This window comes from Streptomyces sp. HUAS 15-9 (assembly GCF_025642155.1).
Classification (GTDB): Bacteria; Actinomycetota; Actinomycetes; order Streptomycetales; family Streptomycetaceae; genus Streptomyces.
In genome coordinates this window covers 283,071-339,599 of the sequence record NZ_CP106798.1, presented here as the reverse complement: position 1 = coordinate 339,599, position 56,529 = coordinate 283,071, and the positions used below count along the sequence as shown (strand labels likewise).

The window sequence follows — 56,529 nt, the reverse complement described above, 5'->3', positions numbered from 1 at the left end:
GGCCGTGCCGGATGGCGGACGCCACCGACTTCAGCTGGATCTCCTTGCCGTCCTTGAAGACCCGGCCGGACAGGTAAGTGCCGTACGAACGGCCGAACAGGCTCATCGCGAGCTCGGTACGACCCGCACCCATCAGACCGGCGAAGCCGACGATCTCGCCGCGCCGGACGTTGAAGGACGAGCCCTTGCACACGAGCCGGTCGTCCGAACTCGGGTGCCGTACCGTCCAGTCGCGGACCTCGAAGAACACCTCGCCGATGCCGGGCACATGGTCGGGGAACCGGCTGCTGAGCTCACGGCCGACCATCCCGCGCACGATACGGTCCTCGTCGACGCCGTCGGCCTTGACGTCGAGGCTCTCGATGGTGCGGCCGTCGCGCAGGATCGTGATGGTGTCGGCGACCGCCTCGATCTCGTTCAGCTTGTGCGAGATGATGATCGAGGTGATGCCCCGCTCCCGGAAGCCGCGCAGCAGATCGAGCAGGTGCTGGGAGTCGGTCTCGTTGAGAGCCGCGGTCGGCTCGTCGAGTATCAGCAGTCGTACGTCCTTCGCGAACGCCTTGGCGATCTCCACGAGTTGCTGCTTGCCGACGCCGATGTCCTTGATCAGTGTGTCGGGGTCCTCCCGGAGCCCGACACGCTCCATCAGCTCCAGCGCCCGGCGCTGGGCGGCCTTCCAGTCGATCGCGCCGCGTCTGCGCGGCTCGTTGCCGAGGAAGATGTTCTCGGTGATCGACATGCCGGGCACCAGCGCCAGCTCCTGGTGGATGATCGCGATGCCGGCCTGCTCACTGGCCCGGATGTCCTGGAAGCGGACCTCCTCGCCCCGGTAGCGGATCTCGCCGGTGTAGCTCCCGTGCGGGTGCACGCCGCTCAGCACCTTCATCAACGTGGACTTGCCGGCGCCGTTCTCCCCGCAGAGCGCGTGGATCTCGCCCTCCCGCACGACCAGGTTGACGTCGGCGAGCGCCTTGACACCGGGGAACGTCTTGGTGATCCCGCGCATCTCCAGCAAGGGCGGTGCCTGGGTCATGAGCAGGACTCCGCGGTGCGGAGCCCGCCACGGCCTTGACTCATCGATGAACTCCTTCGTTCGGCCCGCCGGCAGCTTCGGAATGCTCCGGGGCAGAGCAGTGCGGTCTTGACAACGTTGTCGCACGTCTGGTCGCCATCCTCGGGACAACGTTGTCAGATTTCACGAATGGAGGCTTTCAGGCCGAGGAGCCGGTGTCAATACACGGTCGGCGGCCTGGCCCGAGTCGAGATATGACGGCAACATCCTGGCGTGCCTGGGCCGACGAGTCCGGCAATTCGCGGACCTGAAGACGGTGGGTTCCGTCGTCGTGTTCTTGCTCGGTGCCGTTACCGCGGCGTCTGTCGCGATCCGGCTCCGAACGTGAGCGCCTACGCGACCCAGCAGTAGACCTTCTGGCCCTGGCGTCGGGCGCTGCTGACGAGAGCGGCCAGATCGCTCAGGATCACTTCGGCGATCTCCGTGTCGATGACCTCGCCGTCCTCCGCGCGCTGCGTGGCCCACGAGACGGTGACATCCCGCAACTCGGACGCCATGAAGAACTTGACGATGATGCTCACCGAGGCATCATGCCTGACCGACCACGTCCATGATCGGCCGGACAGGCCGGGGAGTATCCCTTCGGACCGGCTGACCGGATGAGGAGGGCGGCCATACATCGCGCCTTGTGTGATGTATGGCCGCCCCCCCCGCCTCGCCGGCTACGCCGACCGCAGGTCGATGACCGTGCGCAGCTTCCCGCTGGTGGCCGTGCGCTCGAACGTCTCCGTGGGTACGGTCTGGACGGTGAAGGCCAGGAGGCCCTCCGCCAGTGCCGAGGCCAGTTCCGGCACCTCGGCCAGCAGAGCCTCCCTCGCCGCCTCGGGGTCGGCCGCGTACTGCTCGTCGAGCCGGACGGTCAGCTGTTCCCGGTCGGCACCGGATTCGGCGAGGAGTTGGACCTCGCCGGGGTAGGCGAGGCGTTCCTGGGCCCCTCGCACGATGCGCCGGTAGTTGACGAAGTACGTGCCGATGCGTACGACGTCGCCGTGACGTCCGAGCAGTTCGAGCCGGGGCACGTGGCTGCCACAGCCGCAGGGACCGTCCACGGCGCGCCCCAGGTCGCCGATCTCATAGCGCACCAGTCGCTGTCCCGCGCGTGCGCGGGAGGTGAACACCAGGCGTCCCGGCTCACCCGGCGGAACCGGCCGGTCGGTGTCCGGATCGAGGATCTCCAGCGTGTGCAGGTCGGTCAGCACATGGTGGACCGAGCCGTCGCAGGAGGCGCACTGGTAGCCCAGCGGGCCCAGATCGGTACTGCCGTAGGCGGCGGACCGGATCACTTTGACGCCGAACTCCCGTGTCAGCACACGGCGTTGCTCGGTGGTGAAGTGCTCACCGCCGTAGAACACCGTCCGGATGCCGCCGTGGGCGCGCAGCCGGTCGCCCTCGGTATGGAACAGCTGCCACAGGTAGGACGGCATGCCGAAGAGGGTGTCGGCCCGGTGGGCGACCAGCGCCTCCGCGACCGCGGCGTGGTCGGGCCCGGCCGCGATGGGGAGCTGGGTGGCGTTCAGCCGCTCCAGGATGGAGAAGAAGCTGATGAAACTGCCGTACATCCCGCCGCAGTAGAACAGGTTGGCCGCCCGGTCGCGGGCCGGGTCGAAGCCCGCAGCGAGCAGTCCGTCGGCTGCGGCGCGCATCTGGTTGTCGTAGTCGTCGCAGGTGAACACGGACAGCGCCGGCGCGCCCGTGGAGCCGCCGCTGCGGAAGTACAGGTGCGCGTGACGTGGCTCCAGCGAGGTGAGCGCGCGCTGCACTTCCTCCTTGCCGAGCAACGGCCCGCTGGGCGCCGCGGGCAGAACCGGGGGTTCCACCAGGTCGTCCAGGCATGCCACGGTGCCGAAGTCCGTGCCCGGTGCGCGCAGGCTCACCCGGCGGCTGTAGCGCTGCAGGGCGTAGACACCGTCGTGGGGCTCACCGTCGTAGCCCTCCAGCATGGAACCGACCGGAGTGACCCGGGTGACGCCGGCGGCGAACATCGCACGCGACAGCGCGGCCACGTCCGCCCGGTCGCCGCCGATCGCGGCGGTCTGCAGATAGCGGCGCATCGGCCGCAGCACCGTGGTGATCCGGCGCCGGGGCAGGGGCTTCACCCAGACGCTGCGGTGCAGGGGAGAGGCGTCGAGCACGGGGCGGGCGTCCGCCAGCACGCGCCAGGTACCGTCCTCGGCGGCGAACACACGGGTGAGGCCGAGGTGTTGTTCGAGCTGGGCGAGCCGCTGCACGGTGGTGATCTCCGCCTGCTCGGCCGGGCCGGGCGGCGGTGCGGGCAGGGCTCCGGAGACCTTCGCGAGCCGCCCGGCGAAACGGCCCGCGAAGGCGAATACCTCGTCGGTGTCCTCGGTGTCGAGATACACCACTTGCGGGCTGGAGCAGGCCTGTTGTTCGAAGCGGCAGACGTCCGCCGCCAGCGCGTCGAGCAGAGCGTCGTCGTGTGCCGCGTCCCGGGTCAGATAGGCGAAGGAGACCCGGTGCCCCCATGCGACGACCCGGCAGCCCGGCGGCGCGAGTTCGCGCACCGCGCTCACGGCGTCGTCGCCGCCCCAGACCGCGATCGCGTCGGCCTGGTCGCACAGGGCCGTGAGCCACTCCCGGCGTGACGACGGGAAGCGCAGGGCGATGACGCGCTCGGAGATCAGCCCGGTCGGGTCGGCGGCGCCGAGCGCGGCGAGCAGGTCGAGGGCGAGCGCCGTGTCGGAGGCGCTCGTCTTGAGGACGTTGAGGTTTCCGGCCAGCAGGCCCTCGACGACGCTCAGCGGGGCCACGGAGGCGGCGTTGCCGGGGGCGATGTGTACCAGCAGGCCGACGGGTGCCCAGGCTTCGTAGACCGTCTCGCGGGCGTCCGGCCGGGTCAGCCGTTCCGGGCGCAGGCCGCCCAGCTCCCGGCGCAGTTTGCGTTCCAGCGCCTGCCGGGTGAGGGCGGTCGACAGCTCGGCGAGGATGGGCGTGACCTCGTCGGCGGGCAGTTGCCCCGCCAGTCGGCGGTACAGGGTGGAGCCCGGGTCGCCCAGTTCTTCGCCGACTGCGGCGCAGGCTCCGAGCACGACCTCCGTGGGCAGCGGGTGCGCCAGGATGCGCCCGGCCGACTCGGACAGCCCGTCCATCCGCCGGGCGGCCTCGGCGTCGTCGACGAACTCACCCTGCCAGAGGTGGAGTTGGGAGGTGGTCACGACATTCCCTTCATCAGTTCGGCGGCGGCGACCGCGCAACTGCGGTTGCGGCTCACCCCGGCGCGGCCGTGCACGGTGAACCAGTCGGTGGACAGCGGGCAGGGGCATTCCTCGCCCGGATGCAGCGAGGCGATGTCGCCCATCACGACGCTGTGCGCCGGAACCGAAGTGATGTACGGGCTCACCAGGTGCAGGAAACCGCGTTCCCCGTACGGCAGAGGGCGCAGCGTGGCCGGGTCGCGGACCGCCGCGCGGGACCACACGGGTACGTGCAGGCGGTGGTGTGCGCACTCGACGTACGGCACACAGTGCTCGACGGAACCGAAGGTGTCGCGGATCCGCGCGCCCGGGATGCCGAGGAGTTCGGTCACTTCGGCGCGGAAGTCGTCCTTGCCGATCCTGCGGTCGGCGTGGCCCTTCCAGCCGCCGCCGAGGACCACCAGCGATCCCTCGGGCAGCCGCAGCGGCGGCAGCCCCATCGCCTTCATCCGCTCCAGGGTGAAGTGGAGGAAGGCCGGGAATCCGAGAATGCGGACCGGGATGTCGTCCTCGGCGTAGCGCTGGAGCGCCGCGATGCAGCCATGCACGTCGAACTCGTGCCCGGATCCGGTGTGCCGCAGTGCGTGCGTGGTGTGCCGTGCGGGGGCGAAGTCGCACAGGTAGTTGTCGGTGAACGACGTGCCCAACGTCAGTGACGGGGCGGGCTCGTAGCTGTAGAGCAGGTAGTTGACCGGTCGGTCGGGGGTGATCCAGCCGTAGTGATCGAAGACCCGGGCCACCATGCGCTGCGCCGACCGGATCGTCCACCGGTCGAAGAACATCTGGGACTTCTGGCCCGTCGTACCCGAAGAGGTCAGATGCAGGAACACCTCGTCACGGGGGACGGAGAGCACCTCGTGGCGCTTGAAGAAGGCGGCGGGCACCAGCGGTGTGCGCACCGCGAGTCCGACGGTGGGCGCGGGCGCCTCCGGCGGGTCCTGGAGGAGCGCGGCGAAGAACGGGGAACGCTCGGTGTGCCAGGCGTTGGACTCGGCCATGGCGGCGGCGAACAGTTCGTCGGCGTGGGCGCCGGCGGCGTACGGCTCGGTCAGGTCGCACAGCCGCTGCACCTGGCCGAGCGCCGCCGGGTCGGAGACCTCGACGGGAGCGAGATGGGGGTTCATCGGGACACCTCGTGAAGGGGCAGATAGGTGGAGGCCCAGGCGCTGAGATAGGCGCTGAGGTAGGGCTGGAGCAGCGGGCTGACGGCCGCCCTCCGGAAGTCGATCTGACGGCTGGTGCGGGAGAGCACCACATAGTCGTGGAGGCGGTCCTGGACGCGGCGCATCGCCGGGTAGACCGCACTCGGTACGAATCCGGAGGCGAGGAAGATCTCCAGGGCTTCGGTGTCGGCCAGGGGCAGCAGGGTTTCGGCGTAGTCCGCGCCCGCCTGGGTGACCGCGGTCATCAGCGCCTCCAGCGCGCCGGACAGCGCGGACGCACACGGGTGGACGGCGACCAGGGCGCAGCTGCCCGCCACCGGATCGAGATCGGCGTACGCCTCGAATCCGCCGTCGGCGGCGACCAGGACCGTGTTGGGGGTGTGCAGAGGGAAGAAGCGGTCGTCGGGGTGGGGGAAGCGTTCCAGGAACCGTCGGCGTACGAACGCCGGCGCGGCGATCACCTCGATCGGCCCGGAACCGGCCGTCGGACGCGGTCCGCCCCGCAGGGGAACGCGGCCCGCCCCGGCGCAGTCGATGCCGATACCGGTGGACGCGGCGGCCAGCAGTCCCGCCAGAGGTTCGGGTACGTGCTCGACGTGGGCGCGGCGCTGCAACACGCCGTCGGCGTACCGGGCGAAGAGCGCGAGACTCTCGCACCCATCGACCTCGACCGCGTTGGGCAGCAGGCCCAGCGGCCGGAATCCGTTGCGCACGACGACATGCTGCGGGCCCTCGGTGACGACGCGCACGGTGGCGAACACCGAGTCGAGCAGGCCGGCGGCGAACGCGGCGTCGCAGACCGCGCCGGTCAGCCGGGAGGCCAGCCCGTGGCCCCGGTGGCCGGGGTGTACGGCGAGTCCGACCAGCTTGCCGAGACGGCTGCCGGGGTCGGTCTGCACGACGGCCGACCCGACGATGTCCCCGCCGTGCGTGCGGGCGGTGAGCCAGTGCGCGGTGCCGTCGGTGAGCAGCCGGCGCATCACGGCCGGGTCGCTGCCGAGCGGCACCGGGTAGCCGTGCCCGTACACGTCGAAGTACAGCTGCCGCAGTTCCGCGATGTCCTGGACCCCGGCCGGGGCGATGGTCGCGCTCATGGCGCGTCTCCCGTCGGGGCCGGGTGCGCTGCCGCGACGCCGCGGGACGTACGCCGTCCGTCGGGTCCCGTCCGGCCGCCGAGCCACCACAGGGCTGCCGCGACGGGGACCAGACCGGCGCCCTGAGCGAGGCAGAGCGTACGAGCCGTCAGATGGTCGCCGAGCGCGCCGAAGACGAAACAGGACACGGGGAACGTGGCGCCGAGCAGCGCCTGCATGACGGCGAAGAAGCCCGGCTTGTCGGCGGCGGGAACGAGCCGCTGGAACAGCCCGACGAACCGGACACCGATCACACCGACACACCAGCCCGCGACGGCCATCGAGCCCAGGGCCACCGTGTGCGTGGCGAGCAGGCCCGGCAGGCACAGCGCCATGGCCATCACGGCCAGGCAGGCGCTGCCGACGGTTGTCGGCCGTCCGGGGACACGGGCCCCGGTGAAGGACCCGACGAGCGTGCCCGCGCCGAGCGCCGCCTCCAGCGCGGCGACGGTCGAGCCGGTGGAGTGCAGTACCCCGCGCGTGTAGAGGGGCATGACGACGTAGACGGCGGTGGTGAACAGGTTGGCGGCGGCGAAGCAGACCAGTACCCGGCGAATGAAGGGGAGACCGGCCAGAACCTGGCGCAGCGTCCGGCGCGGGGGTGGTGTGCCGTGCGCCGTGCCGGGGCCGACGTGTGTGCTCCCGGGGCCGTCCTTGGTCATCCCGGCACTCGCGAAGCGTGCCGAGGCGACCAGCACGGCGGTGAGCAGATAGGCAAGGCCGCAGGCGGCCACGGTTCCCGTGAGCCCACCCGCGTCGACCGCGAGCGGTCCCAGCAGACCACCACCGAGCCCGGCCATCGACTGGGTGGACAGCTCGAATCCGGTGGCCGCCTCGATGTCGGCGTCCTCGACCAGTTCGGGCACCGATGTGGTCAGACAGGGGTCGAACAGAGCCTGACAGGAAGCCAGCGCCAGACCCACCGCGTACACGGCGGCCATGGGCAGTTCTCCGGCGTACGCCGTGAGCGCGGCCACCGCGGCGACGGTGCCCGCGACGGCCGCGGTGCCGGCCAGCACCGTGCGGTGCGGATGGCGCGCCACGACGCGGGCGACGACGGGGGCGAGCGCGACGGCGGGAAGTGTGCTCACCGTGAGGAACAGCCCTGATTCCAGCCCTCGTTGATCGCCTTCGGCGGCAAAGCCGATGAGCCACCAGACCGCACCGACCTGGAACATCCGGCCGGCGGCCTGGGTGAGGAGCTGAGCGGTCCAGACTCTGCCGAATGAGGAGTTGCGCAGCACGAGCGGCAGCCGCCGGCCGCGTGGCTCGGCCGCGTTCATGAGCATGGCCGCTCGTCGACGACGCGCACCAGCTTGCCGGAACGGGAGTTGACGGCGAGATCACGGTGCCGCACCCATTCGACGGTGAGCGGATCGACGTGCCCCGCCGCGGTCGCGGTCCCGTAAGCCGGGCGTTGCGCGAGCACGGCGGCGGCGACGGCATCCCCCAACGCGCCCTGTGTGTCCTTGGGTCCGCCGGTCGCCAGCCGCAGTACCAGACCGTCCCGGCCGTCGCGGCGGCGTACCACGAGCTGCAGACCGGTCACCTCGCCGTCCGTGTCGGCGGCGCGCACGATGTCGTGGACGTCCTCGGTGTAGAGGGAGACGGGACCGACCCGGACTCCTTCCTCGGCACGGCCGAGGATGCGGAAGACTCCGGCCTCCGGGTCCACCCACTCCGCCCGGTCGCCGGCCGGATAGCGCAGTACGGGCATCAACCTCCGGCGCAGATCGGTGACGACGAGCCGACCCGGCACCCCGGCCCCTTCGACGGGCAGTTCGGTGTCGTCGTCGACGATCTCGACGATGGTGTACGGCGCGAACACGCGGTGGACCCGGGGGTCGCCGCCGGGCACGGCCTCGCCGAGCAGGCCCGCGTCCACGCTGGCATAGCCGAGCGAGCGGGGCTGGGCGTTCGGGAACGCGGCTCTCAGGAGCGGAAGCTGGTCGCCGAAGAGACATTCTCCGCCGAAGAAGAGCAGTTCCACGTCGGGCAGCGTCAGGCCGCCGGCGGTGAGGCGCTCGGCGAGCGAGCAGAGTGTGGTCGGCGTGGCGGCGACCACCTCGACGCGGAACTCCTCCAGCGTGGTCACGACGGATTCCCAGGGCGCCGCGCCGCCCAGGGGCAGGCGCACGTTGGCCACGGGGGAGCGGTGCAGTGAGTCGAGGACGAAGCTGAAACTCGCGTAGAGGTCACCCGCGTAGAACAGATCGGCCACTCGGTGGCCCTGTCGCAGGCCCGCGTTGACGAGTCCGGCCCCGAATACGGAGGTGAATTCCCGCCATTCCGTGCGGGTGTAGAACGAGAACTTGGGGGACCCCGTGGTGCCGCCGCTGCGGAATACGACCGCCTCGTGCAGTGGAGCCGTCAGCAGCCTGTTGCCACGGGGCGAGTTGGCCCGCCAGAAATCCGCCTGGGGCACGATCGGGAGATCCGTGAGGTGCGCCACATGGTCGGGGAGGTGTGAGTAAAGGTGCTGGTAGAACAGCGAGTTGTGGCGTGCGAAGCGTATGAGCTCCGCCAATGGTTGAACGGGCATCAATTCCTGCTTGAAGAAGTGAATCGCGGCGCGCGAAAAGGCACGACCGGGGTGCGACGGATGGGTCCGCTCCGGCAGTTCGGAGAACCAATTCATCAGCCGATGTGACGCCAGCTTATCTCACCATTCGGACGCCATCCGCCAACTCGCCTTTCGGGCACGGGCTTCGGAGGTGCGGACGGGTCATCCGTGATTTCGGTTCCCGCCGAACCGGAGACCGTAGTCACATGCTGCCCCGTTTCCATAAGGAACTATTGTCGGCTCTGCAAGGGCCTTTTATGTGATCGTCCCGCCCGGTGCCGGCTTGCGCCCCCGGTTCAGCCGCTTCTGCGTGGAACCACAGAGCTTTGCCCTCGTTGAGGAACGTGGACGTGTCTGTAGCCCTCCTTCTGTGTGAAGGAAACTGCACAGGCAAGAGCACCAGGGATCGAGTGGCATGGGTTTGACCAGCGAAGCGACCGTGTACGTCACGGCGGCCGTGGCCGTCGTCTGTGTGGCCCTGCTGGTCTGGCTGTGGCCGCAGCTTGCCAGCAGGGGGCTGCGGCACGTGCTTGGACGGCTGGCGGCCATCGGCGTGACCCAGGCGGCGATCATCGCGGCCTTCGCGTGTTGGCTGAACTCGTCGTACCAGTTCTTCGGATCGTGGGGCGAGCTCTTCGGCGATACCGAGACCGCACCCGTCGGCGTGACGCAGGCGTCCATCGGCCACGGCGCGGGGAACGGTGTCACGGCGAAGGGGGCGTTGATACAGCCCGCCACCAGCGAGCAGTTGAACCGGGTCAGCGGACTGCCCACCGGTCCTGCCGCGGTGAACGGCCGGGTGGAATCCGTGAAGGTCATCGGCCGCCGCACCGGCGTGGTCGACCCCGCGTTCGTCTACCTGCCACCGCAGTACTTCCAGAAGGCGTACGCCAGGCAGCGCTTCCCGGTGATCGTGACCCTCAGCGGCTATCCCGGCAGCATCTTCAATCTCGCCGAGCACCTGCGGGTGTCACAGACCGCCGGGGAACTGCAGAAGAGCGGCCGGATGCAGCCGACGATCATGGTGATGATCCGGCCGACCATCGCTCCGCCGCGCGACACGGAGTGCGTGGATGTGCCGGGTGGACCGCAGACCGAGACCTTCCTGGCCAAGGACCTCCCGGAGGCCCTGAAATCCGGATACCGGGTGGGTCACGACGCCAGCGCCTGGGGCGTCATGGGCTATTCGTCCGGCGGTAGTTGCGCCCTGCAGCTGACGATGCGCAACCCCGGTGTGTACACAACGGCCGGTGCCCTGTCGCCCGACTACAAGGTCAAGGACGACCCCACGACCGGCAACCTCTTCGGCAGCGGGCCGGGTCGCGTCAACCGGGTCGACGAGCACGATCTGATGTGGCGGCTGCAGCACCTGCCCGCACCGCAGGTCTCCGTCCTGGTCGCCGAGAGCAAACACGGCGAGCGGGGTTACCCGCAGACGCTGGCCTTCATCAAGGCCGTCAAGGCACCCATGCGCGTTGCGTCGATCCAACCGGAGCAGGGCAGTCACAACTTCCCCACCTGGGTACGGGAGATGCCTGGCACCCTGCAGTGGATGAGCCGGCAGCTGACCTTCCCTCAGGACGTGGTGCCCCGGCACCACCCCAAGAAGAGTGCGGCGCCGGGCACCGCGCCCATGGGCCGGCGCCCTTGAGATCCGTGGAGACGCTGTCCGGGGCCCGCGTGCTCGATCACGACAGAGCGTAGACAGAGGGATATACGGCCCTTCCGGACTGCGTCACTGCGTCGGTGAGGTGGTGCTGCCACCGCGGCGCATCACAGTGTCGCGGTCGTTCCCTCTCCGGACGCGCTGCCCGCGAGCCACTGGTCCCACTCCAGGTTGAAGTCGGCGTAGCCGTTGTCGGCCGGGGCCTTGGCGCGGGACGAGCCGGTGATGGTGACGGGGTCGCCCTGCTTGACCTGGCCGTAGAACCACTTGGCGTCCGACATGGACAGGTGGACGCAGCCGTGCGAGCCGCGGGCGCTGCCGCTGCCCGGATTGGGGTCACCGGTCGAGTAGTGCACGTACGTGCCGGACTGGGTCAGGTGGACATCCCAGGGCAGCGTCAGGTCGTAGTAGTTGGGGCTGCCCTTGTCGCAGCTGATGCCAACGCTGCAGGAGGTCATATGGACCTTCTCCTGCTTGTCGATGACGGCCATCGTGCCGTTCCACGTCGGATACTGAGGGCTGCCCGCATTGATCGACAGGGTGCGCAACAGCTTGCCGTTGCGGGTCACCTTCATGGTGTGGCCGGTCACCGAGACATCCGCGCGCACATCGTCGCCGACCTTGAAGGTGTGGGTGTAGGTGCGCACGCCGTAGCGGCCGTTGCCGTTGCTGACGCCCTTCATGTCGGCGTCGATCTTCACCGTCGTGCCGGAGGGCCAGTACGTCTTCGGTCGCCAGTCGGCGCGCCTGTCGCCGAACCAGTGCCAGGCGCCGGCCACCGGCTGCGAGGTGCTCACCTTCATGTGCTTCTCCACCGTGGCCCGTGCCTTTGCCGACACCGGGTTCGTGAAGACCACCGAGATCGGCATGGCCACGCCGACCGTGGTTCCCGTCTGCGGGGTGATCGTCTCCAGCAGCATCGGCGGGCCCGCGGGCTTCGTCGGTGACGGAGAGGAGCTCGCACTCGGCTTGCCCGACGCCTTTGAGTCGTCCCCGCTCGCCTTGTCACCGCCGCCCCCGCCACAGGCACTCGCGCCCACCAGCATCGCACCCGTGACCAATGCGATTCCTATGCTGCCGTTGCGCCGTCCCACGCCCTGCCCCGCTCTCTCGCTCTTCGGCCCTGACGGGCCCGACTCCCTGTCAGACAGTGAGGGTGGGGGCCGTAGTTGCATGCGTCGCGTAAAGCGTGTCTCAAAACTCGGTGCGTGCCGTCGGATCGGCGACGATTCGGGCCGGCGACGATGAGGGGCGCGTCATCGTCACCTCGCGAGCGGGGCCCGTGGTGGGTCGAGTCGGACCTGCCGGGCAGCACCACCCCCATCCTCACCGTCAGGGGTTGTGAGACTGGTGCGCGAACCACTCCTGAAGTTCCCGATGTCTGAACTGAAATGCGCCGCCCGCTCTGCGTAGTAGCCCCGCGTCGTAGCTCCACAAGAGAAATGGTGAGAGTCGGGTGGGCAGCATCCTCCACCCCACCAGGCGCATGGAAACATAGCGGCGGCCGGCGTCAGTGGCAAGAAATGCGGTAACCATTCCTGCGAGAATGAACCAGATCGCGATTCCTGGCCATCGTGAGGGGAATCCCCCTGGAAAGCGAGAGAGGTGTGGAATGGCGTACTCATCGAGGAAGTTTGCACTTCGCTCCTCGATCGCCGAGACGAGTGATTTGATGGTGTAGTTGCCGACATGAAGATTCCTGGTGTGCTCCTGCTTGAGCCGACCAGAAATTTCGGTCAAGGTCCTCACGAAATCATGCGGCAGCTTTAAGAATAGAGCGGCGTAGGCGCCCGCCATGAGACCGATCAAGAGATTCTGCCGAAGCTCTGCCTTGATCGGAGTAGTGGGGTCCGCGACCTCGACGTTCCACTCGTCCGTGAAGGAGGCATGGAGCAGAGGCGTCAATGCCGCAACGAGAAGCGCCAGGACCGTGATGCAGGCCAGCAGGTCGTAAGACTGGTATTTGATACCTGCCGTGAAAGGGAAAAATGTCAGATTCTTGGCCAGTAGGAGCTCCAATGCGAAAGTGAGAAGGAATATCGCGGCTGCAATCAGTGCAACTTGTCGACTTCCGTATCGGTGTCGCAACTGTCTCCATGTGGCGTGCTGTGGCTCGATCGTGCTGGAATCCACCGTCTTGTATGTCAGGGTGATCAATCCTGCGCAGGCCAGAGGAACCCACCAGGCCGGCACGGTGATTTCGAATATGACGCAGGCCAAGTATGTCAGGGCAACAATGGGAACGGAAACGATTACGGAGTCGGCTGCACGTGGTGCCCGGTGACCTGTGATCTTCCATAATTCGTGCAGCCTGATGTCAGAGGTGCCCGTGTTGTTGAGATGCGTCGCAATGTTTCCCAGCCAGGTGATCACTTTGCGGGGCTGGTAAGTGCCTCCCGCGCTTCTTTCGTGGATGCTGGTGACAGCGTCGACGTAGCGGGCCATCAGATGGCGCCCTATGTCTTCATCCGTTGTCTCCCAAAGCAACTCGTCGGGGTTCTGATCGGCGCTCTCTGTGTATGCGGTTGATGCCAGGGTGAGTCGCCATGGGGTGGAGAGGGACTGAGCCAGGACACCGTGGGGGTCGGTCGTCAGGCGCTGGATCACACCGCGCCATTTTCCCGGGCAGTGACTGAACCTCCGGTGGAGGTAGTCCGCGGCCTGGCTCGCGGTCAGTGGCTGCACGACAACCGGCGCAACATCCAGGATGTGCACCCCGTAGTTCGTCGCCAACTCGTCGAGAAAATCCCTGCGACAGGTGACCACCAATGGAGCCCCCTGTCGTCCGATCCTGAACCTGTTGATAGAGGTGATCGCGGACACGGCCCGGGGAGTTGATTCGGCGCCTCCCGAAGACATCTCGTCGAGACCGTCCAGAATGGGCAGGATCAGGCCCATCTCGACGAGTTTTTTCGCAACGGAAAAATTGATCTTAAAATCGCTGGATATCCTGCTGGAAATCCAATCACCCAAGGTTTCGTTCCCGTACCAGTCCGACAGGGAGAATCGCACCGGTACCGCACCCTCTGGAGCCCGCTCGTCGAGCATGAGGAGAAGGAGGTCGACAGCGAGGACTGTCTTTCCTGAGCCGCCGGCGCCTGTGATGAGCAGCCGCCGGGGAGTCAGATTGCGATAGTACGTGTGGACGGTTTCCAGTGTTCCAGAAGGCCCTGCATGGCTGGGCAGGCGGCCCATATCGAGAGCCAGAACGAATTCCACGTCGATGGGGATGACATCTCCACCTAGCCAACGTGATCGTTGTTCGCCTTCCAGCTTTCCCACTTGTGCGGCCAGGTTGTCTGCGGCACGTTTCACGCCCTCGGCACTGAGGTCCGGTCGCGCCGCAATCTTCATCTGAATCAGACTGATGGCAATTGCTGCCACGCTCAGGAAGACGCCCCAGAGTGATGCGATGAACGCGGGATCCTTCGACCGCTTCCCCACCTCGACGATCCATACCGTGACGAACACGAGAATGCCGATGAAGACAGCGAGTCCCAGCCTCCATAAGACGGATCTTGCTTCGCGCCCAGGCCCTGCTCTGAAGCTCATGACCCGATTGAAGCCCATCACGCCCGACACGTGCAGCCAATTCTGAGATTTTGGACCTGTCGGTGACGAAGGTCGGCCCGCGGGGCATGTGTGAGGCCGAATTCGGGCTCGCGCGGCTCCCGCGGCACGGATGGAGCGGGGGGACCGGAATCGCAGGCTGGTTCGAAGCGGTCACCGGTCAGACGTGCGTGAGGAGGCGCTCCAGCGGCCGGGGAACGCGCTCGAGGTCCAGGTGTGCGACCAGCGCCTGCGCGTAGAGTGCCTTGCGACCGCTGTGCGTGCCCATGAAGCGCCGCAACTGGTGTTCCACGGGCCGTTCCCGCTGCGCCGGCTGGCCCTGGAAGGTGTGGAACGGGCGCATCTCGCCCTGGGCCTCGATCACCTGCTGCACGCCCTCGGCCCCGACAGCGCGGATCAGCTCGTCCTCCAGGTCCGCGACGCACACATGGAACCCGAATGTCTCCAACTCGGTGTGCGTGAGACCGGACCCGAGCCCGACCCGCTCAAGATGACGCCGGAAATGCCGCTCCTCGCCGATGTCGCAGAGACCGGCCAGCGGGAGGCCGAGCCCCGCGGGACCGCACACGTCCAGGAAACGCCCGATGTTCGTCGCACCTCCGAGCGGTACCACCGCGACGCCCTCCGCGCCGAGGTCGCGGCCGTAGCGCGTGGCCAGCGCTTCGAGCGCGGCCTGATCACTGCCCCCCTCGACGAGCACGATCGTCCGCACACCGCCGCCGGCCAGCTCCCGCGCCACCGCGGCGGCCGCACCGGCCTCCGCTCCACCGGCCGCCCACGTGACCAGCGCCCGGCAAAATCGCCCCAACTCGTCCACGAGACCTCGCTTCCCGACGGCATCCTGGCACGGCTGAGGACCCGTACGCACACACGTTTTCCCGGGGCCCTGGCCTGCAGGTGGTCCTCGGCTACATGCCGCTGGGCCCGCAAGCTGCGTCTTCAACCTCGTGGGGCGATACAACTAGGCTTCGACGATGGACCGAGTCACCGATGCGCCCGAGAGTCTCGCCCGGTTTGCAGATCCGGCCCGGGTGAATGACTACGACAGCTTCGCCGAGGCGTATGCGGCGGAGAACGAGAACAATCTCGTGAACGCGTAACAGGCATCGACGCCAGCGCCAGGATGCCGGCGTTGGCCAGGCGGCGGCTGGGTGCCGACGTGGCCCTGCACATGGTCGGTCTGAGCGACCGCCTGCCGTTCGCCGACGGTGCGTTCGACGACATGGTCGCGTCGCTGGTACTGGATCGTGTAGGCCCGAAAGGGCGGTCCACCGAGGCGATCAGTCGGCCGCCGGGCAGGATCCTCGGCCCGACTGCTTTGCGACCACCAGCTATACCTTTGACGGGACGTTCAACGGGCAGTCCGTTCCCATGCGGTTCTGGCGCAAGCCGCTGCACGCGATGACCGATGCCTTCACCACCGCCGGTTTCCGCCTTGCCGTCATCAGCGAGCCGCGGCCCGACCCGGCCGCTCGTGGGCTGTTCCCCGATGACTTCGATGACCTTTCGAGCAAGACCTGCTTCCTGTTCTTCGTCGTCGAGGTGCCGCCGTCGGCCACCGGCTCGGACGGCCGGCCAGTCGCGGACTTGCCGGATGGCCGATGATTCTTCGACTCGGCGACGGTTTGCTCGATCCGGCGTCGTCTCCGACGTCCGTCACACCGCCCGGATTTCGGCAGACGCGGCCTGCCGTGCCCGCGGTGCGGCCGGCCACACCGCGGTGAGCAGGGTGAGACCGAGCGCGGCGAACAGCAGACCGAGCACCGTCACCGCGGCGGCCTGCCCGGCGGACGCGTCGGGGACGTCCCGCAGCCATGCACTGATCGCCATGGCCGCGACGGCCGGGCCGACCAGGGTCAGCCAGCCCGACAGCCCCAGGGCGACCTTGCGGGCCCACGGGCTGCCATGCCGCATCCCGGCGATGGCGGCGATGGCGGCGGGCAGGCCCACGCCGAGGTCGAGCAGGGCGATGGTCCAGAAGTAGCCCGGGCCCTCCAGGTAGTCGGTGGCCGACGGGTGCGCGCCGGCCGCGTCGAGGATGGCCGGCACGTACCGCGTGAAGGTCACGATGGCCAGGAGCGGGACCAGTACGCCACCGGTGATGCGTTCCCGTCGGCCGGGCGGCGTCCATGTTGCCGGGTCGATCTGCTGCCAGGCGAGAAGGGCCGTGGTCCAGCCGAGGACGAACAGCGCCAGCTGCAGGGGGAAGAACGCCTCGCTGTTGCCGTCGTAGCGCACGTACTGCGGTCCCAGCACGTACTGCGGAACCATGTACGCCGTATAGACGCCGGGTGCGAGGGCGAGCACGCCGCCCAGCGGGTGGCGGCGCAGTACGAGGACGGCGCCGCACGCGGCCACGGGCGCGACGACGGCCACCGAGAAGACATCCAGGGCCACGAGCTGGCTCATGAGCGACCCATGGCGGGGGATCGGGTACTGGATCGCCGCGAAGCCGACGGGGCCGAGCAGCGTGCCCGCCACGAGCAACGCGGCGAGGACGAGCAGCCCACCGCCGAGCAGTCGGCCAAGCGTGTGCGCCCTGGTCCGCGTGTACGGCGTTTCGCAGGTCCTGTGCCGGATGGGCAGGTCGCTCATCGCACACCCCGTTTCCTCTCACAACAGGCAGCGGGCCGGGCCGCCGAACCGGGTCCGACGGCCCCCAGCCCCTTCCGCCCGCAGACCGGGGGCGGAAGGAACTTGGCCCAGGTGGGAACCGCGCAGGTCAAAGCGGCCCCGCGTGCTCAGGCCAGGGTGGCCGCGAGCACATCGAAGGCTGTCCGCGGATCTGCCAGGGCGTGATAGATGCCGGGGATCTCGTGGTCGTCGAGGCCGAGCAGGCCGTACACGGCGTGCATGGCGCCGCGCACCGAGTACTCGACGGTGAAGACCACATCCTCCGGGATCTCCGTGAACTGGCCCAGGAAGGCGAAGTTCGCCGCACCGCGCGGGATGACCAGCGGCCGGTCGTGTGTGGTGCGTGGGGCGAACTGGCTGGTGATGTAGGGCATCATCACCGGGATCACCGTGGTGGTCGCCGCCACCTGTTCCTCGGCGTCCGACAGGCCCAGGTGGCCCAGCAGTTCGGTGAGGATCTCCCGGCCGGTGGCCTCGGCCATCGGCTTGCCGACGAAGTCGCCCTCGCGGTCGACGAACAGGCCGTAGCCCCACACGGTGTACACGTCCTCCGGCTGGCCCTCGAAGTGCGGGGCATGCGGCACGACGATCGACATCAGCCAGCTGGAGTCCTTGAACGTCATCAGCGCACCGGTGCCGGGCAGGTTGCCGGACAGCTCCTCGATGCGGTGCAGCAGCAGCGGGCTGCGCATGGTGAGCGTGAAGGACTCCCACTTGGCCTCGTCCACGTTGCCGTTGAACGCCGTGGGCCGGCCGAAGTCGTCGGCCTTGCCGGCGATGGCCTCCCACAGTCGCCAGCCCCCGTCGCGCTTGTCGCGCACCAGCTCGGGCGCGGTCGTGTCGCTGCCGTAGGCCGCGTCGGCGGTCATCGAGCCGAGGGTGAGGAACGCGTAGTCGTCGGCGCCGAGTTCGTAGGAGTCGCGCTGCCCGGCCCGGTCGAGGTGCAGGCGGGTGGCCCGGCGGGTGCCGTCCACCTCGGTGGTGAAATCGACGTCGGTCACGCGCACACCGTGCTCGAAGCGCACGCCGCGCTCCTCCAGCCAGACCCGTATCGGGCGGATGATCGAGTCGTACTGGTTGAGGCGGGTGCGGCGCACCCCCGCCAGGGTGTGCATGCGGGGGAACTCCTGCATGAACCGCAGCAGATAGCGCTTGAGCTCGATGGCGCTGTGCCAGTTCTGGAAGGCGAAGGTGGTGCGCCACATCGTCCAGAAGTTGGTGGCGAAGAAGTGCGGGGAGAAGAAGTCCTCGATCCGACGGGCCCCGATCACCGACTCGGGCAGCACCAGCAGACGCGTGAGCTCCAGCCGGTCACGCGTGTCGAGACCGTAGTCGGCGGCGTCGAGAATCACGGTGCCCTTGCCGATCAGGCGGGCCTTGGCGTCGGTGGGCCACTTGGCGTTGAACTCGGTGATCTCCTGGCGTACCGATACCGACTCGTCGGTCAGGGTGGGGATCGTCTCCAGGAGGTTCCACAGGCATGCGTACGCCTCCTCCTCCAGCATCCGGCCGCCCCGGGTGACGTATCCCCCGGGTTCTTCGCGACCGTCCATCGAGCCGCCGGCGATCGGGAGCTCCTCCAGGATGTGGATGTTCTCGCCCGGCAGGCCGCCGTCGCGGATCAGGAAGGCCGCCGCCGCGAGGGAGGCGATGCCGCCGCCGACCAGGTAGGCGTGGGATGGGTGCGGAGCGTCGGTCATGACGTCCCTCCGTTTCTGCCGGCCCGGTGTACGGGCGGCCGACTGTGTTCATAACCCTGGGCACCACATCGCCCACCGTGATCCGGGCAGAGCGGTGCCCAGCGTGTCGCCGCTGTGCTCAGGCCGATCGCGGCGAGGCGCGGGGTGTACTTTCAGTCAACTCGTGCGGTGATCGAGTGGGCAGGGGCCGGTCGTCCCTGCCCACGTGCCGAGGGACCCGGGCCGGGCGGTCGCTTTCGGGTGCCGTCCGTGACGTCCCCTGGCCAGGGCGGCAGCGCATGGTTGCGCCCTGGGTCGGGGGGTTGGTAGCCGCTCACAAGGCCTGACGCAGGGATCCAGCTCCTGCGGCGCTTGCATGTTCAGGCTCCGACTATATACCGGCTACCGATATATTCTGCAGCAGTTGGCCGATCACGTGTCCCGGCTCCGAGCGGTGGTCAGGACGAGGCATGGAGTGAAGCATGGAATCGAACATCACAGGTCTCCCGGCGTCCTGGGCCGGACGGCGGGTGGAGGGTCTGGCCTTCCTGCTGGCCGGTGCGGCCGTCAGTTGGGCCGCGGTCCTGCTGAGCGCGCACACGGCCGATCCGGCCCCGCTCGACTCCGACGTGACCGATGCCGATCTGGCGCGGCTGGGTGCTGCCGTGATGGCCGCCGTTGCGGCGGTGTCGGCCGGATTGTGGTGGCGCCACCGGGCGGCCGCACATCATCCGGCAGCCGGTGGAGGCTGGGCACGAGCGGCGTTCGCCGTGTCTTGTGTCCATGCCCTGCTCCTTGTACCGGTGATCACATTCGCCCCCTGGGGTTGGAAGGTCCCGTTGATCGTGTTCACGGCCGCGGTGCTCGCCGGCGGCGTGAGGGAGGCCGCCGCGGCGACGGCATCCGCCGATGGCCGCATACCCTTGCCTGCCCCGGCGTCCGGCTGAGGCATGGGGTTTCCAGGCACGGCCCTGACGGATTGAGCCACGGCGGGCCACTCGACCTCCGATAATCACCCGTATGACTTCCACCGGGCCGGACTTGAATGTCTCGCTGAATCTCCCGTTCGTCTCCATAGGCACTTCGAATGTGGGTGCCTGGCTGCGCCGTCGACCACGTCCGAGCCCGTACATGTTCATATCGGTGACCTGCGGACTCGCCCTGGACGCGACCGAGGTGACGGGACAGGGAGAGTGGCCCCGGCTGCGCAGGCCCAACGGGAAGCCCGCACAGTTGTGGTGGCTGAAGCCGGCGGGCAGCTCGGGCGAGATACACGTCGTCTCCGCGTTCAACGGAATGCATCTCGACGCCGGCCGGGATGTGGGCAAGGAGCCCCCGGTCATCGACATGTGGCCCGACAGCGGTTCGGCATCGCAGAGATGGCGGCTCTCTCCCTCTCCCGACAACCGCGCCCAGTACCTGTCCGGCATCGGCAGCGGTCTCGTGCTCGACTGCCCGTGGGACGTCTCCCACGAGGGCCATCCGACACTGTGGCGCAAGCACGGGGGCGAGAACCAGCACTGGGTGGTCGCCAAGCCCTTCGCCGCCGCACCGGTCTGAGCAGCTGATCCCACGGGGTCGGGAGGGGACGGTCGCCGGCACCGGGGCATCGCCCGGATCGGACTTCTTTTGACGCCTGGATGGAGGAGCCTCCGACGGCGGCCCGCGAGAAGCCCAGGGCATTCGCGCGGGCGGCCCTCTGGTGCCACGGAGGCGTTCTGCTCCAGGCCACGAAGAGGTCAGGGCGGCCTCGACCGGAGCAAAGTCCGCCGCTGTGTCGGCTGGTGTCGCCACATCACCGCGCCGGTACGCGATGCCACCGGCACCGAACGGATGAGTTCCAGTTGTGACTAATGGCGAAGGTCAGCGAGCCTGATTGATACCGGCTCGGGTGCCAGTAGCGTCGCGCCGGAATGACGCCGCTCTCGCAGCTGGGATGTCGGCCACTGCTTTTCGAAAACTCGGAGACGAACAAACTGTGAGCATCTCCAACGGATCTCGGGACACCGCCACAGCAGCGGAGGAGGTGTACGAGAACGAGTTGCCGCTACGGGGCAGGCAGCCGGGCAATGTGGCCGTGAGGTGGTTGACCACCACGGACCACAAGACGATCGGAACGCTGTATCTGATCACGTCGTTCGCGTTCTTCTGCATCGGCGGCGTGCTGGCGTTGTTCATGCGTGCCGAGCTGGCTCGTCCGGGCCTGCAGATCCTTTCGAACGAGCAGTTCAACCAGGCTTTCACCATGCACGGCCTGATCATGCTGCTGATGTTCGCGACGCCGCTGTTCGCCGGCTTCACGAACTGGATCATGCCGCTGCAGATCGGTGCACCCGACGTGGCGTTCCCGCGGCTGAACATGTTCGCCTACTGGATGTACCTCCTCGGGTCGCTCATCGCGGCAGCCAGCTTCCTCACCCCAAACGGCGCCCCCGACTTCGGCTGGTTCATGTACGCACCCCTGTCGGACGCGATCCACACGCCGGGCATCGGCGCTGACATGGGCATCATGGGGCTGGCGTTCTCCGGCTTCGGCACCATCCTCGGCTCGGTCAACTTCATCACCACGATCATCTGCATGCGCGCCCCGGGCCTGACCATGTTCCGCATGCCGATCTTCTGCTGGAATGTGCTGCTGACGGCAGTGCTGGTCCTGCTGGTCTTCCCGGTCCTCGCGGCTGCTCTCTTCGCCCTCGAAAGCGACCGGAAGTTCGGATCGCTCGTCTTCGCCCCTGCCAACGGAGGCGCCCTGTTGTGGCAGCACCTCTTCTGGTTCTTCGGGCATCCCGAGGTCTACATCATCGCGCTGCCGTTCTTCGGGATCGTTTCTGAGATCATCCCGGTCTTCTCCCGCAAGCCGATGTTCGGCTACATGGGCCTGATCGCCGCGACCATCGCCATCGCCGGTCTGTCCGCGACCGTATGGGCCCACCACATGTACGTCACCGGCGGTGTGCTCCTGCCGTTCTTCTCCTTCATGACCTTCCTGATCGCGGTCCCGACCGGGGTGAAGTTCTTCAACTGGATCGGCACCATGTGGAAGGGAAGTCTGTCCTTCGAAACGCCCATGCTCTGGACGACCGGCTTCCTGGTCACTTTCCTCTTCGGTGGTCTGACCGGTGTCATCCTGGCCTCGCCGCCGATGGACTTCCATGTCTCGGACTCGTACTTCGTCGTGGCGCACTTCCACTATGTGGTCTTCGGCACGGTGGTCTTCGCGATGTTCGCCGGATTCCACTTCTGGTGGCCGAAGTTCACCGGCAAAATGCTGGACGAGCGTCTCGGCAAGATGACCTTCTGGACGCTGTTCGTCGGCTTCCACGGCACCTTCCTGGTCCAGCACTGGCTGGGCGTCGAGGGCATGCCGCGCCGCTACGCCGACTACCTGGCGTCGGACGGCTTCACTGCCCTGAACACGGTCTCGACGATCAGCGCGTTCCTGCTCGGTCTGTCGCTCCTGCCGTTCTTCTACAACGTCTGGAAGACGGCCAAGTACGGCAAACCGGTCGGCGTCGACGACCCCTGGGGCTACGGCCGTTCCCTCGAGTGGGCGACGTCCTGCCCGCCGCCGCGGCACAACTTCGTCACCCTGCCGAGGATCCGCAGTGAATCCCCGGCGTTCGACCTGCACCACCCCGACATCGCGATGCGGGAGCAGGAGTGGTACCAGGGTCCCGGCGGGGCCGCAGAGGTGAGGGACCTGCCGTGAGTGCCGAGATGGCGGCGGACGACGATGCCGTCCGGGCAGGTATCGCCAGGGTGGAGGGTTACCTGCTGTGGCAGGGTGAGGTAGAGAGGGCCCGGGCGGAAGCCGAATCCTTTGCTGATGAACTGGATTGGCTGACAACCGCGCAGAGGGAAGCCGTGGTCGACCTCTTCGCCCGTCGCCAGCTCGACCTTTCCCGGACAGCCATCACCCGCACGGCTCAACGCGCACTGCAGCTCCGCCAGGAATACCAGGACCGCTATGACTACCTCAGACGCCGGGGCTTCGCTGCTGCCATGGCTCTGGAAGCGGCCACCGTCTTCGTCGCCTCGTTGCTGCTGATGCGTTGATACGGCTCACCGGACACGTCGATGGTCACCGTGCGGTGCCCCGGAGCGGGAGAGGCGCCGGTGACCGTCAGCAGATGCCCTTCACGCAGATACCGCACGCCTCGGCGCCCATGCACCCCGCACGTTCCGCATCCGGCACGAGGCCCGGCCCACCCGAAGCCCGTCGGCCGCCGGGGCCCGCCGCGCGGAGAATGCCGCCCCTGCCCGGACGCCGGTGGCAGTACCAGGCCATGTTGGAGGTGAGCCCTGTCAACAGGATCCAGACGATGGCCACCACCCATGCGCCCCGGGCAAAGGAGACCGCGGCGGCGGTCGCGGACAGTACGGAGACGACGGCGGAGTACAACGCGAGACGGGGCATCTGGCGGCTCCTCTTCACGGGGCGGGTACGGGCACACCCACCGCTCACCCACCCGTGGCAGTGCGACCACGGCGGTACGGCGGACTGCCGGGGGACACGCAACTATCGCACCAGGGTGCAGCCGCCGTCCGGCCCTGGTGCACATGGGCCGTTCGGCCCTTACGCCCCGCCCCTGCTTGGTGGTTGCCTGGTGCGGCGGCCGGGTGCGTCGGCCTCTGCGGCTCCCCGTTCCCCCGTCCGGGAGGGAGACTGGCCGGCGCATCCGGTACGCACCGAGGGCCGCTTCGGCGCCCTCGCATCCGGGGCGGTCGTATGCCGGCCAGTCGCGTGGCGAGGAGAGCCGGTAACTCCTGCGGGAGTACCGCTGCAGATCCAGCCGCACTGGTGCCTTTCAGCCGGTGGCCCTCAGAAGCCCTTGCCTCGCAGCCAGCCGGTCCAGCTACCGCTGGTGCTCCGGGTGTTGTGCCACCAGTTGCTGTCCGTACCCACACAGGCGATGGTGATGGACCAGCCGTTCGACTTTGCCGGAAGCCCGTAGTTCGGATTGCAGACGCCGCCCATGTCCAGCCAGTTGCTGGTTCCCGAGGATGAGGACCAGCGCGACCACACGCTTCGGTCGGTTCCGGTGACGAAGACCTGGGGGTAGCCGTCCGGCTTGTTCCAGTAGACGACGTCGATGCCGGTGCCGAGGCAGTACCAGTTGCCGCCCCAGTTGGTGAAGTGGCACCAGCCGTCCGAGGTTTGGTAGGCCGATCCCGGGGTTGTCGAGGCCTGTACCCCCACCGCGGTGTCATCGTTCCCGGTCTGCGCTGCGGCTGCACCCGCGGCTGTGAAGGCCATGAGTGCACCCGCGGCCATCGCTGTCAATCGCCTGCTCAAAGTTCCCATGCGGAAAGGGACCTCTCTTCTCGTGGGTGGGTCTCAGTGGCTCGCATGACGGCGGCAGCCCTCATGGCGCACGACGAGCGCGGCGCAAATGTCGCGAGCGGACCAAACCCTAGTCGGTTCCTCATTTCCAGATGAAGTGGGTAATCGCGCCATCCGACATGCCGAGCAGGACTGTTTGCGGGGCTGTCTGAAAGCTTGTGCAGCAACGGCTCGTTCATTGAGGTGGGTTGATGCTGAAGTGCTCGGGCCTTTGGAGCGTGGGCCAGTGTCCTGATGCCCGCGCCAGTCCTTTGTCGGAGGAGTGTCATGTCTTTTCCCGAGCTTCCCCAGCCCGCGCCTGGTGAAGTGCTGCTGGTCTGCGCGTGCTACGAGGACGGCAAGACCCTGTGGGGAGGACTGCTCAACGAGATCGGGGGCCGACGGGAAGGCGACGTGCTCGTCCTCGGGGGCAGCGGGGTGCGGCTTCACCTGGTCGAAGGCCGCGGATGGGACCACCTGCACGGCGGTAACGTACCGGCGCTTGTCCCGGTCGGCGGCTTCGTGCCGCCGGTCGTCGTCCTGGCGGACATCCCTGTGGTGTACGGCGGAGACGGGCCGTTGCTGGTGGACCTGGCGGTGATACCCGGGCGCGGCGTCCGGGTCCCCTCGAGCCGGCTCGGCGAGATCCTGGCCGAACTGCTGGGCGGCGCGCTCGAGTTCGACGAGCTGGTGCGCCACATGGACAGGTACGGCATGTACCAGGGGGACGGTGGCCGGCCGGCCTTCCCCGTGCCGACGCAGCCGCGCCGGTCCTTCCCGGCACTGCCCTCCACCGCCACCTCTCTGCTGGTGCGAACCTCCTTCGACGACGGGGACGGCTGGCGTGCCCTGCTCGACGAGCTGGGAGGCGCCGACGAGGCCGGCTGGGTCGGCGCGGATCCGGACGCGGATGAGATCGACGTGGAGCACTACCCGTTGGAGGCGCTGACCCTCGACGACCGGGCCTTCGAGGGCCTCCTGCCGGGCCAGGTCCCGGCGCTGGTCCCACCCGGAGAACACACCACGCTCGTCGCGCTCGCCGACGCCAGGACCTTTGCCGAGCCCGGCCGACCGTTGACCGTCGTCGACCTGTACGACACCCCGGGGCAGCCCGCCGTGCTGCCATGCCGCATGGTCGGATCGATGGCGTGCAACCTGGAGATCGGCAACATGGACTTTTGCGAGTGGGTCGCCGAGGAGGGCATGGAGCCGTGGTGGGAGGGATGATCCGGGAATCTCCGACCGGGGTCAGGTGCGGTCGGCATGGCGAGCTCGGTCCGGGCGATGAGGCCGATGTGGTTGCTGACGGTGGTCTGGGCGACGAACACGGGGCGTGGAGGCGTAGGGCTCGTCGTCGCGGCCGGCACGGTGATGTTCAGGAGGGTGAGCTTGGCCGCGGTCGCCGGGCCTGTCGGCTCCTTGACCAGGCCGCGGCGGCCGACGTCGCCCACCCATTGGCGAAGGATGCACTCGCCACGAGGCGACCGCTGAACCCCGCGAGTGAACGACAAGCGCGTCGATGAGGCCACCGGCGAGCGCTGACGGTTCTCCTCGGCGATCCTGCCGCCGTGGTGTCGAAAGTCCCCGAAGATCGCCGAGGTGCTGCCGCTGCTGGTCTCACCGAGCTACTGCTGTCACACCTGCCCTGACACGCGGACCATCAACGATCCACAACTATTGACAATTACTCCACGTGCGATCCGGATCACCTGTTGCCTCTTGTGCGTGCTGAACACGGTAGAGAGGTTACTGTCGTTGAGTGAGAGGAAGGACCGACGTGGATGTGCATGAAGCCGTGGACAGTCGCCGGGCTGTGCGGGCGTTCAGTGATGAACCGGTATCCAAAGAGATACTCGAACGCGTGCTGGCCGCGGCGACGCGGGCTCCGTCGAGTGCGAATCTCCAGCCGTGGCATGTTTATGTCGTGACCGGCGAGCCTTTGGCCTAGCTGAGGAGGCGCGCAACGGCCGGGGCACTGGCGGGAGACCCGGGGGATGAGCGGGAGTGTCCGATGTACCCGGCCGAACTGACCTCGCCGTACGTGGACCGTTTTTCCGCAGCGGCTGCTCAGCGGTACAAGGCACTGGGGATCGAGCGCGACGACCCCGACAGGCCCATGAAGATCGCCGCCTTGAACTCGGAGGCGTTCGGGGCCCCTGTCGTGCTGTTCTGCTACCTCGATCGGACGATGGGGCCGGGGCAGTGGGGGACGCGGGGATGCACTTGCAGACGGTCATGCTGCTACTGAGGGCGGAAGGGCTGCACAGCTGTCCTCAGGTGATGTGGACGATGTATCGCAAGACTGTCAGCCAGATCGTCGGAGCCGATGACGGGCTCGTGCTGTTCTGCGGTGTCGCGGTGGGATTCGAGAAGGAGGGCGTGCCACGGCTGCGTACCGGGCGGGCAGACATGACAGAAACAGTCAGCTTCATCGGCGTGTGACCAGGCATGTCGGTCCGGCGTCGGCCCCGACCCTCAACCGGTCCGGTCGGCCACAGCGAGGTCGTCTCGAAGATCGGCGGCATGGCACGATGACCACCATGTCAGGTCAGGTCTGGGTGTCCCTCATATCGTTGGGCGGCGTTGTCCTCGGCGGCATGTTGTCCTACCTCGTCCAACACAGAACTCAACTGTGAGCGGAACACGCTGAACAGCAGCGGCAGCGGACCGCGCTGTCAGAGACGCGGCGTGCGGAACGGCTGGCGCTGCTGGAGCGGTTCATCGAGGTGTCGGCAGAGGCCGAACGCTGCGCCTATACTCGGCCGTCCGAGTGGGAGGACACCGATGCCTGGTACCTCACCACCCGGGACATCATGGCCAGGTTCTGGGTCGCGGATCGGCTCATCCGCATCCAATTCCCCCTGCCCGTACACGACGCCGCACACGCGCACTTCCTCGACCTCAACCGGACCGTGTGGGAAGGATCGGCCGACGGCGAGAGTGTGCGGGATTACCTGGAGGACAACCGGCTGGCGTTTCTGGACGCCGCTCGTGCGGTCATGGGGTAGCGCACCGCCACCCCCGAAGACGGTTTACGGAACAGCCTCAGGGTGACGTGGTCAGCGCGGTGCGTGCAGCGGTGAGAAACGCGCTGTGCGCGGTTTGGGCGTCAGGGGCCGCGGCGCCGGCATCAAGGGCGCGATGCAAGGCTTCGGCGGCGATCGTCACTGCGTCGGGGCCTTCGAGGCGAACCACGTTGAGCGCTTCCAGGACTGCTGCCATCGCTGTGTTGTATTCCCGCCGGCGGGGCGTCGCGTCCGCCGTGCCCAGCGCGGTCTGCCAGGTATTCCGCAGGTGGCGTGCGGTGTCGGCGCGGCCCAGAAAGGTGACGTAGGCAGCGCGTCGGACTTCGCGTTGCGCGGCGAGCGCCTGCGCGTTCAAGGTCTGGCCTGCCACGCTGAGTTGGGCGTCGGCCTGGAGTCTGCCCGCCTCCCACGCGGCAGCCGCCTGCTGTCGGCCTGCCTCCCATGCGGCGTCGGCCTGACGCTGCCCGGCCGCCCAGGCCGCATCCGCCTGGCGGGCCGCGGCGTCCAACGCCCCCTGAACCTGCCGTTTGGCTGCCAGGAAGGTGAACCACCCGGTCACCAGACCGCCGCCGACTGCCGCGCCCGCAGAGATCAGTGCCGTCGTGGTTTCGCTGTCCACGTTGCCCCCCGTCACCGGACGTTCTGTTGTCCCTGTGCAGCGTCCCCAGCATGGGCCAATATGGACGCCATGGGGGAGCGATCGCCACACTCCGGTGCCGATGGCGGCGTACGACTGGGACGGCCCATCGGGCAGTGGGATCCGCACGATCTGGAAGTTCATCCCGCGGGCGCCGCTACGGCAACCGGCGCTGATGGAGCGCACGTTGCGGTTCGCCGACGGCTCCCCGGCTATGTGCCCCGCGAGCATGACCGCCTCCTGGCCGAAGCCGTGTACGACGCCGCCGAGGGACGGAGTCGGGCGGTGATCCTGGTCGGCGCATCGTCGACCGGTAAGACGAGGGCTTGTTGGGAGGCCGTGCAACCTCTCGCCGATCACGGTTGGCAGCTGTGGCACCCCTTCGATCCCACGCGAGCCCAAGCCGCGCTCGAGGGTCTGCACCGCGTGGGTGCCAAGACCGTGGTGTGGTTGAACGAAGCGCAGCACTACCTGGGGGATCCCCGGACAGGGGAGCATGTCGCAGCTCAGCTCCACGACCTGCTCACTCGCCCGGAACGCGGACCGGTGCTGGTGCTGGGCACGTTGTGGCCCGAGTACGCCCACCAGTACGTCGAAGTGCCCAACCCCGGCGAACCCGCCCCGCACAGCCGGACGAGGGAACTCCTGGCAGGCCGTACCGTCACCGTTCCTGACACCTTCAGTGCCCAGGCCCTTGAAACCGCAGCCGCTCTGGCGGAAGGCGGCGACCAGCTCTTGGCCGACGCACTCACTCGCGCCCGCGATCACGGGCGCCTCGCCCAGGATCTGGCCGGAGCGCCTGAACTTCTGACCCGCTATCAAACCGCGACTCCGCCCGCCCGTGGCATGCTCGAAGCGGCGATGGACGCTAGGCGCCTCGGTGTCGGACTTGCCCTGCCCCAGGCCTTCCTCACGGATGCCGCCACCGACTACCTGAGCGACCGCGACTACGACCTGCTCGCCGAGGACTGGGCTGAGCAGGCGTACGCCGAACTCGCCCGCCCTGTCCACGGCAAGCAAGCAGCTCTACGCCGCGCCAACCCCCGGCCTCCATGCCGACCGCCCGGCAGCTGCGCCCCCAGCTCGGAATTCTGGCGGGTCGCGGGAACCCTGTACCGGCTGGCGGACTACCTCGAACAACACGGACGTGAAACCCGTCGCCTGCTGTGCCCACCTGCTTCGTTCTGGCAGTGGCTCATACCCACCTCGTCCGCTCCGACGACCTGGCCAACCTGGCCGCTGCCGCTGACTCGCGCTACCGCATGCAATGGGCCCACCATCTGTGGCCCAAAGCCGCCAACACCGGTGACGCACAGGCCCTGCTCGCCCTGGCCAGGAGGCGGGAGACAGTCGGCGACACCGACGGCGCGGAAGCGGCATACCGGCAGGCAGCCGAGGCCGGCAGCTCACAGGCCCTTCTTCACCTGACCCTTCAGCGCGAGGAGACGGGAGAGCCGGAAGCTGCCGATGCGTTCGCCCGGCAGGCTGCCGACGGCGGCGATACCCGCCCCCTCCTCCACCTGGCCAGGAGACGGCATGCCGCAGGGCACAGCGTCGCAGCCGATGCCGCCTATCGGCAGGCTGCTGACTTCGGTGACACCCGGGCGCTTCGCGACCTGCCCGCATACGGGAAGCGGTCGGCGACGGGGACGGTGCCGAAGCACTCGCCCGGAAGGCTGCCGAGTTCGGTGACACCCGCTCTCTTCGAACTCGGTCCGCTCGCGGTTTGCCCCGCGCCGTTGCTGGCCACCCGCACTGGTGGACGAGGGACCGGGCCGGAGCGCCGGCGTGCCCCCCGGCATGCGGTGGGCCGCTTGGTCGATGACCATGGAAATATACCGGAACCCCCTGCTCAGGGTCCTGCTCCCTGGGAGGACATCATGAGCGATGCTCTTGCCCGGCTCCGCGAGGCCGGGGTGTCGATCTGGCTGGACGATCTGAGCCGCCGACGGCTGGTGGACGGCAGCCTCTCCCGGCTCGTGCGCGACCGGCATGTCGCCGGGGTGACGACCAACCCGACGATCTTCGCGCACGCCATCGAGGGCAGCGACTGTTACGACGACCAGATCGCCGACCTCGCACTGCGCCGTGTCGGGGTGGAGGAGGCGCTGCGGGCGCTCACCACCTTCGACGTCCGCTGGGCGTGCGACGTGCTGCGGCCCGTACACGAGGCATCCGGTGGTACGGACGGGCGGGTGTCGATCGAGGTGGACCCGCGGCTGGCGCACGACACGGCGCGCACGGTCGCCGAAGCCCGGGCGCTGTGGTGGCTGGTGGACCGGCCGAACCTGTTCGTGAAGATCCCCGCCGCCCGGCAGGGCCTGAAGGCGATCAGCGCGTGCCTGGCCGAGGGCATCAGCATCAACGTCACCCTGCTGTTCTCACTCGACCGTTACGACCAGGTGGTGGAGGCGTTCCTGACCGGGATGGAGGGCGCCCGGGAATCCGGACACGACCTGGCCGACATCGCGTCCGTGGCCTCCTTCTTCGTCTCCCGGGTGGACACCGAGATCGACCACAGGCTGGACCAGGTGAGCGGTGAGAAGGCCGTCGCGCTGCGCGGCCGGGCCGCGATCGCCAACGCCAGGATCGCCTACGAACACTACGAGCGGTTCTTCACCTCCGAGCGGTGGCTGCGACTGCAGGAGGCAGGTGCCCGGAGGCAGCGACTGCTGTGGGCGTCCACGAGCGTGAAGGACCCGGCCTACGACGACACCCGGTACGTGACGGACCTGATCGCCCCGGACGTGGTCAACACCATGCCGGAGGCGACGCTGAACGCCGTCGCCGACCACGGCATCGTCCCGGCACGCGGCATCCGCGACACCTACGGCGAGGCGCACACCGTGCTCGAGGAGCTCGCCGGTGTCGGAGTCGACTACGCCGACGTCGTGCAGCTGCTGGAGGAAGAGGGAGTGGCGAAGTTCGACAAGAGCTGGGACGAGCTGGCCGGGAAACTCACGGCCGCCCTGAACGAGCCGGTCAGCGGTCGCACGGAGAGGTAGGCAGGCACGATGGCACCATCCACGTTTCTCATCGTCGGGGCGAGCCTTGCCGGAGCCAAGGCCGCCGAGGCACTGCGCAAGGGCGGCTTCGACGGCCGCATCGTGCTCCTGGGACAGGAACAGGAGGTGCCGTACGAGCGGCCGCCTCTGTCCAAGGGCTACCTGATGGGCAAGCAGGACCGCGAGACGATCTTCGTGCACCCCTCGCAGTGGTACACCGACAACGCGATCGACCTGCGGCTGGGCATCACGGCCACTGCCCTCGACCCCAGCGGCAAGACGGTCACCGTCTCCACCGGGGAGACGGTCGGCTACGACGGGCTGCTGCTGGCCACCGGTGCGAGCCCGCGCCCCCTTCCGGTCCCCGGCGCCGACCTGGACGGCGTGCTCTACCTGCGCAGCGTGCAGGACAGTGAACGTATCAAGGACATCTTTCAGCACGCTTCCCGCGTCGCGTTCGTGGGCGGGGGCTGGATCGGCCTGGAAGTGGCCGCCGCGGCCCGGGAGGCAGGTGTCGAGTCGACCGTCCTGGAAAGGGGTGAGCTGCCGCTGGGCCGGGTGCTGGGCCCACAGGTCGCGCAGGTCTTCGCCGACCTGCACCGTGAGCACGGTGTGGATGTGCGGGTGTCGGCACACGTCAGCGAGATCCTCGACGGAGGGGGCGGGAAGACGGCCGGTGTGAGGCTTGCGGACGGCTCGGTCGTCGAGGCCGACGCTGTGGTGGTCGGCATCGGTGCCGCCGCAAACACCGCCCTGGCCGCCGACGCCGGGCTCCAGGTGGACATCGGCGTCGTCGTGGACGCGGCCCTGCGCACCTCCCACCCGGACATCTACGCGGCCGGCGACGTGGCCAGCGCGTTCCATCCGCTGCTGGGCAAGCACATCCGCGTGGAGCACTGGGCCAATGCCCTCCACCAGCCCGAGGTGGCCGCACGCTCGATGCTGGGCGAGCACGCCTCCTACGACCGGGTGCCGTACTTCTTCACCGACCAGTACGACCTCGGCATGGAGTACGCGGGTCATGCCGAACCCGGCAGCTACGACGACGTGGTCATCCGCGGTGACCTGGAAAGCCGGGAGTTCATCGCCTTCTGGCTCGCCCACGGGCGGGTGCTGGCCGGGATGAACGTCAACATCTGGGATGTCAACGACGCCATCCAGCAATTGGTCCGCTCCGGCAGCACGGTCGAGCGCGCTGCGCTCGCCGACCCCGACGTGCCACTCGACCAGCTGATCGCCGCCTGAACGGGCAGCAGGGGTCCGGACATGAAGAGAGACGGCCATGCGAACGAACATCATCCGGCACGAGAGCATGATGGTGAGCTATGACGTGGTCAATGGGTGGACCGTTGTCGAGATCGACGGTGAGGTGGACGCCCACACCGCCCCCATGCTCCGCGAAGCGGTGATCAATCTTGTCGATGAGGGACACCGCCACTTCGTCCTGGACCTGGGCTTCGTCACCTTCATGGACTCGATGGGGCTGGGCGTGATCGTGGCGATCACGAAACGCATCCGTGAACGCGAAGGCTCGCTGCGTATCGCGTCCGTCTCCGGCCGGATGCTGCGGATCTTCGACCTCAGCGGCATGCGCGAGAGCTACGAGATCTGCCCCTCGTCGCAGGAGGCGACGCAGTCGGTTCCCTTGCCCGGCAGCCTCGCGCACTGGCCGCATCCCGCCGAGGGGACCGACCCCGCTTGATCCAGAGGTGCGGCCGGCTCCCTCCCAGCGGATCGACGCCGCCGAGGGCGGTGCGCCCACTTGTCGGCGGTACTGACCGACGTGGGCATCGCCCCGGGCGGCGTCGAGAGCAGGTCAGGCGGCGACGCTTCCGATGCGGACCTTCCACACCTCCGGACCCTGCTCCAGGTACTCCCAGGTGAACTGGTCGGCGTGCTCGGCGGCGAGCTGGTAGTACAGCGGCTTCGGGTCATGGTCGTTGACGAGGATGAAGTGCTCGCCGGCGTCGAGCGCGCCGTAGGTGGCGAAGATGAGTTCGTGCCTGCGTGCGGGGATCTCCTGGCGGACGTCCAGTTCGGTGTTGGCCGCGGTCATGGTGTTCTCCTTGCTTGACGAGTTTTCGCCGGCCGGCAGGCGGGCGAGGTAGTGGAGCAGGCCGTTCATCCGTTCGGCCGCACGCGGGTGGTCGGCGCGCAGTGCCGACCAGGCTCGGCCGGCGATCCGGCTGGCCAGTTCCACCTGTCCGGCGCCGCCGAGAGCGCGCAGGGCGCGCACCAGCAGATCGACGACTGCCGCCATCTCCGTGTCCGTGCCCCTGCTCCGGTGCGCGGGCGGTTCGGCGACCGTCTCGATGTCCGCGTTGCGCTGGACGGGAATGTTCGGTCCAGTCATCGTCGGCTCCTCCCTCGGCTGACACAGCTCCAACTTGTTTTTACAATACCACTCGTTTAAATATGGGTCGGAGGTGGTGATGGATGACCACCCGCGAAGGGAGACGTTGATGACACGCCAGGACAAGCCGCTCGATCTGGCCGCCATGGCCGCCGGGCCGGTGACCGACGATCTGGTGCTCGAGTTGCTGAGTGACGTGATCGACCCCGAGCTGGGCGTGGACATCGTCAACCTCGGATTGGTCTACGGCGTCGAGATCGGCGCCGACGCGGTCGTGGTGCGGATGACGCTGACCACACCCGGCTGCCCGCTGCACGCGTATCTGGACGACGAGGTCAACCGCTGCCTCGCCCAACTGCCCGGCGCGCCGGAGATAGTGGTGGATCTGGTGTGGGAACCCCCGTGGGAGCCGGAGATGATGACCGATGAGGCCAAGGGGATGCTCGGATGGTCCCAGTGACCCGGGTGGCCGCGGCGGCCGCGGTGTCCGGGCCGGCCCGCCGCACGGGGCGGTCCCCCTGGGCGGCGCCCGTCATGGCCCTCGGAGCGGTGGCGTTGCTGGCCGGGCTGTGGGCGGGGCTGCTGCGCCTGGGGCTGCGGGTACCGGGCGGACACACCGATCTGGCCGCGTTGCACGGCGTGTTGATGCCGTTGGGGTTCCTCGGGACGCTCATCGCCGTCGAGCGTGCCGTCGCGCTGAGTCAAGGATGGGCGTGGCTGGCGCCGGCGGCCAGCGGAATCGGCTCGCTGTGGCTGATCGCCGGGCTGCCGGCCGGCACCGGTCAGATGCTGATCACCGTCGCCGGGTTCGGGCTGCTGGCGGTGTTCGCGGAACTGCACCGCATCCAGCCCTCCATGCACAACGCCGTCCAGGGCGCGGGGGCCGCCTGTTGGTGCGCGGCCGGGATGCTGTGGCTCGCCGGCCGGGACATCGGCGTGCTGGTGCCATGGCTGGCCGGGTTCCTGGTCCTGACCATCGCCGGTGAACGCCTGGAGCTGTCCCGTCTGGTCGTGCTCACCGCACGCGGCCGGGCGCTGTTCGCCTGCGCGGCCGCGGTACTGCTGGCCGGGCTGGGCGGCTCGGTGGCCACTGCGGCGATCGGGGTACGGGTGGCCGGCCTGGGGTTGCTCGCTCTGGCCGGCTGGCTGGCCAGGTACGACATCGTGCGCCGGACGATCCGGATGGGCGGGGTCACCCGGTACATGGCCGTCGCGCTCGCCGCCGGGTACGTGTGGCTGGCGGTCGCGGGCGTGCTGTGGTCGGTGTTCGGCCAACGGGCCGCCGGGGCCTCCTACGACGCCATGCTGCACGCCGTGTTCCTGGGCTTCGTCTTCTCCATGGTCTTCGCGCACGCCCAGGTCATCGTGCCCGCGGTGCTGCGGGTACGGCTGCCGTACCACCCGGTCGTCTACCTGCCGCTCGGTCTGCTGCACGCCTCGCTCGTACTGCGGCTGGTCGGCGGTGACGCGATGGGCGGCACGGTGGCCTGGCAGGTCGGTGGTGTGATGAACGAGGTGGCCGTGCTGCTGTTCCTGGCCCTGACCGCGGCCACCGTGGTCAGAGCCCGACGCCGGGCCACGGGCGTGGCCGACCGCACGGGCCCACCCGTGACCGGTGCGCGCTGACACGCGCAGTCGTACGACCAACGCTGCGGTGTGAACAGCAGAGTTGGTGTCAATTGAAGTCGAGACACGGCCGATCGCACCTGGGTGGGACGGCCCATGGACAGGAGGGCCCGATGGGCATCGAGACAGTGGCCGAGGCGCTGGAGCGCGAGCATCACGAGATCGATGAGGGCATCGAGACATTCACCGCCGCCATCGCCGGCGGCACACCGGATGCGCAGCCGCTCACCCGCGCGGTGGCGGCCTTGCGCCGGCACATCTACCTGGAGGAGGAGTTCCTCTTCCCGCCGCTGCGGGCGGCAGGTCTGGTCATGCCCGTGTTCGTGATGGTGCGTGAGCACGGGCAGATGTGGAAGATCCTGGACGCGCTCGACGACGAACTGCGCGACGGGACCGTACGCGCATCCGTTGCGGACCTACTGCGCGATCTCCAGGAAGAGCTGACAGCCCACAACTCGAAGGAGGAGCAGATCCTCTACCCGCAGACCGAGCAGGTGCTGACCGTGGAGGCCAAGGCCGAACTGCAAGAGCTGCTCGAGGTGGGGCGGACACCCGAGGGATGGGTGTGCGAGGCACTCCGTTCCTGACACGGCCCATGTGTCGGGAGCACCGCTCGACCAAGGGACCTTCGTCCCTGTCGAACGCGTAGGGCGCACCGTACCCTGGCTTTGTTTCTACTATCGGTATTGTAAAAATCAATGGGTGGTTGAGCGGGTTGAGTGACCATGGACCGGATCCGGTGCCGAGCTATCGGCGCCCGCCGCTGACCGAAGGTGCCTCGTCGCGCCGCCGCCGACACGCCGTGGCCGCAGGCCTGATCGCCGGCTACCTCGCGGCCGCCGTCTGTGCGGTGGCCGCGCACCGCCTGGTGGCCGTGCCGCAATGGCTGGCGCTGCACCTGCTGGTGCTCGGTGCGGCGAGCAACGCCGTGTTCGTCTACAGCCGCCACTTCGCCCAGGCACTGCTGCACGCACGGCCGGGATCCGAACGACCGGCTCACGCCCGGTTGGCCGGATTCAACCTCGGCGCGGTCGCCGTCCTGACCGGCATGTCCGCGGGACTGCCGTGGCTGGCCGTGGCCGGGGCCGTCCTGGTGATCACCGCGGTGATCGCGCACACGGTCAGCCTGGTCGGCATGGCGCGGGCCGCGAGTCGGTCGGGGCGGCTGCGGATCGTGGCGTGGTACTACGTCGCCGCAGGCACCGCCCTGGCCATCGGCGCGACCCTGGGCGGGCTCATGGCCGGCGGCGCGGTGCGCTCGACCCGCTGGGAGCAGGCCCTCCTTCTCGCCCATGCCCACCTGAACCTGCTGGGCTGGCTCGGCCTGGTCGTGGTCGGCACCCTGTTCATGCTCTGGCCGGCGGTCCTGCGCACCCGCATGGCCGACACCGCGCCGCGTTGCGCGCGGCAGGTCCTGGTGATCACCGTCATCGGTCTGGCGGTCGCGGTTGCCGGTGAGCTCCTGTCCGGGCTGCTCACGCCGGCGCACTGGCCGGCCGCGGTCGGCATGGGCGGCTACACCGCCGGTGTGGCGTACTCACTGCGGCCCGTCGTCGCCGAGGTGCGCGTCAAGCCGCCGCGCACGGCCGCACCCGGGGCTCTCCTGGCCGGTACCGGCTGGCTGCTGGCCGCCCTGACCGTCGACGTCGTCGGCCTCGCCCTGGGGAATGCGACTGCCGTCGGCCTGCTCGGCAGACTCCTGGTGCCCATGCTGGGTATCGGCGTGGTTGCCCAGATCCTGACCGGCGCGCTGACCTTCCTTCTCCCGGTCACGGTCGGCGGCGGCCCCGTCGGCAACCGCCGGATGACCGAGGTGCTTGAGCACGCCTGGGTGCCGCGTTCCCTCTTCGCCAACCTCGGGGTACTGCTGCTGGCCCTGCCCACCTCGGGCGGGCCACGCGTACTGGCGTGGACCCTCGTCGTGATCGGGATCGGCTCGTTCCCGGCGCTCGTCGTCGCCTCCCTGCTCGCAGTCCGCCGACCCGCCACCTCCACCGGCGGCGACACCACCGACGCACCGGTGCGGCGGAAGCGCCCGGCGGGTCGTACGACTCTCGCCGTCGGGTCCGTGATCGCCGTGATCGCAGTTCTCGCCCTGATCGGGGCCGGTACCGGCATCTGGTCCGGCCACACCACCGACGCGACCAGCGGTTCGGCCACGACGGCGACATCCGGCGTCCCGGTGTCGGTCACCCTGGACGAGTTCAGCGTCACGCCCTCCACGATCACCGTCGCTCCGGGCACCGACCTGACCGTGACCGTGCACAACGTCGGCGGGATGAGCCACAACCTCGTCCTCGACGGCCGGCACGGCACCAGGATGCTGGCGCCCGGCGGGAAGCAGACCGTCGACCTGGGCACCGTCACCCACGACGAACGGGCCTGGTGCACGGTTCCGGGTCACCGCGCCGCGGGCATGGTCCTCACCATTCGCACCACGACCTCCACCTCCCCGCGCGCGGCCACCCGACAGAACCCGAACCCGTCCATGCCCGGCATGGACATGAGCGGCAGGGACGCGTCCCCGTCACCGGCCTGGCGGCCCTACGACCCGACCCTGCGTCCGGCCCCCGGTGGCACCGAACACCACCTGACGCTGCGCGTCGAGCAGACCACCGTCGAGGTCTCCCCGGGCGTACGACAGCGGGTCTGGACCTACAACGGCACCGTGCCCGGCCCCGTACTGCACGGCCGGGTCGGCGACCTGTTCACCGTGCGCGTGATCAACAGCGGGAACATGCCGCACTCCATCGACTTCCACGCCAGCCAGGTCGCCCCGGACACGGCCATGCGGGACATCCCGCCGGGCGGCGAACTGACCTATCAGTTCCGCGCCGATCACGCCGGAGCCTGGCTCTACCACTGCGCCACCGCGCCGATGATCCAGCACCTCGCCATGGGGATGTACGGCGCGGTGATCATCGATCCGCCCACGCTGGGCCGGGTCGCCGTATCGGAGGTGCTGGTGCAGTCCGAGTTCTACCTCGGCGCGAAGGGCGGTGTGCCCACCATGTCGCAGTTGCTCGCGGCGAAGCCGGACCTGGTCGTGTTCAACGGCTACGCCGACCAGTACCGTCACGCTCCCATCCATGTGCCGGCCGGGAAGCGCATCCGGCTGTGGCTGGTGGACGCCGGGCCCAACGAGCCGAGCGCCTTCCATGTCGTCGGCGCCCAGTTCGACACCGTCTTCAAGGAAGGGGCCTACCAGTTGAAGCCCGGAAACCCCGCCCATGGAGCGGCCCAGGAACTGGACCTGCAGCCCGGCGAGGGCGGCTTCGTGGAATTCACCCTGCCCCAGCGCGGCACCTACACCCTCACCACCCACCGCCTGGCCGACGCCGAACGCGGCGCCATGGGCACCATCGTCGCCGGACCATGACCCACCGACCCACCCCGGCCTCGCACTGTCGACACCGTCGACCGGGGCGGCCGATCGCCTATCGCGGGAACGGGCGCGGCGGGTGTGAGCGCCGCGTCGTCGCGTGCGGTGGAGGGAGTCCGGCGGCCTCGGCCCCGCGGCGCAGTACGTCGCGGAGCATGGCGGGGGTCAGGGTGCGGGTGGACATGTTGCGTCGGCTGGGGTGGTAGCCCCCGACCAGGTGCAGCGGCCGCCCGCCGCCGGGACGGGTGAGCAGTGTCTCGGCGCCGTGCCCGAAGACCGGGCGTGGGCGGGGCATCTGCCATCCCGCTTCCGCGAGAACCGGCAGCAGCGCCTGCCAGGCGAACGCCCCGAGCACCACGATCGTCCGCAGGCTGGGCCGCAGCGGTTCCAGCTCGTGGGCGAGCCAGGGCCGGCAGGTGTCGCGCTCACCGGTGGTGGGCCGGTTGTCGGGCGGAGCGCAGTGCACCGGTACCGTGATCCGCACCCCGTACGGCTCCAGCCCGTCGCCCCGGTGGGTGGCGGTGGGCTGGGAGGCCAGCCCGATGTCGTACAGGGCGGCATACAGTGCGTCACCGGACGGGTCACCGGTGAAGATGCGCCCGGTGCGGTTGCCGCCGTGCGCGGCCGGAGCCAGACCGACGATCGCCAACGGTGCGTCCGCCGGACCGAATCCGGGCACCGGACGCGCCCAGTACTCCCAGTCCCGAAACGCCCTGCGCTTGACCCGCGCGGCCTCCTCCCACCAGGCCACCAGCCGTGGGCAGGCCCGGCAGGTGGCGATCGCCGCGTCGAGTTCGCACCGCGAGCCCGTTCGGGGAGCGGTGCGCGCGGGGAAGTCGGGCTTCTGCGTCGCCTGGCGGCTGCTGCGCATGCTCGGCCTCCTCCACGTCATGGTCGCACCGGTCGCACCTGGGCGGTGGCCGATAAAATGGACCCATCACCGTATGCAGTGCGGTACGAGCCGTCCACCGGCTCCCGGCCGGGGCGGCCGACCCGGTTCGGAGGGTGGCGTCATGGTCAAGCAGATCACCTACCAGCGAGTCTACGAAGAGAGCTCTCCCGCCGACGGCAAGCGTGTCCTGGTCGATCGAGTCTGGCCGCGGGGGATGCGCAAGGAGGAGGCGCACCTGGACGAGTGGCTGCGCGACGTGGCCCCGTCCACCGATCTGCGCAAGTGGTACGCCCACGATCCCAGCCGTTTCACCGAGTTCCGCCGCCGCTATCTGGCGGAACTGCGCGATGCCGGACACCGGCAGGCCGCGGAGCATCTGCGGGACATTGCCGCGCACGACAGGCTCACGCTGCTGACCGCCACCCGGGACGTGGACCACAGCCAGGCCGCGGTCCTGGCCGAATGGCTGGCCAAGAAGCAGTGACCGGCGCCTCGATGCGCAGGCCGGCACGGCCGCGGACGTGGATCGTCGGTGGCGGGCACGGGGGCATGCACGTGGCGTTGCTGCTGCGGCGCGTGTTGGCCACCGGCAGGCTGAGGTCACCGTCGCCGACGCCAAACGCGGGCGATGCACCGTAAACGGCCGGGGACAGCACCGGTGGTGACGCTGCTGACGTTCGGGCACGGCACCGAGGGACACGCACAACTGGCCGCGCTGCTGCACGGTGCCGGTGTACGGGCCGTCGTCGATGTACGGACCGCGCCCGGCAGTCGGCACAACCCGGACGCGGGCCGGGAGGCACTGCGGCGGTGGCTGCCGGAGGAGGGGATCGACTACCGGTGGGAGCAACGGCTGGGCGGCTTTCGGAAAGTGGCCCCGGATTCTCCCGACGTCTACTGGGAGAACGCCTCCTTCCGGGGATATGCGGGCTACACCCGCGACCCGGACTTCCTGGCGGCGATGGGGGAGTTGCTGCGCCAGGCGGCCGACGTCCGTACCGCCGTGATGTGCGCCGAGTCCGTGTGGTGGCGCTGCCATCGGCGGATCATCGCCGACTTCGCCGTCCTCGCGTGCCACGCCCGTGTGTGGCACTTGGCCCACGACGGCCGGCTCACCGGGCACCGTCCGACGGCGGGCGCCCGGCTGCGCGAGGACGGGCTCCTCGTCTACGACCGCGTGTGACCGCCGCGTGGGACGGGAAGTGCCGGACTCTTCGCCGGCGGTCAGGCCTGGGTGTGGGGTGAGGTCTCCTTCATCGCGTGCAGGGCGAGCGTGGAGTGAGCGTAGGCGCCGCCGGCGCGCATCTCGGCTGCGACCCAGATGGCCTCCATGATCTCCTCGGGGCTGTTCCCCTTGCGTCTGGCCAGTCGGGTATGCCCCTGGATGCAGTAGGGGCACTGGGTGACGTGGGCCACGGCCACGGCGATGAGTTGCTTGGTCTTCTCGGGGAGCGCGCCGTCGGCGAACACGGCGCGGCTGAAGTTCTCGAACGCTTCGTTCACGGCCGGGGCGAGTTGGGCGCGGCGGGCGCCGATCTCGGGCGTGGCCGGGTGGTAGACGGACTCGTTCATCGCTGTCTCCGATCGTGGGGAAGGCGGCTTGCCGGATCAGGTGAGAGCGGTGGCGCACGCCTTGACGATCAGGTTGTCGATGCTGACGCGGGACTCACCGGGAAGTTGGCCAGGGCCATGGCGAAGAGGTTGGACCCTCCTGGATTCGGAACCGAGGCCCTGGGGTCGCCGATGATGTCCGTGGAGACCAACGGCTCCTCGGCGACGCCGCGGTAGCGGTCGCTCGTGGCCTCCTTGCGAAAGGGGTCGTTGACCTCCTGGGTACTGGTGGGCTGGGCGGTGACCCGCGTGATGTCGGCGATCGAACCGACCGGCACGGGTACCCGGATCGCCACGCCGTCCAAAGGCCCGGCCAGTTGGGGAAGCGCGCGTGGTGGTCAGCGCCGCTCCCGTGGTCGCGGGAACCATGTTGACGCCCGCGCAACGGCCGCGCCGGACGTCCTTGCCGGGGCCGTCGACGAGCCGCTGGCCCGCGGTGTAGGCGTGCACGGTGGACATGACCGCCCGCTCGATGCCGATCCGCCGGTCCAGTACCTCGACCACCGGGGTGATGCAGTTGGTGGTGCAACTCGCGCTGGAGATGACCTGCCTGCCCCGCGGCGCCCGGTTCACCCGGTGGACGACCGTGGCGACCGTCTCCGTCCGTGCCGGCGCGTACAGGATGACAAAGCTCACGGTGACGGGCTTGCCGTAGCGGCCGTAGACGCTGTCGTGCGCGAGCAGGCAGGCGAGGTTGTCCGCCTCGATGAGGTCGTTGACGGCGGCGACTTCGACGCCCTCCACCTCGTGCAGGATCTTCAGCGCGGCACGTCCGATGCGCCCGAGCCCGTTGACGGCGACTTTCGGCATCCCGGACGTCCCTTCTGTGCGTGTGCGGCCTTTCTGTCCGTCCTATCACCGCAAGTCGGACTCCGACCGGCGACATTGAGCCACTGGAGGGAGCACCGCAGGCCGGTGGGACGCCGGTACCGACCCGATGAGGTGGTGCAACCGGTGCTCCGGAGCGCCGAGCACCAGCGCGTAGGCCTGACAGGGGGACGGGACTGATGTACCGCATGTCCGCGCACCCGCTCCCCGTCGTATCGCCCCTTGGGCGGCCCAGGCGTCGGCCCGCTGCTCATGGCCATGTGGGACTGTCCCATCGGTGTTGGTTTCACGCGGGCTGACGGAGTGTCGGTGTGTTTGCCCCGGTGCCGACAAGCATGGTGGTCACGACACCCGACGGCCGGGAAACGCGCAGGGCATGCGGGACGCACAGCGCTCCCCGAGGAGGCGAATGGCGTGAACTCCGACCGAACCGATGCCGCGACGGAACGGCTGATGCGTGCCGCGCAGTACTTCTTCCCCGGTACGCAGTCACCCGACCGGCGGATGCTGTACCGCGAGGGCGGCCGGGAGGCGGAGGAGTTCTACCACGAGCGGTGGCGCCACGACCGGGAGGTGCGCTCCACACACGGGGTCAACTGCACCGGATCGTGCTCGTGGCGGGTGTTCGTCAAGGACGGACTGATCACCTGGGAGACCCAGGCCACCGACTATCCGTCCGTCGGCCCCGACTCGCCGGAGTACGAGCCGCGGGGCTGCCCGCGCGGTGCGTCGTTCTCCTGGTACACCTACTCGCCCACCCGCATCCGCTGCCCGTATGTGCGCGGCCCGCTCCTGGAACTGTGGCGGCGGGCGAAGGCGCGGCACCCCGACCCGGTGGAGGCGTGGGAGTGGCTGACCTCGGACCCCGAGCGGCGCGCCGCGTACAAGCGGGCGCGTGGCAAGGGCGGCTTCGTGCGCTGCGGCTGGCAGGAAGTGACCGAACTGGTGGCGGCGGCGCAGGTGCACACGGTCAAGCGGTACGGCCCCGACCGCATCGTGGGTTTCTCCCCGATCCCGGCGATGTCCATGGCCTCGTACGCGGCCGGTACCCGGTACCTGTCGATGATCGGCGGGACGATCTCCTCGTTCTACGACTGGTACGCCGACCTGCCGATGGCCTCACCGCAGGTGTTCGGCGACCAGACGGACGTGCCGGAGTCCGGCGACTGGTGGAATGCCGGCTACCTGATCGTGTGGGGCACGAATCTGCCGATCACCCGCACGCCGGACGCGCACTTCATGACCGAGGCCCGCTACAAGGGGCAGAAGGTCGTGGTGGTCTCACCGGACTACGGCGACCACACCAAGTTCGCCGACGACTGGCTCGCGGCGGCTCCCGGTACGGACGGCGCGCTGGCCATGGCCATGGGGCATGTGATCCTGACCGAGTTCTACCGCGACCGGCAGGTGCCGTACTTCACCGAGTACGCGAAGACCTACACCGACCTGCCGTTCCTGGTGCGGCTGCGCGAGCGCGACGGCGGCGGGTACGTGCCGGACAAGTTCCTCACCGCCGCCGACCTGCCCGGCACGGACATGGAGGCGGCCGAGTTCAAGACCGTGCTGCTGGACGCCCGTACCGGCGGGCCCGCCGTGCCCAACGGATCGCTCGGCTTCCGGTGGACGTCCCCGGACGACTCGCGGGAGCCGCGGTGGAACCTGCGGCTGGACGGCATCGACCCGCTGTTGTCCCTGCACCGGCGCCCCGACGGCGAGGCGGTGGCGGTCGACCTGCCCCGCTTCGACGCCGGCCCCGGGGAGTCCGGGGGAGTGCTACGGCGCGGCGTGCCGGCGACCCGGGTCGGAGGCCATCTCGTGACCACCGTGTTCGACCTGGTGCTGGCCCAGTACGGGGTGGCCCGTGAGGGTCTGCCGGGCGAGTGGCCGAGCGGTTACGACGACGCGGACAGCCCGTACACCCCGGCCTGGCAGGAGACGATCACCTCGGTGCCGGCGAAGGCCGCCGCCCGGGTGGCGCGGGAGTTCGCGCGCAACGCCGAGCGCACCGACGGCCGTTCGATGATCGCGATGGGGGCGGGCACCAACCACTGGTTCCACTCCGACCAGATCTACCGGGCCTTCCTCTCCCTGGTGATGCTGACCGGCAGCCAGGGCGTCAACGGCGGCGGCTGGGCGCACTACGTCGGCCAGGAGAAGGTGCGCCCGCTGACGGGCTGGTCCCATCTCGCGTTCGGCCTGGACTGGCAGCGGCCCACCCGGCACATGGTGGGCACACCGCTGTTCTGGCTGGCCACCGACCAGTGGCGCTACGAGGCGTTCCCCGCCGACACACTGGCGAGCCCGCTCGGGCAGGGGCGGCTGGCGGGACGCACCCTGCCGGACTGCAACGCGCTGGCCGCCCGGCTGGGCTGGATGCCCTCCCACCCGACGTTCGACCGCAACCCGCTCGACGTGTGCGACGAAGCCGAACGGGCGGGCAAGGAGGTCTCCGACCACGTCGTCGACGAACTGAAGGCCGGACGGCTCAGGTTTGCCGCCGAGGACCCCGACGACCCCGCCAACTTCCCCCGCGTCCTGCTCATCTGGCGCGCGAACCTCTTCGCGTCGTCGATGAAGGGCCACGAGTACATGCTGCGACACCTGCTCGGCACCGACGACGCGGTGACCGCCGCCGAGACCCCGCCGGAACTGCGGCCCAGGGACGTCAACTGGCGGGAGCCGGCCCCGGTCGGCAAGCTCGACCTGTCGGTCGCGGTCGACTTCCGCATGACCAGCACCTGCCTGTTCTCGGACGTCGTACTGCCCGCGGCGACCTGGTACGAGAAATACGACCTGTCCTCCACCGACATGCACCCCTTCGTGCACGCCTTCAACCCGGCCATCGCACCGCCCTGGCAGACCCGCACCGACTTCGACATCTTCCACACCGTCGCGGCCGAGTTCTCCCGCCTGGCCGAAACCCACCTCGGGGTGCGCCGTGACGTCATCGCGGCCCCGCTCGCTCACGACACGGCGGACGAAATGGCGCAGCCGCACGGGCGGGTGCGGGACTGGAAGGCCGGGGAGTGCGAGCCGGTACCCGGCCGCACCATGCCGAAACTGATCGTGGTGGAAAGGGACTACACCAAGGTGGCCGAGAAGATGGCCGCCGTGGGACCGCTGCTGGACCGCCTGGGCACCACCACCAAGGGCCTGACCTGGAAGCCGGAGGAGGAGATCGACTACCTGCGCCGCCACAACGGCACCGTGCGCGGCGGCGTCGCCGACGGGCGTCCCTCGATCGCCCGCGACGACCAGTTCTGCGAGGCGGTCCTCGCCCTGTCCGGCACCACCAACGGCCGTCTGGCCGTCGAGTCGCTGCGCGCGCTGGAGAAGCGCACCGGCGTGGAGCTGGTGGATCTGGCCGAGGAACGCTCCGGCGACCGCATCACCTTCGAGGACACCCGCACCCAGCCCCGCGCGGTGATCACCTCGGCGGAGTGGTCCGGCACCGAGTCCGGCGGCCGCCGCTACTCCCCGTTCACCGTCAACGTCGAGCGCCTCAAGCCCTGGCACACCCTCACCGGCCGCCAGCACTTCTTCCTCGACCACGACTGGATGACCGAGTTCGGCGAGCAACTGCCCGTCTACCGGCCGCCGTTGAACATGCTCGCCCACTTCGGCGACCCGACCCGCTCACCGGACGGCCGCCCGGAACTCGTGGTGCGCTACCTGACCCCGCACTCGAAGTGGTCGATCCACTCCGAGTACCAGGAGAACCTGCACATGCTCACCCTCTTCCGGGGCGGCCCGGTGATCTGGATGAGCCCGAAGGACGCGGAGAAGATCGGCGTGGCCGACAACGACTGGATCGAGGCGTACAACCGCAACGGCGTGGTCGCCTGCCGCGCAGTGGTCAGCCACCGGATGCCCGAGGGAACGGTGTACATGTACCACACCATCGACCGGCACCTGAACGTGCCGAAGACGGAGACCTCCGGCCTGCACGGCGGCGGCGACAACTCCCTCACCCGCCTGCTGATCAAACCCACCCATCTGATCGGCGGCTACGCCCAGTTCTCCTACGCCTTCAACTACATCGGCCCCACCGGCAACCAACGGGACGAGATCACCGTCATCCGGCGGCGCGCACAGGAGGTGGAGTTCTGATGGCCCGTGCCGCAGGCACCATCGGACGCTGTATGGCGCAAGTGGCGATGGTCATGAACCTCGACAAGTGCATCGGCTGCCACACCTGCTCGGTCACCTGCAAACAGACGTGGACCAACCGGCCCGGATCCGAGTACGTCTGGTTCAACAACGTCGAGACCAAGCCCGGCGCCGGCTACCCCCGCCGCTACGAGGACCAGGAGCAGTGGAAGGGCGGCTGGACCCTCGACCGCCGGGGCAGGCTGACGCTCAAGGCCGGCGGCCGGGTGCGCAAACTGCTCAGCCTCTTCTACAACCCCGACCTGCCCTCACTCGACGACTTCTACGAGCCGTGGACGTACGACTACCAGAGCCTGACCACCGCGCCGCTGTCCGACAGTTTCACCAGTGCCCAGCCCAAGTCACAGCTGACCGGCCGGGACATGCGGCCCGCACACGGCCCGAACTGGGACGACGACCTCGCCGGAGCCGCCGGGTACGCCACCACGGACCCGAACCTGAAGGGTCTGTCGGAGCGGGTGCGGATGGAGTTCGAGCACACCTTCATGTTCTACCTGCCGCGGATCTGCGAGCACTGCCTCAACCCGTCCTGCGTCGCCTCCTGCCCGTCCGGGGCGATGTACAAGCGGGAGGAGGACGGGATCGTCCTGGTCGACCAGGACCGCTGCCGCGGCTGGCGGTTCTGCGTGTCGGGGTGCCCGTACAAGAAGGTGTACTTCAACCACCGCACCGGCAAGGCCGAGAAGTGCACCTTCTGCTACCCGCGTATCGAGGCCGGACAGCCCACCATCTGCTCCGAGACCTGCGTGGGCAGGCTTCGCAGCCTCGGCGTCATGCTGTACGACGCCGACGCCGTCCTCGAGGCGGCCTCGGTGAAGGACGACAAGGACCTGTACGAGGCACAGCTGTCGGTCTTCCTCGACCCGTACGACCCGGCGGTGCAGGAGGCCGCCGAACGCGACGGCATCGCCCACGACTGGATCCGGGCCGCCCAGCGATCCCCCGTGTACGCGCTGATCAAGCAGCACCGGGTGGCACTCCCGCTGCACCCGGAGTACCGCACCATGCCCATGGTCTGGTACGTCCCGCCGCTCTCCCCGGTGGCCGACGCCGTGCACGCCACCGGCTACCACGACGACGACCCCGACCGGATCTTCGCCGCCATCGAAGCGCTGCGCATCCCGATGGACTACCTGGCCAACCTCTTCACCGCCGGGGACACAGCCGTCGTCGAGGGAGTGCTGCGCAAACTGACCACCATGCGCGCCCATATGCGCGCCAAGCAGCTCGGCGACCCGGCGCCGCAGGAACTGCTGGAGCGGGTGGGCGCGAGCGCCGCCGACATCGAGGACCTGTACCGGCTGCTCGCCATCGGCAAGTACGACGAGCGGTACGTCATCCCCAAGGTGCACGCGGAGGGCAGCGGTGCGTTGATGGCCCAGCACTGCGCCCTGGACTACCCCGGTGGCGTGGCCGACCTCGCCACCCACGACGAGGACCAGCGGACCGCCGCTCCGCCACCCCTGCCGGGTCTGGCACCGTCGGGCGGCGGCAGCCAGTTCCGCGACAGCGACGGACAGGTGCGCTTCAACCTCCTCGGCTGGAACGGCAACGGCCCCGCCCCCGGCCTCTTCGGCAGCGACGGGAGCGGCCGGTGATCCCCCGCCGCGCCCGCCGGGCGGAGGCCGACACGCCCCTGGTGCACCGCATCACCTCGGTCCTGCTGCGCTACCCCGACGAGACGGTGCTCACCTGCCTCGACGACGTCGCCGCCGTACTGCCCTCCCTCGCCGACGCGGCCGACCGTGCCCGGCTCGCCGCCGTCTGCGACCACCTGCGGTGCCTGCCCCCCAACGAGGCCGCCCAGCGGTACGTCGAGACCTTCGACCACACCCGCAGTCGCAGCCTGCACCTGACCTACTACCGGCACGGTGACACCCGTGCCCGCGGCATGGCCCTGCTCGCCCTCAAACACGCCTACCGACAGGCCGGCCATGAACCGCCCGAGGCGGAGCTGCCCGACTTCCTGCCGCTGATCCTGGAGTTCGCCGCCGTTGCCCCCGAACCGGGCCACCGCATCCTGCTGCAGTGCCAGGCCGGCCTCGAACTCCTCCGCCAGGCGCTCCACGAGCACTCCACCCCGTACGCCGGCGTCATCGACACGCTCTGCGGCCGACTGCCCGAACCGACCCGCCGTGAGCGTGACACCTGGCGCAGGCTGGCCGCCGAGGGGCCACCGGGCGAACACGTCGGCCTGGAACCCTTCGGGCCACCGGAACACACCGGACTGGACCCCCACCCCGCGCCCGGGCGACCGGTGCCGCTCCCTTACCCGACCACGAGAGCATTCCTGAGCGCCAAGGAGAGCCGATGAGCTCCTGGGACCTGTGGTGGTGGGTCATCCTGCCCTACCTCGCCCTTGCCACCTTCGTCGTCGGCCACGTCTGGCGCTGGCGCTACGACCAGTTCGGCTGGACCAGCCGCTCCACCCAGCTCCAGGAGCGCACACTGCTGAAATGGGGCGGCCCGCTCTTCCACTACGGCACCTTCGCCGCCATCGCCGGACATGTGATGGGCATCCTCGTCCCCGAATCGTTCACCCGCTGGCTGGGCATCCCGGAGGACACCTACCGCTGGTTCTCGTCCATCGGCGGCACCGTCGCCGCGCTCGCGGTCATCTTCGGCGTGGTGATCCTCGCCTTCCGCCGCACCACCGTGCCCCGGGTGCGGGCCACCACCAGCCCCGTCGACTGGCTCGCCCTGATCCTGCTGGCGATCGTGATCGTGCTGGGCATCATCCCAACGATGGGTGTCAACCTCCTGGGAGCCGGCTACGACTACCGGCAGAGCGTCGCCCTGTGGTTCCGTGGCCTGTTCGTCGGCAACCCCGACGTCGACGCGATCTCACACGCCCCGCTCATCTACCAGATCCACGCCACCGCCGCCTGGGCCATCCTCGCCGTGTGGCCCTTCACCCGGCTGGTCCACGCCTGGAGCATCCCGCTGTGGTACCTGTGGCGGCCGTTCGTCCTCTACCGCGCCCGCGTCGCCACGCATCCCGCGGAACCGGGCACGAGCGGACGCCGTTGGCGCCGCATCGGTGTCCGCTACTGACACAGAAACGGCACACTCGTTCCCATGCAGAAACTCTCCCTCGACGCCCGCGCCCGCGAACACCTGGAACGGGCCACCGCATCCCCCACCGGCCGCAGTGCCGAGACCCTCCACGGCGGCCACGAACACGTCCTGCGCCAGACCCTCATCGCCCTGCGTGCCGGCACCACCCTGGCCGAACACGAGAACCCCGGCGAGGCCACCGTCCTCGTACTGCGCGGGCGCGTACGGCTGCACAGCGGCGGCCAGGCATGGGAGGGCATGGCCGGAGACCTGCTCCTCGTACCACCCGCCCGCCACAGCCTCGAAGCCATCGAAGACGCCGCAGCACTGCTGACCGTCGCCAAGGCCCCCTGACCCCGTCCCGGATGACGGTGAGGAAGTCCTGCGGCCTCGCCCTGGCGGAAAACGACGGGGCATACCGGCAGCACGGGGAATCATGAAGCATGCGACCGGACGACTGGCACCTCACCGACGACGTCGACGACTTCCTCGCCCGAGCCGGAGACTTCCTGCGCTCGCGGTCCGGCTCGCACGTCATGCAGCTGACGTGGGCCGAGAGAGTGCGAGCGCGCGGGGCGGAGGCGTTCGGCACCGAAGCCCCCGTCTTCGGCGTGCTGGAGCGAGCGGGCGAGGCCCGCGCCACCTTCTACCGCCTCCCGCCCCGTGGCTTCGGCCTCTCGCCGCTCACGCCTGAGCAGGCCGACTCCCTCGCCGCCCGGCTGGCCGCCCTCGGGCACTCCCTTCCCTGCGTCAGCGCGGACCACAGCACGGCCACCGCCTTCGCCGATGCCTGGCAGCGGCGCACCGGTGCGACGCCGAGACTCCGCGACACACGGCTCCGTCTGTACGGCCTCGGCACGCTCACCCCACCGGAGCCGCTGCCGGCGGGCCGGGCGCGTGTACTGGGCGAGCAGGACCTTGAGCAAGTCAGGTTCTGGTGCGGCGAGTTCGCCAAGGCCGTCGGGGAAGAGGTCTCCACGGACGCCGCCTCGTGGGCCGACACGCGCTTCGCCGACAAGCGCTATACGCTCTGGGAGACTCCGGACGGCACTGCCGTATCCATCGCGGGCATGAACCCGGTGATCGGCGGCCAGATCCAGGTGGACATCGTCTACACCCCGGCTCACCTGCGTGGGCGCGGCTACGCAGGCGCCGTGACGGCGGAGGTGAGCCGGGCCGCGCTGGCCGCGGGCGCGAGGGACGTCGTGCTGTTCGCAGACCTGTCCAACCCCACCAGTAACGCCCTCTACCAGCGCCTCGGCTATCGCACACTCACCGACTGGGCGGTGTACGACTTCACACGCACTGCCGCCGTAAGTCCGTTGAGAACCAACGGACTTACGGCGCAGGACGTCAACTGACGGTGAAGCTGCCCTTCATGCCGCTGTCCGCATGGTCGCCGATGCCGCACTTGTAGGTGTACGTGCCGGGCTCGGTCAGGGTGATGACGGCCTCGCCGGTGGCGCCGGGCTCGACCGGGCTGACCTCGCCGACCTCCTTGCCGTCGGGGCCGAAGATCTTCAGCTCGTGCTCCATCGCGCCCCGGTTCTCCAGCTTGAACTCGATCTTCTCGCCGGCCTTGGCGGTGAACTTGTCGAGTCCTTCGAACCGGTGCTCCTTGGCCTCGGCCTCGACCTCGCGGTCGTACGCCTCCTCTTCGGCCTCTGCGTTCGACTTGGCGCCCACGACGGTGATCTTCTGGTGGATGCCGTCGCCGCTCTGGCCGGGCTTGCAGGCGATCTCGTACGTGCCGCCGCCCAGTTCGACCTTCATGTCGCGGGAGGTGCCGGGACCGATGTTCTCCACCTCGCTGACGACGCGGTCGTAGGCGCCCTCGTGTTCGCCGTAGACGTAGACCTCGGTCGCCTTGTCGCCCTTGTTGGCGACGGCGAAGGCGATCTTGCCGGCCTTCAGCTCGGTCTTGGCGACCTTGCAGGTGGTGTCCGTGGCGGTGATGGCCACCTTGTCTCCCGCGGAGCCACTGGAGTCGTTGCCGCCGCAGGCGGCCAGCAGGGGAAGGGCGACGACGGCGGTGACCAGAACCGGGAGCGTGCGGGATGTGCGCATGGGTGATCCTCTGGAGAGCAGTGGTGCGGGGAAGGGTGTTGCGTGGGGGAGTCAGCGGTGGGCCGGAACACCGGCAGGGGCGGGGGTGTTGCTCCGGCCGGGGAGGAAGAAGACGGTCATGACCGGGAGGATGTAGGCGAGCCAGGCGGCGACCTCGTACCAGGTGGAGACCGGGCTGAAGTTGACCGTGCCCTTGAGGAGAGTGCCGTACCAGCTGTCGGGAGGTACGGCGTTCGAGACGTCGAAGGCGATGTCGTTCAGGCCCGGCAGGACGCCCGCCTCCTGGAGGTCGTGGACACCGTAGGAGAAGACCCCGGCAGCGACGACGACCAGGGCGGCACCGGTCCAGGTGAAGAATTTGGCGAGGTTGATCTTCACGGCGCCGCGGTAGAAGAGGTAGCCGAGGACGATGGCGCTGACCAGGCCGAGACCGGCACCGAGGAGCGGGGCGGTGCTCTGGCCGGTGGCCTGCACGGCGGTCCAGATGAACAGGGCGGTCTCGAGCCCCTCGCGGCCGACCGCGATGAACGACGTGAGGACCAGGGCCAGGGTGCCCATCGCGAGGGCGGCGTCGAGCCTGCCCTGGAGCTCGGCCTTCAGGTGCCGGGCAGTGCGGCGCATCCAGAAGACCATCCAGGTGACAAAGCCGACCGCGACGATCGACAGGCTGCCGCCGAAAGCCTCCTGGGCCTCGAAGGACATCTGGGAGGAGGAGAAGGTGAGCACGGCACCGAAGGCGAGACTGAGAGTCACGGCGGCCAGCACGCCGGCCCACAGGGGAACGAGCCGGTCACGGTGGCCGCTCTTGACCAGGTAGGCGACCAGGATGCCCACGACGAGGGACGCTTCGAGTCCCTCACGCAGACCGATGAGGTAGTTGGCGAACACAGCGCGGACAGTAAATGAGGTAAGCCTTACCTATCAAGTTTCTGTGCGTCAGATCTCGGTGGCATCACGACGCGGTCACTTGTGGACCGTGTGTGGCTCGTAGGCCTGGCTGAATCTCGATGGCGGGTCTACTGTTTAGGGAAGGCTTGCCTAAGTAGAGGTCGGGTGCCCGGCACGGACGAGAAGTCTCCCCCATGACCGGCACACCGTCCGAATCCACCCCGAGCGCAGGACCCGACCGCGCAACGCCCCCCGCTGCCCCGCGCTGGGTGAAGGTGTCCGGCGCCGTGGCACTGGCCGCGGTCGTGGTGTTCCTCGTCCTGCACCTGAGCGGCGTCATGGGGTCCGGCATGCACGGCGGTCACTGATGGTCATGCCACCTGCCCTCCGCAGACTCGCGCTCACCGCGCATGTCACGTCCTCGGTCGGCTGGCTCGGCTCGGTCGCCGCCTTTCTCGTCCTCGCCGTCGTCGGACTCACCGGCGAGGATGCCCAGCGGGTGCGGGGCGCGTATCTCGCCATGGAGGTCACCGGCTGGTACGTGATCGTCCCACTGGCCTTCGCCGCGCTGCTGACCGGTCTTGTCCAGTCCCTGGGCACCACATGGGGTCTGTTCCGCCACTACTGGGTGCTGGCAAAGCTCGCACTGACCGCCCTCGCCACACTCCTGCTCCTGCTGCACATGCGGGTGGCCGAACAGGTGGCACATACGGCCGCGCGGACGGCGGGTACAGCAGGAACAGCGAGACGGCCGCACCGGTGACCCGGATGTGGGCACGGCAGCCCCAGCCCAGGCGTGACCAGGGCTTGGCGTCCGTGCGACCCCATCCGGGCGCGCATCGCACATGGATCAGGACTGGTAGGCAATCAGAGCCATCATGCCCGCCTCGCCGTGGTAGGCGTTGTGGCAGTGCAGCATCCACTGCCCCGGGTTGTCGGCGTCGAAGAACACCGACACCGTCTTCCTCGGCAGCACGATCGTGGTGTCCTTGCGCGGTCCGCTGCCGCCGAGTTGGTAGGTGTGGCCGTGCAAGTGCATCGGGTGCCACATGGTGGTGGTGTTGACGAAGTCGAGCCGGACCCGCTGGCCCTGCTCCACGGTGATCGGATGTGCGGTCGGGTTGTTCATGTCGAAGCGTCGGCCGTTGATGGTCCAGTTGTAGGTCATCATGCCGCCGGTCAGCTCGATGCGGTGGACCCGATCGGCCTTCTTGGGCGCCAGCCCGACGTCGTCCGCCGCGCGCAGTTGCGCTGCGGCCAGGAGCATGCCGTCCAGTTCCGTGGGGCGGACGGTCGCCGGGGGAGTGCTGCCGGAGCCGGTACGGACGACGGCCATGCCGGTGGCGTTCTTGCCCTCGGCCAGCGCCACCAGGGGGAAGACACCGTCGTCCAGGGTGACGAGGACGTCGTAGCGTTCGCCCATGCCGATCAGCAGGGCGTCGACCTGCCGGTGTCGGACGGGGAAGCCGTCGGTGTGGGTGATGGCGAGCTTGTGGCCGCCCAGAGCGACGCGGTAGGCGGTGTCGCTGCCGGCGTTGATCAGACGGAGCCGGACACGCCTGCCGGGCTTGCTGCGGAAGACCGCCGGGTCGGCCGGAACGCGTCCGTCGACCAGGTGATACGGGTACTTCACGTCGCCGGCGTCGCCCCCGAGCAGTGGGCTCTGAGCACCCATCAACATGTACTTCATGCCCCTGCGTCCGCCGGAGGACGCGGCGGAGGGAGAGCTGGGCATACCGTCCATGCCACGGCTCATATCCATGCCATCGCCCATGTCCATGCCGCCCATGCCCTGGCGCAGCTCGGCGAAGACGTCGTCCGGGGTGCCGGTGACGCCGTCGAGCCAGTCGTCGAGGACGATCACCCACTCCTCGTCGTACGACAGCGGTTCCCTCGGGTCCTCCACGATCAACGGCGCGTACAGGCCCCGGTCGAGCTGGACGCCGACGTGCGGGTGGAAGAAGTAGGTACCGGCGGTGTCCGCGGTGAACCGGTAGGTGAAGTTGTGTCCCGCCCGGACGGCACTCTGGGTGGCCGGCGGTGCGCCGTCCATGTCGTTGCGCAGGGCGATGCCGTGCCAGTGGACGGAGGTCGCGGTCCGATTCGGCAACTGGTTGGAGAGCGTGGCGGCCAGCGTGTCACCGGCCTGGACACGCAGCTCCTTGCCCGGAATCCGGCCGTCGAAGGCCCAGGTCCTGGCCGTGATCCCGGCGCCCAGGTCGACCATGGCCTGTGCTGCGGTCAGGGTCGGTTCGTGTGTCCTGCCGCTCCTGGTGCGCTTCTTGTCGACGGCGGCGACGTCCGCACCGGAGGGACTGACGAGGGCAGGCGTGCTACTGGAGGCGCTGCAGGCGGCGAGCGCGCCCGCGCCCGCGACGCCGAGTCCGGCGAGCAGGACGGAGCGGCGGTTCATGCTGTTCACAGAGGTGTCCCTTGTTCTCGATATCGCTTCTGTCGGACGCGCGTGCGGGCGGCTGAGCGCACGGTCGAGTGCGCGCAGTCGCGGGCGCGGCCTAAAACAGGAATCGAGACAGGACGGAGAGATCGGGTGGTGCCCGGCCTGTCGTTCCCGGGATGTCCCGGCCGACGCTTGCACTGGCACACGGTGCCGGGGCACAGCCGACGGAAGGCTGGTGAGGCGGGACGAGCTTCATGCTGTCGACCCCGGCGGCGGAGCAATGCTGCATCGTCGTGCCGGAGCATCCCCCGCCATCGCCGTGGCTCTCGGTCGGCACGGTGACACCGGATCGACCGGCATGCCCATGGGTGTGGACGGACATCGCCGGCGTGGCCGTATGGTGCATGCCCGCCATGGCCCCGGCGGGCGGCGTGTGGGTGAGGGCGGCGGCCGTTTCGTGGTGGACGAGAACCGCGAGTGCCGCCAGCAGGGCGATGACGGCAGCGCGTGTCCACCGGAGCGCGGCGCTGCGAGCGCCGTCTGGCCGGTGGCCGGCTGTCGTCATGGCTTCCATCCAGGCTCGGAGTAGGAACGGCTGATCGCTGCCAATATACCCCGGAGGGGTACAGGGTCAACCGGGGGTGACAGGAGTGGGGGCCCGCCGCGGCGGTGGCTACAGACGTAGTGCGCGTCGCAGGGCGTCGTTGAGTTCGGTGAATTTCTGCTCGGCCTGGTCGGGGTCGGTGCGGACGGCGTTGTCGACGCAGCCGCGTACGTGGTCGTCGAGGAGGCCGAGGGCGACTTCCTGCAGTGCGCGGCTGGCGGCCGTGATCTGGGTGAGGACGTCGATGCAGTAGCGGTCGTCGGTGACCATGCGGGAGATGCCGCGTATCTGGCCTTCGATCTTGTTCAGGCGGGCCAGGTGGTCGGCCTTGTGGCCGGCGTATCCGGGTGCCTGATGCTGGTGGTCGCGTGCGGTTGCGGGCGAGGTTGTCATCGTTGTTCGCCTCCCTCGTGCGTGTCGCCGCTCGTGGGGGCGGAGTAGCGGTCGGGGGCGGCGTCGAAGGTGGCGGCGCAGTGGGCGGAGCAGAAGTAGTAGGTGGCGTGCTCGGTTCGCCGGCGCTCGGGGGCGGTCGCCTTGTCCACCCGCATGCCGCACACAGGGTCCGCCACCACGCTGTCCGTGCCGCCTCGAGACGCGGGGTGGTGCCCGTTGCCTGCCGTGGTGGCCGTGCTGCTGGTCGGTGCTCGGTCGGCAGCGGACTCGACACGGGGCTGGACGCGGGTGGGCCGGGCGTCGGACAGCGGTTGGGCGTGCCAGCGGCGCAGTCGGGAGGCGTTGGTGACGACCGACAGCGAGCTGAGTGCCATGGCCGCGGCGGCGATGATCGGGCTGAGCCGGATGCCCCACAGCGGATACAGGGCACCGGCGGCGAGGGGGACGCCGACGGCGTTGTAGACCAGGGCGAAGAACAGGTTCTGCCGGATGTTGCGCATCGTGGCCCGCGACAGCCGGATCGCCGTGACAACGCCGCCGAGCGAGCCCGAGATCAGGGTGATGTCGGCGGCCTCGATGGCCACGTCGGTGCCGGTGCCGATGGCCAGACCGACGTCGGCGGCGGCCAGGGCGGGGGCGTCGTTGATGCCGTCGCCGACCATGCCGACGGTGCGGCCTTCGCCCTGCAGACGGCGGATCTCGTCGGCCTTGTGCTCGGGCAGCACTTCGGCGAGCACCCGGGTGACGCCGACCTGCGCGGCGATCGCGGCGGCGGTGCGGGCGTTGTCGCCGGTGAGCATGACGACGTCGATGCCGAGACGTTGCAGGGCGGCGATGGCGGCGGCGGAGTCGTCCTTGACGGTGTCGGCGACGGCGAGCACACCGGCAGGCCGTCCGTCCACCGCGGCGAGGACAGGGGTCTTGCCCTCGGCGGAGAGGGCGGCCGCCACGGGGGCCAGCGCGGTGGTGTCGATGCCGACGTCGCCCAGCAGCCGGGCGGTGCCGACCAGGACGGCGTGTCCGTCGACGGTGGCCTGGACGCCCTTGCCGGTGACCGAGTCGAAGCCCGTCGCCGCGGGCGGTCGAATACCCCGGTCGCGGACGCCGGTGACGATGGCCTGTGCGAGCGGGTGCTCGCTGTCGGCCTCGGCCGCCGCGACCAGCCGCAGGAGCTGTGTCTCGTCGAATCCGTCGCTGGGGCGGACGTCGGCCAGTACGGGCTTGCCCGCGGTGACGGTGCCGGTCTTGTCCAGCACGACGGTGGCCAGTTTGTGCGCGGTCTCCAGGGCTTCGGCGGAGCGGATCAGGATGCCGGCCTGGGCTCCTTTGCCGGTGCCGACCATCACCGACAGCGGCGTGGCCAGGCCCAGCGCGCACGGGCAGGCGATGATCAGCACGGCGACCGCGGAGACCAGGGCCAGGGTCAGCGTGGGAGAAGGGCCCAGGGCGAACCAGATGGCGAAGGTGCCGATCGCGATGGCGATGACCGCGGGCACGAAGTACGCCGACACCGCGTCCGCGAGCCGCTGGATGGGGGCCTTGGACGCCTGGGCCTGCTGCACCAGGCGGATGATCTG

General features: G+C 69.1%; 48 protein-coding genes and 3 pseudogenes (2 of these 51 running past the window's edge). 27 read left to right on the top strand and 24 right to left on the bottom strand.

The window, feature by feature from the left end:
- The 7 genes from mmsA to N8I87_RS01345 all read right to left on the bottom strand — a co-directional run.
- A protein-coding gene (mmsA, locus tag N8I87_RS01375) for a multiple monosaccharide ABC transporter ATP-binding protein (protein ID WP_263204842.1) crosses the window boundary here: on the bottom strand, nt 1-1,033 show its 5' portion. 527 nt of this gene lie to the left of the window's left edge; 1,033 of the gene's 1,560 nt are visible here — the first part of the coding sequence; it begins with the start codon at nt 1,031-1,033; its stop codon lies beyond the left edge, outside the window.
- Between the two features lie 371 nt (nt 1,034-1,404).
- Nucleotides 1,405-1,593 carry a hypothetical protein gene (locus N8I87_RS01370; RefSeq protein WP_263204841.1) on the bottom strand — a complete coding sequence of 63 codons (189 nt, stop codon included), beginning with the start codon at nt 1,591-1,593 and terminating at the stop codon, nt 1,405-1,407.
- Nucleotides 1,594-1,734: 141 nt separating this feature from the next.
- On the bottom strand, nt 1,735-4,245 hold the full coding sequence (locus tag N8I87_RS01365) for an acyl-CoA reductase (protein WP_263204840.1): 2,511 nt from the start codon (nt 4,243-4,245) through the stop codon (nt 1,735-1,737).
- A complete protein-coding gene (locus tag N8I87_RS01360) occupies nt 4,242-5,408 on the bottom strand; it encodes a LuxE/PaaK family acyltransferase (protein WP_263204839.1) in 1,167 nt (388 codons plus the stop codon). The genes N8I87_RS01365 and N8I87_RS01360 overlap by 4 nt, the downstream gene beginning before the upstream one ends.
- Nucleotides 5,405-6,541 (bottom strand): GNAT family N-acetyltransferase, encoded by a 1,137-nt coding sequence (locus tag N8I87_RS01355; protein ID WP_263204837.1) that lies wholly within the window; start codon nt 6,539-6,541, stop codon nt 5,405-5,407. The genes N8I87_RS01360 and N8I87_RS01355 overlap by 4 nt, the downstream gene beginning before the upstream one ends.
- Entirely contained in the window at nt 6,538-7,869 is a 1,332-nt protein-coding gene (locus N8I87_RS01350) for an MFS transporter (RefSeq protein WP_263204836.1), read from the bottom strand. Before N8I87_RS01350 ends, N8I87_RS01355 begins: the two co-directional genes overlap by 4 nt.
- Entirely contained in the window at nt 7,860-9,122 is a 1,263-nt protein-coding gene (locus N8I87_RS01345) for a phenylacetate--CoA ligase family protein (protein ID WP_263204835.1), read from the bottom strand. Before N8I87_RS01345 ends, N8I87_RS01350 begins: the two co-directional genes overlap by 10 nt.
- A 436-nt stretch (nt 9,123-9,558) precedes the next feature.
- Here N8I87_RS01345 and N8I87_RS01340 point away from each other — a divergent pair, with 436 nt between their 5' ends.
- Nucleotides 9,559-10,794: an alpha/beta hydrolase gene (locus N8I87_RS01340; RefSeq protein ID WP_263204834.1), complete on the top strand. Its 1,236-nt coding sequence runs from the start codon at nt 9,559-9,561 to the stop codon at nt 10,792-10,794.
- A 122-nt stretch (nt 10,795-10,916) separates the two neighbouring features.
- Here the strand turns inward: N8I87_RS01340 and N8I87_RS01335 are convergent, their stop codons facing one another.
- The 3 genes from N8I87_RS01335 to N8I87_RS01325 all read right to left on the bottom strand — a co-directional run bounded on the left by N8I87_RS01335 (nt 10,917) and on the right by N8I87_RS01325 (nt 15,196).
- A complete protein-coding gene (locus tag N8I87_RS01335; RefSeq protein ID WP_263216257.1) occupies nt 10,917-11,855 on the bottom strand; it encodes a L,D-transpeptidase in 939 nt (312 codons plus the stop codon).
- 286 nt (nt 11,856-12,141) lie between these two features.
- Entirely contained in the window at nt 12,142-14,361 is a 2,220-nt protein-coding gene (locus N8I87_RS01330; RefSeq protein ID WP_263204833.1) for an NACHT domain-containing protein, read from the bottom strand.
- A 178-nt stretch (nt 14,362-14,539) separates the two neighbouring features.
- On the bottom strand, nt 14,540-15,196 hold the full coding sequence (locus tag N8I87_RS01325) for an ATP-dependent endonuclease (RefSeq protein WP_263204832.1): 657 nt from the start codon (nt 15,194-15,196) through the stop codon (nt 14,540-14,542).
- A gap of 157 nt (nt 15,197-15,353) precedes the next feature.
- On the opposite strand from N8I87_RS01325, the pseudogene N8I87_RS01320 reads away from it, so the two are divergent.
- Nucleotides 15,354-15,984: pseudogene (locus tag N8I87_RS01320) on the top strand (methyltransferase domain-containing protein).
- Between the two features lie 51 nt (nt 15,985-16,035).
- On the opposite strand, the gene N8I87_RS01315 reads toward N8I87_RS01320, so the two are convergent.
- Together N8I87_RS01315 and N8I87_RS01310 are read right to left on the bottom strand one after the other, a co-directional pair.
- Entirely contained in the window at nt 16,036-16,974 is a 939-nt protein-coding gene (locus tag N8I87_RS01315) for a hypothetical protein (RefSeq protein ID WP_263204831.1), read from the bottom strand.
- A gap of 146 nt (nt 16,975-17,120) precedes the next feature.
- Nucleotides 17,121-18,713: an oleate hydratase gene (locus N8I87_RS01310; protein ID WP_263204830.1), complete on the bottom strand. Its 1,593-nt coding sequence runs from the start codon at nt 18,711-18,713 to the stop codon at nt 17,121-17,123.
- Between the two features lie 461 nt (nt 18,714-19,174).
- Here N8I87_RS01310 and N8I87_RS01305 point away from each other — a divergent pair, with 461 nt between their 5' ends.
- From N8I87_RS01305 to N8I87_RS01290, 4 genes are all read left to right on the top strand, one after another.
- The gene (locus tag N8I87_RS01305; protein WP_263204829.1) at nt 19,175-19,639 is read left to right on the top strand and encodes a hypothetical protein; all 465 of its coding nucleotides are present in this window, start codon (nt 19,175-19,177) and stop codon (nt 19,637-19,639) included.
- A 73-nt stretch (nt 19,640-19,712) separates the two neighbouring features.
- Entirely contained in the window at nt 19,713-20,252 is a 540-nt protein-coding gene (locus N8I87_RS01300) for an RICIN domain-containing protein (RefSeq protein ID WP_263204828.1), read from the top strand.
- 424 nt (nt 20,253-20,676) lie between these two features.
- Nucleotides 20,677-22,401, top strand: a complete 1,725-nt coding sequence (gene ctaD, locus N8I87_RS01295) for an aa3-type cytochrome oxidase subunit I (RefSeq protein ID WP_411577361.1) — start codon at nt 20,677-20,679, stop codon at nt 22,399-22,401.
- Nucleotides 22,398-22,748: a hypothetical protein gene (locus N8I87_RS01290; protein WP_263204826.1), complete on the top strand. Its 351-nt coding sequence runs from the start codon at nt 22,398-22,400 to the stop codon at nt 22,746-22,748. The genes ctaD and N8I87_RS01290 overlap by 4 nt, the downstream gene beginning before the upstream one ends.
- 67 nt (nt 22,749-22,815) lie before the next feature.
- On the opposite strand, the gene N8I87_RS01285 is transcribed toward N8I87_RS01290, so the two are convergent.
- Together N8I87_RS01285 and N8I87_RS01280 are read right to left on the bottom strand one after the other, a co-directional pair.
- Nucleotides 22,816-23,109 carry a hypothetical protein gene (locus N8I87_RS01285; protein ID WP_263216972.1) on the bottom strand — a complete coding sequence of 98 codons (294 nt, stop codon included), beginning with the start codon at nt 23,107-23,109 and terminating at the stop codon, nt 22,816-22,818.
- A gap of 405 nt (nt 23,110-23,514) precedes the next feature.
- The gene (locus tag N8I87_RS01280; RefSeq protein ID WP_263204825.1) at nt 23,515-23,949 is read right to left on the bottom strand and encodes a hypothetical protein; all 435 of its coding nucleotides are present in this window, start codon (nt 23,947-23,949) and stop codon (nt 23,515-23,517) included.
- Between the two features lie 354 nt (nt 23,950-24,303).
- Here N8I87_RS01280 and N8I87_RS01275 point away from each other — a divergent pair, with 354 nt between their 5' ends.
- The 3 genes and pseudogenes from N8I87_RS01275 (at nt 24,304) to N8I87_RS01260 (ending at nt 27,023) form a co-directional block, all read left to right on the top strand.
- The gene (locus tag N8I87_RS01275) at nt 24,304-25,242 is read left to right on the top strand and encodes a DUF6924 domain-containing protein (protein ID WP_263204824.1); all 939 of its coding nucleotides are present in this window, start codon (nt 24,304-24,306) and stop codon (nt 25,240-25,242) included.
- A 550-nt stretch (nt 25,243-25,792) separates the two neighbouring features.
- Nucleotides 25,793-26,457 (top strand): annotated as a pseudogene (locus tag N8I87_RS01265) (nitroreductase).
- Nucleotides 26,458-26,546: 89 nt separating this feature from the next.
- A pseudogene (locus N8I87_RS01260) lies at nt 26,547-27,023 on the top strand (hypothetical protein).
- Between the two features lie 37 nt (nt 27,024-27,060).
- Here N8I87_RS01260 and N8I87_RS01255 read toward each other — a convergent pair.
- Nucleotides 27,061-27,660: a hypothetical protein gene (locus N8I87_RS01255; protein WP_263204822.1), complete on the bottom strand. Its 600-nt coding sequence runs from the start codon at nt 27,658-27,660 to the stop codon at nt 27,061-27,063.
- A gap of 60 nt (nt 27,661-27,720) precedes the next feature.
- Here N8I87_RS01255 and N8I87_RS01250 point away from each other — a divergent pair, with 60 nt between their 5' ends.
- From N8I87_RS01250 to N8I87_RS01235, 4 genes are all read left to right on the top strand, one after another.
- Nucleotides 27,721-29,106: a P-loop NTPase family protein gene (locus N8I87_RS01250; RefSeq protein WP_263204820.1), complete on the top strand. Its 1,386-nt coding sequence runs from the start codon at nt 27,721-27,723 to the stop codon at nt 29,104-29,106.
- 452 nt (nt 29,107-29,558) lie between these two features.
- Complete coding sequence (tal, locus tag N8I87_RS01245) at nt 29,559-30,683, top strand: transaldolase (RefSeq protein WP_263204819.1); 1,125 nt, start codon at nt 29,559-29,561, stop codon at nt 30,681-30,683.
- Nucleotides 30,684-30,692: 9 nt separating this feature from the next.
- Entirely contained in the window at nt 30,693-31,928 is a 1,236-nt protein-coding gene (locus N8I87_RS01240; RefSeq protein WP_263204818.1) for an NAD(P)/FAD-dependent oxidoreductase, read from the top strand.
- Nucleotides 31,929-31,965: 37 nt separating this feature from the next.
- Nucleotides 31,966-32,385: an STAS domain-containing protein gene (locus N8I87_RS01235; protein WP_263204817.1), complete on the top strand. Its 420-nt coding sequence runs from the start codon at nt 31,966-31,968 to the stop codon at nt 32,383-32,385.
- A gap of 114 nt (nt 32,386-32,499) precedes the next feature.
- Here the strand turns inward: N8I87_RS01235 and N8I87_RS01230 are convergent, their stop codons facing one another.
- Nucleotides 32,500-33,036, bottom strand: a complete 537-nt coding sequence (locus N8I87_RS01230) for a DUF2249 domain-containing protein (protein WP_263204816.1) — start codon at nt 33,034-33,036, stop codon at nt 32,500-32,502.
- A gap of 109 nt (nt 33,037-33,145) precedes the next feature.
- On the opposite strand from N8I87_RS01230, the gene N8I87_RS01225 reads away from it, so the two are divergent.
- The 4 genes from N8I87_RS01225 (at nt 33,146) to N8I87_RS01210 (ending at nt 38,041) form a co-directional block, all read left to right on the top strand.
- Nucleotides 33,146-33,496 (top strand): metal-sulfur cluster assembly factor, encoded by a 351-nt coding sequence (locus tag N8I87_RS01225; RefSeq protein WP_263204815.1) that lies wholly within the window; start codon nt 33,146-33,148, stop codon nt 33,494-33,496.
- Complete coding sequence (locus tag N8I87_RS01220; RefSeq protein ID WP_263204814.1) at nt 33,484-34,662, top strand: DUF8744 domain-containing protein; 1,179 nt, start codon at nt 33,484-33,486, stop codon at nt 34,660-34,662. The genes N8I87_RS01225 and N8I87_RS01220 overlap by 13 nt, the downstream gene beginning before the upstream one ends.
- A gap of 113 nt (nt 34,663-34,775) precedes the next feature.
- Nucleotides 34,776-35,249 carry a hemerythrin domain-containing protein gene (locus N8I87_RS01215; RefSeq protein WP_263204813.1) on the top strand — a complete coding sequence of 158 codons (474 nt, stop codon included), beginning with the start codon at nt 34,776-34,778 and terminating at the stop codon, nt 35,247-35,249.
- 152 nt (nt 35,250-35,401) lie between these two features.
- Entirely contained in the window at nt 35,402-38,041 is a 2,640-nt protein-coding gene (locus N8I87_RS01210; protein ID WP_263204812.1) for a multicopper oxidase domain-containing protein, read from the top strand.
- A 58-nt stretch (nt 38,042-38,099) separates the two neighbouring features.
- Here N8I87_RS01210 and N8I87_RS01205 read toward each other — a convergent pair whose 3' ends face one another.
- Complete coding sequence (locus tag N8I87_RS01205; RefSeq protein ID WP_263204811.1) at nt 38,100-38,915, bottom strand: uracil-DNA glycosylase; 816 nt, start codon at nt 38,913-38,915, stop codon at nt 38,100-38,102.
- Between the two features lie 142 nt (nt 38,916-39,057).
- Between N8I87_RS01205 and N8I87_RS01200 the strand changes: the two genes are divergently transcribed.
- Both N8I87_RS01200 and N8I87_RS01195 read left to right on the top strand, forming a co-directional pair.
- Entirely contained in the window at nt 39,058-39,420 is a 363-nt protein-coding gene (locus N8I87_RS01200; RefSeq protein ID WP_263204810.1) for a DUF488 domain-containing protein, read from the top strand.
- A gap of 144 nt (nt 39,421-39,564) precedes the next feature.
- The gene (locus N8I87_RS01195; RefSeq protein ID WP_263204809.1) at nt 39,565-40,119 is read left to right on the top strand and encodes a DUF488 domain-containing protein; all 555 of its coding nucleotides are present in this window, start codon (nt 39,565-39,567) and stop codon (nt 40,117-40,119) included.
- Nucleotides 40,120-40,160: 41 nt separating this feature from the next.
- Here N8I87_RS01195 and N8I87_RS01190 read toward each other — a convergent pair whose 3' ends face one another.
- Together N8I87_RS01190 and N8I87_RS44705 are read right to left on the bottom strand one after the other, a co-directional pair.
- Complete coding sequence (locus N8I87_RS01190) at nt 40,161-40,508, bottom strand: carboxymuconolactone decarboxylase family protein (RefSeq protein WP_263204808.1); 348 nt, start codon at nt 40,506-40,508, stop codon at nt 40,161-40,163.
- Between the two features lie 36 nt (nt 40,509-40,544).
- On the bottom strand, nt 40,545-41,357 hold the full coding sequence (locus N8I87_RS44705; protein ID WP_263204807.1) for a glyceraldehyde 3-phosphate dehydrogenase NAD-binding domain-containing protein: 813 nt from the start codon (nt 41,355-41,357) through the stop codon (nt 40,545-40,547).
- A gap of 471 nt (nt 41,358-41,828) precedes the next feature.
- Here N8I87_RS44705 and N8I87_RS01180 point away from each other — a divergent pair, with 471 nt between their 5' ends.
- The 6 genes from N8I87_RS01180 to N8I87_RS01155 all read left to right on the top strand — a co-directional run bounded on the left by N8I87_RS01180 (nt 41,829) and on the right by N8I87_RS01155 (nt 49,963).
- Nucleotides 41,829-45,485: a nitrate reductase subunit alpha gene (locus N8I87_RS01180; RefSeq protein ID WP_263216255.1), complete on the top strand. Its 3,657-nt coding sequence runs from the start codon at nt 41,829-41,831 to the stop codon at nt 45,483-45,485.
- On the top strand, nt 45,485-47,143 hold the full coding sequence (narH, locus tag N8I87_RS01175) for a nitrate reductase subunit beta (RefSeq protein WP_263204806.1): 1,659 nt from the start codon (nt 45,485-45,487) through the stop codon (nt 47,141-47,143). The genes N8I87_RS01180 and narH overlap by 1 nt, the downstream gene beginning before the upstream one ends.
- On the top strand, nt 47,140-47,859 hold the full coding sequence (gene narJ / locus N8I87_RS01170; protein ID WP_263204805.1) for a nitrate reductase molybdenum cofactor assembly chaperone: 720 nt from the start codon (nt 47,140-47,142) through the stop codon (nt 47,857-47,859). The genes narH and narJ overlap by 4 nt, the downstream gene beginning before the upstream one ends.
- A complete protein-coding gene (narI, locus tag N8I87_RS01165) occupies nt 47,856-48,599 on the top strand; it encodes a respiratory nitrate reductase subunit gamma (RefSeq protein WP_263204804.1) in 744 nt (247 codons plus the stop codon). The genes narJ and narI overlap by 4 nt, the downstream gene beginning before the upstream one ends.
- Nucleotides 48,600-48,623: 24 nt before the next feature.
- Nucleotides 48,624-48,956 carry a cupin domain-containing protein gene (locus N8I87_RS01160; protein ID WP_263204803.1) on the top strand — a complete coding sequence of 111 codons (333 nt, stop codon included), beginning with the start codon at nt 48,624-48,626 and terminating at the stop codon, nt 48,954-48,956.
- An 89-nt stretch (nt 48,957-49,045) separates the two neighbouring features.
- Nucleotides 49,046-49,963, top strand: a complete 918-nt coding sequence (locus N8I87_RS01155; RefSeq protein WP_263204802.1) for a GNAT family N-acetyltransferase — start codon at nt 49,046-49,048, stop codon at nt 49,961-49,963.
- Here the strand turns inward: N8I87_RS01155 and N8I87_RS01150 are convergent.
- Together N8I87_RS01150 and efeU are read right to left on the bottom strand one after the other, a co-directional pair.
- On the bottom strand, nt 49,956-50,669 hold the full coding sequence (locus tag N8I87_RS01150; RefSeq protein ID WP_263204801.1) for a cupredoxin domain-containing protein: 714 nt from the start codon (nt 50,667-50,669) through the stop codon (nt 49,956-49,958). The genes N8I87_RS01155 and N8I87_RS01150 overlap by 8 nt on opposite strands.
- Before the next feature lie 51 nt (nt 50,670-50,720).
- Nucleotides 50,721-51,557, bottom strand: coding sequence for an iron uptake transporter permease EfeU (gene efeU / locus N8I87_RS01145; RefSeq protein WP_263204800.1), 837 nt, complete (start codon nt 51,555-51,557; stop codon nt 50,721-50,723).
- Between the two features lie 194 nt (nt 51,558-51,751).
- Between efeU and N8I87_RS01140 the strand changes: the two genes are divergently transcribed.
- Nucleotides 51,752-51,925, top strand: a complete 174-nt coding sequence (locus tag N8I87_RS01140) for a hypothetical protein (protein WP_263204799.1) — start codon at nt 51,752-51,754, stop codon at nt 51,923-51,925.
- Nucleotides 51,926-51,930: 5 nt separating this feature from the next.
- Nucleotides 51,931-52,320 carry a hypothetical protein gene (locus tag N8I87_RS01135; RefSeq protein WP_263204798.1) on the top strand — a complete coding sequence of 130 codons (390 nt, stop codon included), beginning with the start codon at nt 51,931-51,933 and terminating at the stop codon, nt 52,318-52,320.
- Nucleotides 52,321-52,407: 87 nt separating this feature from the next.
- On the opposite strand, the gene N8I87_RS01130 is transcribed toward N8I87_RS01135, so the two are convergent.
- From N8I87_RS01130 to N8I87_RS01120, 3 genes are all read right to left on the bottom strand, one after another.
- Entirely contained in the window at nt 52,408-53,979 is a 1,572-nt protein-coding gene (locus N8I87_RS01130; RefSeq protein WP_263204797.1) for a multicopper oxidase family protein, read from the bottom strand.
- Between the two features lie 649 nt (nt 53,980-54,628).
- Nucleotides 54,629-54,952, bottom strand: a complete 324-nt coding sequence (locus tag N8I87_RS01125) for a metal-sensitive transcriptional regulator (RefSeq protein ID WP_263204796.1) — start codon at nt 54,950-54,952, stop codon at nt 54,629-54,631.
- Nucleotides 54,949-56,529, bottom strand: partial view of a heavy metal translocating P-type ATPase gene (locus N8I87_RS01120; protein ID WP_263204795.1) — the 3' portion only. It continues 1,227 nt past the right edge of the window; only the last 1,581 of its 2,808 coding nucleotides appear in the window; the start codon falls outside the window, past its right edge; its stop codon occupies nt 54,949-54,951. The genes N8I87_RS01125 and N8I87_RS01120 overlap by 4 nt, the downstream gene beginning before the upstream one ends.

What these genes read in the sequence shown, in the direction of transcription:
- N8I87_RS01360 (WP_263204839.1), bottom strand. Translation starts at nt 5,408, where the DNA reads ATGAACCCCCATCTCGCTCCCGTCGAGGTCTCCGACCCGGCGGCGCTC.
- N8I87_RS01355 (WP_263204837.1), bottom strand. Translation starts at nt 6,541, where the DNA reads ATGAGCGCGACCATCGCCCCGGCCGGGGTCCAGGACATCGCGGAACTG.
- N8I87_RS01350 (WP_263204836.1), bottom strand. Translation starts at nt 7,869, where the DNA reads ATGCTCATGAACGCGGCCGAGCCACGCGGCCGGCGGCTGCCGCTCGTG.
- N8I87_RS01345 (WP_263204835.1), bottom strand. Translation starts at nt 9,122, where the DNA reads ATGCCCGTTCAACCATTGGCGGAGCTCATACGCTTCGCACGCCACAAC.
- N8I87_RS01340 (WP_263204834.1), top strand. Translation starts at nt 9,559, where the DNA reads ATGGGTTTGACCAGCGAAGCGACCGTGTACGTCACGGCGGCCGTGGCC.
- N8I87_RS01335 (WP_263216257.1), bottom strand. Translation starts at nt 11,855, where the DNA reads ATGCTGGTGGGCGCGAGTGCCTGTGGCGGGGGCGGCGGTGACAAGGCG.
- N8I87_RS01330 (WP_263204833.1), bottom strand. Translation starts at nt 14,361, where the DNA reads ATGAGCTTCAGAGCAGGGCCTGGGCGCGAAGCAAGATCCGTCTTATGG.
- N8I87_RS01315 (WP_263204831.1), bottom strand. Translation starts at nt 16,974, where the DNA reads ATGAGCGACCTGCCCATCCGGCACAGGACCTGCGAAACGCCGTACACG.
- N8I87_RS01310 (WP_263204830.1), bottom strand. Translation starts at nt 18,713, where the DNA reads ATGACCGACGCTCCGCACCCATCCCACGCCTACCTGGTCGGCGGCGGC.
- N8I87_RS01305 (WP_263204829.1), top strand. Translation starts at nt 19,175, where the DNA reads ATGGAATCGAACATCACAGGTCTCCCGGCGTCCTGGGCCGGACGGCGG.
- N8I87_RS01300 (WP_263204828.1), top strand. Translation starts at nt 19,713, where the DNA reads ATGACTTCCACCGGGCCGGACTTGAATGTCTCGCTGAATCTCCCGTTC.
- N8I87_RS01285 (WP_263216972.1), bottom strand. Translation starts at nt 23,109, where the DNA reads ATGCCCCGTCTCGCGTTGTACTCCGCCGTCGTCTCCGTACTGTCCGCG.
- N8I87_RS01280 (WP_263204825.1), bottom strand. Translation starts at nt 23,949, where the DNA reads ATGGCCTTCACAGCCGCGGGTGCAGCCGCAGCGCAGACCGGGAACGAT.
- N8I87_RS01275 (WP_263204824.1), top strand. Translation starts at nt 24,304, where the DNA reads ATGTCTTTTCCCGAGCTTCCCCAGCCCGCGCCTGGTGAAGTGCTGCTG.
- N8I87_RS01250 (WP_263204820.1), top strand. Translation starts at nt 27,721, where the DNA reads ATGGACGCCATGGGGGAGCGATCGCCACACTCCGGTGCCGATGGCGGC.
- tal (WP_263204819.1), top strand. Translation starts at nt 29,559, where the DNA reads ATGAGCGATGCTCTTGCCCGGCTCCGCGAGGCCGGGGTGTCGATCTGG.
- N8I87_RS01240 (WP_263204818.1), top strand. Translation starts at nt 30,693, where the DNA reads ATGGCACCATCCACGTTTCTCATCGTCGGGGCGAGCCTTGCCGGAGCC.
- N8I87_RS01235 (WP_263204817.1), top strand. Translation starts at nt 31,966, where the DNA reads ATGCGAACGAACATCATCCGGCACGAGAGCATGATGGTGAGCTATGAC.
- N8I87_RS01230 (WP_263204816.1), bottom strand. Translation starts at nt 33,036, where the DNA reads ATGACTGGACCGAACATTCCCGTCCAGCGCAACGCGGACATCGAGACG.
- N8I87_RS01225 (WP_263204815.1), top strand. Translation starts at nt 33,146, where the DNA reads ATGACACGCCAGGACAAGCCGCTCGATCTGGCCGCCATGGCCGCCGGG.
- N8I87_RS01220 (WP_263204814.1), top strand. Translation starts at nt 33,484, where the DNA reads ATGGTCCCAGTGACCCGGGTGGCCGCGGCGGCCGCGGTGTCCGGGCCG.
- N8I87_RS01215 (WP_263204813.1), top strand. Translation starts at nt 34,776, where the DNA reads ATGGGCATCGAGACAGTGGCCGAGGCGCTGGAGCGCGAGCATCACGAG.
- N8I87_RS01205 (WP_263204811.1), bottom strand. Translation starts at nt 38,915, where the DNA reads ATGCGCAGCAGCCGCCAGGCGACGCAGAAGCCCGACTTCCCCGCGCGC.
- N8I87_RS01200 (WP_263204810.1), top strand. Translation starts at nt 39,058, where the DNA reads ATGGTCAAGCAGATCACCTACCAGCGAGTCTACGAAGAGAGCTCTCCC.
- N8I87_RS01195 (WP_263204809.1), top strand. Translation starts at nt 39,565, where the DNA reads ATGCACCGTAAACGGCCGGGGACAGCACCGGTGGTGACGCTGCTGACG.
- N8I87_RS01190 (WP_263204808.1), bottom strand. Translation starts at nt 40,508, where the DNA reads ATGAACGAGTCCGTCTACCACCCGGCCACGCCCGAGATCGGCGCCCGC.
- N8I87_RS44705 (WP_263204807.1), bottom strand. Translation starts at nt 41,357, where the DNA reads ATGCCGAAAGTCGCCGTCAACGGGCTCGGGCGCATCGGACGTGCCGCG.
- N8I87_RS01180 (WP_263216255.1), top strand. Translation starts at nt 41,829, where the DNA reads ATGCGTGCCGCGCAGTACTTCTTCCCCGGTACGCAGTCACCCGACCGG.
- narH (WP_263204806.1), top strand. Translation starts at nt 45,485, where the DNA reads ATGGCCCGTGCCGCAGGCACCATCGGACGCTGTATGGCGCAAGTGGCG.
- narI (WP_263204804.1), top strand. Translation starts at nt 47,856, where the DNA reads ATGAGCTCCTGGGACCTGTGGTGGTGGGTCATCCTGCCCTACCTCGCC.
- N8I87_RS01160 (WP_263204803.1), top strand. Translation starts at nt 48,624, where the DNA reads ATGCAGAAACTCTCCCTCGACGCCCGCGCCCGCGAACACCTGGAACGG.
- N8I87_RS01155 (WP_263204802.1), top strand. Translation starts at nt 49,046, where the DNA reads ATGCGACCGGACGACTGGCACCTCACCGACGACGTCGACGACTTCCTC.
- N8I87_RS01150 (WP_263204801.1), bottom strand. Translation starts at nt 50,669, where the DNA reads ATGCGCACATCCCGCACGCTCCCGGTTCTGGTCACCGCCGTCGTCGCC.
- N8I87_RS01140 (WP_263204799.1), top strand. Translation starts at nt 51,752, where the DNA reads ATGACCGGCACACCGTCCGAATCCACCCCGAGCGCAGGACCCGACCGC.
- N8I87_RS01135 (WP_263204798.1), top strand. Translation starts at nt 51,931, where the DNA reads ATGCCACCTGCCCTCCGCAGACTCGCGCTCACCGCGCATGTCACGTCC.
- N8I87_RS01125 (WP_263204796.1), bottom strand. Translation starts at nt 54,952, where the DNA reads ATGACAACCTCGCCCGCAACCGCACGCGACCACCAGCATCAGGCACCC.